Annotated in this window: 57 protein-coding genes, 1 pseudogene and 1 riboswitch (1 of these 59 cut by a window edge); of the genes and pseudogenes, 13 read left to right on the forward strand and 45 right to left on the reverse strand. The window is 49.9% G+C overall.

Annotated elements, in window-relative coordinates; all coding sequences use genetic code 11:
* Positions 1-409: 409 nt before the first annotated feature.
* The 28 genes and pseudogenes from icmF to EGV91_RS03695 all read right to left on the reverse strand — a co-directional run bounded on the left by icmF (position 410) and on the right by EGV91_RS03695 (position 29,959).
* Complete coding sequence (gene icmF / locus EGV91_RS03565) at positions 410-3,661, reverse strand: fused isobutyryl-CoA mutase/GTPase IcmF (RefSeq protein WP_135500804.1); 3,252 nt, start codon at positions 3,659-3,661, stop codon at positions 410-412.
* Between the two features lie 3 nt (positions 3,662-3,664).
* On the reverse strand, positions 3,665-4,309 hold the full coding sequence (locus EGV91_RS03570; protein ID WP_135500805.1) for a TetR/AcrR family transcriptional regulator: 645 nt from the start codon (positions 4,307-4,309) through the stop codon (positions 3,665-3,667).
* A gap of 15 nt (positions 4,310-4,324) precedes the next feature.
* Positions 4,325-5,464, reverse strand: a complete 1,140-nt coding sequence (locus EGV91_RS03575) for an acyl-CoA dehydrogenase (RefSeq protein ID WP_135500806.1) — start codon at positions 5,462-5,464, stop codon at positions 4,325-4,327.
* A gap of 304 nt (positions 5,465-5,768) precedes the next feature.
* Positions 5,769-6,905, reverse strand: coding sequence for an acyl-CoA dehydrogenase (locus EGV91_RS03580; protein ID WP_135500807.1), 1,137 nt, complete (start codon positions 6,903-6,905; stop codon positions 5,769-5,771).
* Between the two features lie 17 nt (positions 6,906-6,922).
* Complete coding sequence (locus EGV91_RS03585; RefSeq protein WP_135500808.1) at positions 6,923-7,774, reverse strand: 3-hydroxybutyryl-CoA dehydrogenase; 852 nt, start codon at positions 7,772-7,774, stop codon at positions 6,923-6,925.
* Positions 7,775-7,776: 2 nt separating this feature from the next.
* A complete protein-coding gene (locus tag EGV91_RS03590; RefSeq protein ID WP_135500809.1) occupies positions 7,777-8,973 on the reverse strand; it encodes an acetyl-CoA C-acetyltransferase in 1,197 nt (398 codons plus the stop codon).
* 379 nt (positions 8,974-9,352) lie between these two features.
* Positions 9,353-11,491: a (Fe-S)-binding protein gene (locus EGV91_RS03595; RefSeq protein WP_135500810.1), complete on the reverse strand. Its 2,139-nt coding sequence runs from the start codon at positions 11,489-11,491 to the stop codon at positions 9,353-9,355.
* A gap of 234 nt (positions 11,492-11,725) precedes the next feature.
* Positions 11,726-12,406 (reverse strand): alpha-ribazole-5-phosphate synthase, encoded by a 681-nt coding sequence (locus EGV91_RS03600; protein ID WP_135500811.1) that lies wholly within the window; start codon positions 12,404-12,406, stop codon positions 11,726-11,728.
* Positions 12,403-12,879 carry an ECF transporter S component gene (locus tag EGV91_RS03605; protein WP_135500812.1) on the reverse strand — a complete coding sequence of 159 codons (477 nt, stop codon included), beginning with the start codon at positions 12,877-12,879 and terminating at the stop codon, positions 12,403-12,405. The genes EGV91_RS03600 and EGV91_RS03605 overlap by 4 nt, the downstream gene beginning before the upstream one ends.
* Position 12,880: 1 nt before the next feature.
* On the reverse strand, positions 12,881-13,468 hold the full coding sequence (locus tag EGV91_RS03610; RefSeq protein WP_135500813.1) for a cob(I)yrinic acid a,c-diamide adenosyltransferase: 588 nt from the start codon (positions 13,466-13,468) through the stop codon (positions 12,881-12,883).
* Positions 13,440-13,865 (reverse strand): bifunctional adenosylcobinamide kinase/adenosylcobinamide-phosphate guanylyltransferase, encoded by a 426-nt coding sequence (locus EGV91_RS03615; RefSeq protein ID WP_135500814.1) that lies wholly within the window; start codon positions 13,863-13,865, stop codon positions 13,440-13,442. Before EGV91_RS03615 ends, EGV91_RS03610 begins: the two co-directional genes overlap by 29 nt.
* Positions 13,817-14,401, reverse strand: a complete 585-nt coding sequence (locus tag EGV91_RS03620) for a histidine phosphatase family protein (protein WP_135500815.1) — start codon at positions 14,399-14,401, stop codon at positions 13,817-13,819. Before EGV91_RS03620 ends, EGV91_RS03615 begins: the two co-directional genes overlap by 49 nt.
* Positions 14,374-15,144: an adenosylcobinamide-GDP ribazoletransferase gene (cobS, locus tag EGV91_RS03625; protein ID WP_135500816.1), complete on the reverse strand. Its 771-nt coding sequence runs from the start codon at positions 15,142-15,144 to the stop codon at positions 14,374-14,376. The genes EGV91_RS03620 and cobS overlap by 28 nt, the downstream gene beginning before the upstream one ends.
* Positions 15,141-16,595, reverse strand: a complete 1,455-nt coding sequence (locus EGV91_RS03630) for a cobyric acid synthase (RefSeq protein ID WP_135500817.1) — start codon at positions 16,593-16,595, stop codon at positions 15,141-15,143. Before EGV91_RS03630 ends, cobS begins: the two co-directional genes overlap by 4 nt.
* Positions 16,596-16,599: 4 nt before the next feature.
* Positions 16,600-17,148 carry a bifunctional adenosylcobinamide kinase/adenosylcobinamide-phosphate guanylyltransferase gene (locus EGV91_RS03635; protein ID WP_135500818.1) on the reverse strand — a complete coding sequence of 183 codons (549 nt, stop codon included), beginning with the start codon at positions 17,146-17,148 and terminating at the stop codon, positions 16,600-16,602.
* A complete protein-coding gene (locus tag EGV91_RS03640) occupies positions 17,130-17,912 on the reverse strand; it encodes a pyridoxal phosphate-dependent aminotransferase (protein WP_241666097.1) in 783 nt (260 codons plus the stop codon). Before EGV91_RS03640 ends, EGV91_RS03635 begins: the two co-directional genes overlap by 19 nt.
* Positions 17,903-18,208, reverse strand: a complete 306-nt coding sequence (locus EGV91_RS17330) for a hypothetical protein (RefSeq protein WP_241666098.1) — start codon at positions 18,206-18,208, stop codon at positions 17,903-17,905. The genes EGV91_RS03640 and EGV91_RS17330 overlap by 10 nt, the downstream gene beginning before the upstream one ends.
* The gene (gene cbiB / locus EGV91_RS03645) at positions 18,195-19,148 is read right to left on the reverse strand and encodes an adenosylcobinamide-phosphate synthase CbiB (RefSeq protein WP_135500819.1); all 954 of its coding nucleotides are present in this window, start codon (positions 19,146-19,148) and stop codon (positions 18,195-18,197) included. Before cbiB ends, EGV91_RS17330 begins: the two co-directional genes overlap by 14 nt.
* Positions 19,145-20,605: an adenosylcobinamide amidohydrolase gene (locus tag EGV91_RS03650; protein ID WP_135500820.1), complete on the reverse strand. Its 1,461-nt coding sequence runs from the start codon at positions 20,603-20,605 to the stop codon at positions 19,145-19,147. The genes cbiB and EGV91_RS03650 overlap by 4 nt, the downstream gene beginning before the upstream one ends.
* 1 nt (position 20,606) lies before the next feature.
* Complete coding sequence (locus EGV91_RS03655; RefSeq protein ID WP_421958238.1) at positions 20,607-21,584, reverse strand: FecCD family ABC transporter permease; 978 nt, start codon at positions 21,582-21,584, stop codon at positions 20,607-20,609.
* A gap of 7 nt (positions 21,585-21,591) precedes the next feature.
* The gene (locus EGV91_RS03660; protein ID WP_135500822.1) at positions 21,592-22,560 is read right to left on the reverse strand and encodes an ABC transporter substrate-binding protein; all 969 of its coding nucleotides are present in this window, start codon (positions 22,558-22,560) and stop codon (positions 21,592-21,594) included.
* Positions 22,561-22,792: 232 nt separating this feature from the next.
* Positions 22,793-22,980: riboswitch (cobalamin riboswitch) on the reverse strand.
* Positions 22,981-23,024: 44 nt separating this feature from the next.
* Positions 23,025-24,686, reverse strand: coding sequence for an arginine--tRNA ligase (argS, locus tag EGV91_RS03665; protein ID WP_135500823.1), 1,662 nt, complete (start codon positions 24,684-24,686; stop codon positions 23,025-23,027).
* Complete coding sequence (locus tag EGV91_RS03670) at positions 24,683-25,093, reverse strand: YwiB family protein (RefSeq protein WP_135500824.1); 411 nt, start codon at positions 25,091-25,093, stop codon at positions 24,683-24,685. Before EGV91_RS03670 ends, argS begins: the two co-directional genes overlap by 4 nt.
* Before the next feature lie 174 nt (positions 25,094-25,267).
* Positions 25,268-25,765: an antibiotic biosynthesis monooxygenase family protein gene (locus tag EGV91_RS03675; protein WP_135500825.1), complete on the reverse strand. Its 498-nt coding sequence runs from the start codon at positions 25,763-25,765 to the stop codon at positions 25,268-25,270.
* Positions 25,766-25,852: 87 nt separating this feature from the next.
* Positions 25,853-27,096: pseudogene (locus EGV91_RS03680) on the reverse strand (cation:proton antiporter).
* Positions 27,097-27,360: 264 nt separating this feature from the next.
* Positions 27,361-28,233 (reverse strand): agmatinase, encoded by an 873-nt coding sequence (gene speB, locus EGV91_RS03685; RefSeq protein ID WP_135500826.1) that lies wholly within the window; start codon positions 28,231-28,233, stop codon positions 27,361-27,363.
* A 1-nt stretch (position 28,234) separates the two neighbouring features.
* Entirely contained in the window at positions 28,235-29,068 is an 834-nt protein-coding gene (gene speE / locus EGV91_RS03690; protein ID WP_135500827.1) for a spermidine synthase, read from the reverse strand.
* Between the two features lie 375 nt (positions 29,069-29,443).
* The gene (locus EGV91_RS03695; protein WP_135500828.1) at positions 29,444-29,959 is read right to left on the reverse strand and encodes a YwhD family protein; all 516 of its coding nucleotides are present in this window, start codon (positions 29,957-29,959) and stop codon (positions 29,444-29,446) included.
* A gap of 91 nt (positions 29,960-30,050) precedes the next feature.
* On the opposite strand from EGV91_RS03695, the gene EGV91_RS03700 reads away from it, so the two are divergent.
* Complete coding sequence (locus tag EGV91_RS03700) at positions 30,051-30,236, forward strand: 2-hydroxymuconate tautomerase (protein ID WP_135500829.1); 186 nt, start codon at positions 30,051-30,053, stop codon at positions 30,234-30,236.
* A gap of 511 nt (positions 30,237-30,747) precedes the next feature.
* On the opposite strand, the gene EGV91_RS03705 is transcribed toward EGV91_RS03700, so the two are convergent.
* From EGV91_RS03705 to EGV91_RS03715, 3 genes are read right to left on the reverse strand one after another with little or no spacing between them, the layout of a single operon-like run.
* Positions 30,748-31,242 (reverse strand): YwgA family protein, encoded by a 495-nt coding sequence (locus EGV91_RS03705; protein ID WP_135500830.1) that lies wholly within the window; start codon positions 31,240-31,242, stop codon positions 30,748-30,750.
* Positions 31,243-32,547, reverse strand: a complete 1,305-nt coding sequence (locus EGV91_RS03710) for an HD domain-containing protein (RefSeq protein ID WP_135500831.1) — start codon at positions 32,545-32,547, stop codon at positions 31,243-31,245.
* Positions 32,548-32,602: 55 nt separating this feature from the next.
* Positions 32,603-33,424 (reverse strand): lipoate--protein ligase family protein, encoded by an 822-nt coding sequence (locus EGV91_RS03715; RefSeq protein ID WP_135500832.1) that lies wholly within the window; start codon positions 33,422-33,424, stop codon positions 32,603-32,605.
* A gap of 174 nt (positions 33,425-33,598) precedes the next feature.
* Here EGV91_RS03715 and hemQ point away from each other — a divergent pair, with 174 nt between their 5' ends.
* Positions 33,599-34,348, forward strand: a complete 750-nt coding sequence (gene hemQ, locus EGV91_RS03720) for a hydrogen peroxide-dependent heme synthase (RefSeq protein ID WP_135500833.1) — start codon at positions 33,599-33,601, stop codon at positions 34,346-34,348.
* Positions 34,349-34,598: 250 nt separating this feature from the next.
* Here hemQ and EGV91_RS03725 read toward each other — a convergent pair whose 3' ends face one another.
* From EGV91_RS03725 to EGV91_RS03740, 4 genes are read right to left on the reverse strand one after another with little or no spacing between them, the layout of a single operon-like run.
* Complete coding sequence (locus tag EGV91_RS03725) at positions 34,599-34,976, reverse strand: DUF423 domain-containing protein (protein WP_135500834.1); 378 nt, start codon at positions 34,974-34,976, stop codon at positions 34,599-34,601.
* Positions 34,977-34,996: 20 nt separating this feature from the next.
* Positions 34,997-35,251, reverse strand: coding sequence for a DUF5327 family protein (locus EGV91_RS03730; RefSeq protein WP_135500835.1), 255 nt, complete (start codon positions 35,249-35,251; stop codon positions 34,997-34,999).
* Between the two features lie 59 nt (positions 35,252-35,310).
* A complete protein-coding gene (locus EGV91_RS03735) occupies positions 35,311-35,985 on the reverse strand; it encodes a uracil-DNA glycosylase (protein WP_135500836.1) in 675 nt (224 codons plus the stop codon).
* A 13-nt stretch (positions 35,986-35,998) separates the two neighbouring features.
* Positions 35,999-36,718 carry a DUF4230 domain-containing protein gene (locus tag EGV91_RS03740; RefSeq protein ID WP_135500837.1) on the reverse strand — a complete coding sequence of 240 codons (720 nt, stop codon included), beginning with the start codon at positions 36,716-36,718 and terminating at the stop codon, positions 35,999-36,001.
* A gap of 70 nt (positions 36,719-36,788) precedes the next feature.
* Here EGV91_RS03740 and EGV91_RS03745 point away from each other — a divergent pair, with 70 nt between their 5' ends.
* The 4 genes from EGV91_RS03745 (at position 36,789) to EGV91_RS03760 (ending at position 39,198) form a co-directional block, all read left to right on the forward strand.
* Positions 36,789-37,043, forward strand: a complete 255-nt coding sequence (locus EGV91_RS03745) for a hypothetical protein (protein ID WP_135500838.1) — start codon at positions 36,789-36,791, stop codon at positions 37,041-37,043.
* 63 nt (positions 37,044-37,106) lie between these two features.
* Positions 37,107-37,943, forward strand: coding sequence for a bifunctional hydroxymethylpyrimidine kinase/phosphomethylpyrimidine kinase (gene thiD, locus EGV91_RS03750; protein WP_135500839.1), 837 nt, complete (start codon positions 37,107-37,109; stop codon positions 37,941-37,943).
* Positions 37,944-38,113: 170 nt separating this feature from the next.
* The gene (locus EGV91_RS03755; RefSeq protein WP_135500840.1) at positions 38,114-38,437 is read left to right on the forward strand and encodes a PadR family transcriptional regulator; all 324 of its coding nucleotides are present in this window, start codon (positions 38,114-38,116) and stop codon (positions 38,435-38,437) included.
* Positions 38,437-39,198, forward strand: a complete 762-nt coding sequence (locus EGV91_RS03760; protein WP_135500841.1) for a DUF1129 family protein — start codon at positions 38,437-38,439, stop codon at positions 39,196-39,198. The genes EGV91_RS03755 and EGV91_RS03760 overlap by 1 nt, the downstream gene beginning before the upstream one ends.
* Here the strand turns inward: EGV91_RS03760 and EGV91_RS03765 are convergent.
* Both EGV91_RS03765 and EGV91_RS03770 read right to left on the reverse strand, forming a co-directional pair.
* Entirely contained in the window at positions 39,186-40,214 is a 1,029-nt protein-coding gene (locus EGV91_RS03765) for an ABC transporter permease (RefSeq protein WP_135500842.1), read from the reverse strand. The two genes, EGV91_RS03760 and EGV91_RS03765, sit on opposite strands and share 13 nt — an antisense overlap.
* Positions 40,215-41,078, reverse strand: a complete 864-nt coding sequence (locus EGV91_RS03770; protein ID WP_241666099.1) for an ABC transporter permease subunit — start codon at positions 41,076-41,078, stop codon at positions 40,215-40,217.
* A gap of 151 nt (positions 41,079-41,229) precedes the next feature.
* On the opposite strand from EGV91_RS03770, the gene EGV91_RS03775 reads away from it, so the two are divergent.
* The 3 genes from EGV91_RS03775 (at position 41,230) to EGV91_RS03785 (ending at position 43,813) form a co-directional block, all read left to right on the forward strand.
* Positions 41,230-41,580 carry a YojF family protein gene (locus EGV91_RS03775; RefSeq protein WP_135500843.1) on the forward strand — a complete coding sequence of 117 codons (351 nt, stop codon included), beginning with the start codon at positions 41,230-41,232 and terminating at the stop codon, positions 41,578-41,580.
* Positions 41,581-41,594: 14 nt separating this feature from the next.
* Positions 41,595-42,284: a bacillithiol biosynthesis deacetylase BshB2 gene (gene bshB2, locus EGV91_RS03780; RefSeq protein WP_135500844.1), complete on the forward strand. Its 690-nt coding sequence runs from the start codon at positions 41,595-41,597 to the stop codon at positions 42,282-42,284.
* Between the two features lie 158 nt (positions 42,285-42,442).
* Positions 42,443-43,813 (forward strand): YjiH family protein, encoded by a 1,371-nt coding sequence (locus EGV91_RS03785; RefSeq protein WP_135500845.1) that lies wholly within the window; start codon positions 42,443-42,445, stop codon positions 43,811-43,813.
* Between the two features lie 59 nt (positions 43,814-43,872).
* On the opposite strand, the gene EGV91_RS03790 is transcribed toward EGV91_RS03785, so the two are convergent.
* Complete coding sequence (locus tag EGV91_RS03790; RefSeq protein ID WP_135500846.1) at positions 43,873-44,817, reverse strand: L-threonine 3-dehydrogenase; 945 nt, start codon at positions 44,815-44,817, stop codon at positions 43,873-43,875.
* A gap of 371 nt (positions 44,818-45,188) precedes the next feature.
* Between EGV91_RS03790 and EGV91_RS03795 the strand changes: the two genes are divergently transcribed.
* From EGV91_RS03795 to EGV91_RS03810, 4 genes are all read left to right on the forward strand, one after another.
* Positions 45,189-46,007 (forward strand): amino acid ABC transporter substrate-binding protein, encoded by an 819-nt coding sequence (locus tag EGV91_RS03795; protein ID WP_135500847.1) that lies wholly within the window; start codon positions 45,189-45,191, stop codon positions 46,005-46,007.
* Complete coding sequence (locus tag EGV91_RS03800; RefSeq protein ID WP_135500848.1) at positions 45,994-46,695, forward strand: amino acid ABC transporter permease; 702 nt, start codon at positions 45,994-45,996, stop codon at positions 46,693-46,695. Before EGV91_RS03795 ends, EGV91_RS03800 begins: the two co-directional genes overlap by 14 nt.
* A gap of 30 nt (positions 46,696-46,725) precedes the next feature.
* Positions 46,726-47,475, forward strand: coding sequence for an amino acid ABC transporter ATP-binding protein (locus tag EGV91_RS03805; RefSeq protein ID WP_135500849.1), 750 nt, complete (start codon positions 46,726-46,728; stop codon positions 47,473-47,475).
* A gap of 134 nt (positions 47,476-47,609) precedes the next feature.
* A complete protein-coding gene (locus EGV91_RS03810) occupies positions 47,610-48,785 on the forward strand; it encodes a M20 metallopeptidase family protein (RefSeq protein ID WP_135500850.1) in 1,176 nt (391 codons plus the stop codon).
* Positions 48,786-48,959: 174 nt separating this feature from the next.
* Here the strand turns inward: EGV91_RS03810 and EGV91_RS03815 are convergent, their stop codons facing one another.
* From EGV91_RS03815 to EGV91_RS03845, 7 genes are all read right to left on the reverse strand, one after another.
* Positions 48,960-50,150, reverse strand: a complete 1,191-nt coding sequence (locus tag EGV91_RS03815; RefSeq protein ID WP_135500851.1) for a glycine C-acetyltransferase — start codon at positions 50,148-50,150, stop codon at positions 48,960-48,962.
* 91 nt (positions 50,151-50,241) lie between these two features.
* A complete protein-coding gene (locus tag EGV91_RS03820) occupies positions 50,242-52,347 on the reverse strand; it encodes an immune inhibitor A domain-containing protein (RefSeq protein ID WP_135500852.1) in 2,106 nt (701 codons plus the stop codon).
* Between the two features lie 213 nt (positions 52,348-52,560).
* On the reverse strand, positions 52,561-53,694 hold the full coding sequence (locus tag EGV91_RS03825) for a bifunctional cystathionine gamma-lyase/homocysteine desulfhydrase (RefSeq protein WP_135500853.1): 1,134 nt from the start codon (positions 53,692-53,694) through the stop codon (positions 52,561-52,563).
* Positions 53,691-54,623, reverse strand: a complete 933-nt coding sequence (locus tag EGV91_RS03830; protein ID WP_135500854.1) for a PLP-dependent cysteine synthase family protein — start codon at positions 54,621-54,623, stop codon at positions 53,691-53,693. The genes EGV91_RS03825 and EGV91_RS03830 overlap by 4 nt, the downstream gene beginning before the upstream one ends.
* A gap of 11 nt (positions 54,624-54,634) precedes the next feature.
* Positions 54,635-55,108 (reverse strand): S-ribosylhomocysteine lyase, encoded by a 474-nt coding sequence (locus EGV91_RS03835; RefSeq protein WP_135500855.1) that lies wholly within the window; start codon positions 55,106-55,108, stop codon positions 54,635-54,637.
* Positions 55,109-55,151: 43 nt separating this feature from the next.
* The gene (locus EGV91_RS03840; RefSeq protein ID WP_135500856.1) at positions 55,152-55,802 is read right to left on the reverse strand and encodes a class I SAM-dependent methyltransferase; all 651 of its coding nucleotides are present in this window, start codon (positions 55,800-55,802) and stop codon (positions 55,152-55,154) included.
* A gap of 157 nt (positions 55,803-55,959) precedes the next feature.
* A protein-coding gene (locus EGV91_RS03845) for a YczE/YyaS/YitT family protein (protein WP_135500857.1) crosses the window boundary here: on the reverse strand, positions 55,960-56,182 show its 3' portion. 419 nt of this gene lie beyond the right edge of the window; 223 of the gene's 642 nt are visible here — the last part of the coding sequence; its start codon lies beyond the right edge, outside the window — the gene reads right to left on this strand; the stop codon is at positions 55,960-55,962.

Consider the following 56,182-nt stretch of genomic DNA (forward strand, 5'->3'; position numbering starts at 1 on the left):
ACGCTCGTAAATCTCCGCGAACGCTCGTAAATTCTTCTGAACGCTCGTAAATCTCCGCGAACGCTCGTAAATTCTTCTGAACGCTCGTAAATCTCCGCGAACGCGCGTAAATTCTCCTGAACGCGCATAAATCCCCGCCGCACCCTCAAATTCCGAACTCTCCCGCTCCACACCCCGCCCTCCAGCATGTTTTTTCGCATTTCGCCTGCGAAATGCATCCATTCTGCTCTTTTCACGCTGCCTTTTCGCCAACATCTACTGTTCTCGATCCAAAATACTCAGTGCAAGAGCGGAAAAGGAGGCTTTTCGCCAGCGAAAAGCTTTTTATAAAAGATAAGGACGTTCACTCCATTAGAAACGCGCAAAAACCGCCTGCGGAGATGATCCGCAAGCGGTTTGCTTGATTCGCTTACATGTTGCGGCGGTATTGCCCGCCTACTTCGTATAAAGCCGTTGTGATCTGGCCAAGGCTCGCCACTTTCACGGTGTCCATCAATTCTTCAAAGATGTTGCCGCCTGATTTCGCGACCTGCTTCAAGCGCGCCAAGGCTTCTTCTGAAGCGTTGCGTTCCTGGAAAGCACGCAGGTTAGCGATTTGCGTTTCTTTTTCTTCTGTTGTAGCGCGGGCGATTTCCATCGCGTTGATGTCATCGTCCGTTTGCGGATTCGGGTTCAAATACGTATTGACGCCGATGATCGGCAATTCTCCCGTGTGTTTCTTCATTTCGTAATGCATGGACTCTTCCTGAATTTTTCCGCGCTGGTATTGAGTTTCCATCGCGCCCAGGACGCCGCCGCGGTCGTTGATGCGGTCGAATTCTGAAAGCACCGCTTCTTCGACGAGTTGCGTCATTTCTTCGATGATGAACGCGCCTTGCAGCGGGTTTTCATTTTTGGACAAGCCGTGCTCTTTCGTGATAATCATTTGGATGGCCATCGCGCGGCGCACTGATTCTTCTGTCGGAGTCGTAATGGCTTCGTCATAAGCGTTCGTGTGCAGCGAGTTGCAATTATCCTGCAGCGCCATCAATGCCTGCAAGGTCGTGCGGATATCGTTGAAGTCGATTTCCTGCGCGTGCAAGCTGCGCCCAGAAGTTTGAACGTGGTATTTCAGCTTCTGGCTGCGTTCGTTGGCGCCGTATTTATCGCGCATAACGACTGCCCAGATGCGGCGTGCCACACGGCCGATGACCGTATATTCCGGATCCAAGCCGTTCGAGAAGAAGAACGATAAGTTCGGTGCGAAATCATCGATGTTCATGCCGCGGCTCAAGTAGTACTCGACGTACGTGAAGCCGTTCGACAAGGTGAACGCCAATTGTGAAATCGGGTTCGCTCCCGCTTCCGCGATGTGGTAGCCGGAAATCGACACGGAATAGTAGTTGCGCACTTTATGGTCGATAAAGTATTGCTGGATATCGCCCATCATGCGCAGCGCAAATTCCGTCGAGAAGATGCATGTGTTCTGCCCTTGGTCTTCTTTCAGGATATCGGCTTGCACTGTTCCACGGACGACTTGCAGCGTGCTTTCGCGGACTTCCGTGAATTCTTCAAGCGTCAATGCACGGCCGAATTTCTCTTCGTTCAGCTTCACTTGCTGATCGATTGCCGTGTTCATGAACATGGCCAGGATGATCGGTGCCGGTCCGTTGATCGTCATGGAGACCGAAGTGGACGGAGCGCATAAATCAAAGCCTTCGTATAATTTTTTCATGTCTTCGAGCGTACAGATCGACACGCCTGATTCGCCGACTTTTCCGTAGATATCGGGACGGTGGTCAGGGTCTTCACCGTATAACGTCACCGAGTCGAATGCCGTCGACAGGCGTTTCGCGTCGTCGTCTTTCGACAAGTAATGGAAGCGGCGGTTTGTGCGTTCCGGAGTTCCTTCGCCTGCAAACTGTCGTTTTGGATCTTCGCCTTCACGTTTGAACGGGAATACTCCAGCAGTGTAAGGGAATGAACCCGGTACGTTTTCTAAATAAACCCATTTCAAAATTTCACCGTAATCTTCGAATTTCGGCAACACCACACGTGGAATCTTCAAGCCTGAAAGGCTCTCTGTCCGCAAAATCGTGCGGATTTCTCGGTCGCGGACGGTCGTCACGAACTCGTCGCCGGCGTAAGCGTCTTTAATGGATTTCCAGTTTTCAAGAATGCGTTTTGATTCCGCTGTCAGCTCATCGCGCATGCCGTCAGCAAGCGATTTGAGGGATGCCAAAAGCGCATCGTCAGGCGCTTTTTCTTTCACCGTTTCCATGGCGCCTTCAAGCTGGAAGATGCGGCGTGCAAATGCAGCCTGTTCGATCGTTTTCGCATGGTAGCCGCGGACCGTATCTGTAATCTCGCGCAAATAATAACGGCGGTCGTTTGGAATGATCAAGTTCTCTTTTTGCGTTTTCGCAAACTGCTCGTAATCGGTTGTCCAGTCCGTCCCACATTTTTCATTGACGATGCCGACTAATGCCGCAAACAAGGAGTTTGTGCCTTTGTCGTTGAATTGGCTGGCGATTGTACCGAATACCGGCATTTTTTCCAGTTCATCATCCCAGCGCAAATGGCTGCGTTGGAATTGCTTTTGCACTTGGCGCAACGCGTCTTCCGAGCCTTTGCGCTCGAATTTATTGATAACGATCAAATCCGCGTAATCGATCATGTCGATTTTTTCAAGCTGTGTCGGTGCGCCGAATTCGCTTGTCATGACATACATCGACACGTCCGAGAAGTTCGCGATTTCCGCGTCCCCTTGGCCGATGCCGCTCGTTTCAACGACAATCAAGTCAAAGCCGGCCGCTTTCACGACGTCAAGGACATCGCCGAGCGCGCGTGAAATTTCCGTGCGCGAACCGCGAGTTGCCAAGCTTCTCATGAAAACGCGATTGTTGAAGATCGCGTTCATACGGATGCGGTCGCCAAGAAGCGCGCCGCCCGTTTTCTGTTTGGTCGGGTCGATCGACAAAATGGCGATCTTTTTATCCGGAAGTTCGGACAGGAAGCGGCGGATCAATTCATCCGTCAGCGAGCTTTTGCCCGCTCCGCCCGTACCTGTAATCCCCAGTACAGGTGTATTCTTCGATTTCGCACGGACTGCCGCAAGCAATGCGTCCGTATCGGTTTCGCGCGTGTGGGCTTCTTCAGCCGCCGTGATAATATGCGCCAAGCCGACCGGATCTTCTGCAGAGACAGCGTCCGCTGGGAGGTCTTCTTTCACAGTGGAGAAATCGCATTCTTCGACGATTTCCTGGATCATGCCTTGAAGGCCTTTTTTACGGCCGTCTTCCGGCGAGAAGATGCCGGCGATGCCGTATTCTTCAAGTTCCTTGATTTCGCGCGGCAAGATGACGCCGCCCCCGCCTCCATAGATGCGGATGTTGCCGGCACCTTTTTCGGCCAGCAAATCGTGCATGTATTTGAAGTATTCCATGTGGCCGCCCTGGTAAGAAGAAATGCAGATGCCCTGCACATCTTCCTGGATTGCCGCGTTGACGACTTCTTCTACAGAGCGGTTATGCCCCAAATGGATGACTTCCGCACCGTTTGACTGCAAAATGCGGCGCATGATGTTGATTGACGCATCGTGGCCGTCAAATAGGCTTGAAGCCGTGACGAAACGTACATGGTTCTTCGGCTTGTAGGTCGATTGTTCTTGTATAGTTGCCATGATCTATTTAACCCCCTGTATGGTGATTTTTTCCCCTGCCATCCCCTGCAGCAGAAATTGAGTCTGTAATTCGATGAATTCTTCAATGGTGAAATCGCGCAGCGCCCAGCGCCTGAACGCCCACATCTGTCCCTGGACGAATAAATGATGGGCTGCCAGCGTGATTTCTTTCGGCGACAATTTCACTTCGCCGCTTTCTGCACAATCCGCGAGCAAGCCTTCGAATAAAGAAACCATTTCCATTTCTTTATTGAGCACATATTGCAATGCGTCTTTCGGCAGCGACTTGGATTCCTGGTACATGACCACGAACTCATCCTGCATGTCGTCGATCAGCCCGTAATAATGGCCGATGGCTGTGACCAGCACTTCGAGTGATCCTTTTTCGATATCGAGTGCGTCGAAGCGCGCATGCACTTCGTCGTAAATCGAGTCACAGACGAGATACAGAACGTCTTCTTTGGTGCGGATATATTCGTACAATGTCCCAATGCTGAAACCTGAAGCTTTTGCGATTTCTCTTGTCGTCGTCCGGTGAAAGCCCTTTTCTTTAAAAAGCGTGACAGCGCCCCGGATCATCTGTGCCCGGCGCTTCGCAATCAGGCTTTCGTCTTTCACGGAGGACTGGACTTCACGCTTTCTGTTCATGAGCGATCCCTCCGCTTACTTCGTGACCATACGGGAAATGACCAAACGCTGGATTTCCTGTGTGCCTTCGTAGATTTGTGTGATTTTTGCGTCACGCATGAAACGCTCAACCGGATAATCTTTCGTGTAGCCGTAACCGCCGAATACTTGAACCGCTTCAACTGTGACTTTCATCGCTGTATCGCCGGCCATCAATTTCGCCATTGCCGATTCTTTGCTGTAGGACATTTTGTTCGATTCAAGCCAAGCCGCTTGATACGTCAACAAACGTGAAGCTTCGATTGAAGTCGCCATGTCTGCCAATTTGAATGAAATCCCTTGATTGGCTGAAATCGGCTTGCCGAATTGTTCGCGCTCTTTTGCGTAAGTGATTGAAGCGTCCATTGCACCTTGTGCGATGCCGACTGCTTGCGCTGCGATGCCGTTGCGTCCGCCGTCAAGTGTTTGCATAGCGATTTTGAAGCCTTGGCCAAGTTCGCCAAGCATATTCTCTTTTGGTACGCGGCAATTGTCGAAAATGATTTCTGTTGTCGGGCTTGAACGGATCCCGAGTTTCTTTTCTTTTTTGCCGACTGAGAAGCCTTCAAAGTCTTTCTCGACGATGAACGCAGTCGTGCCTTTATGCTTCGATTCCGGATCCGTTACTGCGAAGACGATGTAGATGTCCGCAATGCCTCCATTTGTGATGAAGATCTTTGAACCGTTCAAAATGTAATGGTCGCCATCTTCTTTAGCGTTCGTTTTCATGCCGCCAGCATCCGATCCTGAAGCTGGTTCTGTCAGGCCGTATGCGCCGATTTTCGTTCCTTCAGCCATCGGGCGCAAGTATTTCTGTTTCTGCTCTTCTGTTCCGAATGTGTATACCGGCCAGCCAGCAAGTGATGTATGCGCAGAAAGCGTTACACCTGTAGATGCGCAGACGCGGGATAATTCTTCAACAGCGATGCAATAAGCCAAATAATCCGAACCGATGCCGCCGTATTCTTCCGGCCATGGAATGCCTGTTAGGCCAAGTTCTGCCATCTTGTCGAAAATTTCGCGGTCAAAACGCTCTTCTTCGTCGCGTTCTTCAGCCGTCGGCGCCACTTCTTTGTTCGCGAAGTCGCGTACCATTTTGCGGATCATTTCATGTTCTTCACTCAATTGAAAATTCATTGTCAAATTCCTCCAATTAATTATTTTATTAAGTTGAATATAATAACTTAAAGTTCATACACCGCTTCGGACGCTTTGGGCATGGCTCTCGCCATGAGCCGAGAAGACCACTCGTCTCATAGCTTCGCCTAGCTCTTTGACGCGCCTTCGCTAAGATATCTCTCGATATGGAGCAAAACAGCGGAGACGCCTGCGGGATAGCGAGACAGCCAAGACCCCGCAGGGAGCGAAGTGACCGAGGAGGCTTGGCGCTCGCCCGCGGCAAGCGTAGCTGTTTTGCGGAATATCGATTAAAGATAGAGATTTATTTCACCAATTGCTTGCTGATGACCATGCGTTGAATTTCGCTTGTGCCTTCGTAGATTTCCGTGATTTTTGCGTCGCGGAATAATCTTTCCACCGGATAATCTTCCGTGTAGCCGTAGCCGCCGAACACTTGGACCGCTTCGATTGCCACGTCCATCGCCGCTTTTGAAGCGAATAGCTTCGCAATTGACGCTTCTTTATTGCAATCTTTGCCGCGGGCGTAAAGGTCTGCCGCGTTATAAACCAGCAATTTCGCTGCTTCGACCTGCGTCGCCATGTCAGCTAATTTAAAGCCGATGCCTTGCTGCTGTGCAATCGGTTTGCCGAATTGGACGCGTTCTTTCGCGTAAGCCACTGAATGCTCATAAGCCGCTTCTGCAATACCAAGCGCTTGTGCAGCGATGCCGATGCGTCCGACGTTCAAGTTTGCCATAGCGATGCTGAATCCTTTGTTTTCTTGTCCTAATAGATTTTCAACTGGCACTTTCATATTTTCGAAAGTCAGCTGGACCGTGCGTGAGCCATGCATGCCCATTTTCTTTTCGTCTTTGCCGATGATTAAGCCCGGGTAATCCTTTTCAACAATAAAAGCAGAAATGCCGCGTGAACCAGCTTCCGGTTTAGTCGATGCGAAAACGATGTATGTATCGGCTTCGCCTCCGTTGGTGATGAACACTTTTGAGCCATTCAACACGTAATGGTCGCCCTGGAGCACGGCTTTCGTTTTCAAGCTTGCTGCATCCGAACCGGCTGATGGTTCCGTCAAAGCGAACGCACCCAAGTATTCGCCAGAAGCAAGCTTCGGTACGTATTTGTGGATTTGTTCTTCTGTGCCGAAGTTCAAGATCGGGTTTGTGCCGACTGAAGTATGGACAGAAAGAATAACGCCTATGACGCCGCTGACTTTCGATAATTCGTGGATGGCGATGATGTATGACGTAAAGTCCATTTCAGAGCCGCCTAATTTTTCAGGAGCCGTGATGCCCATCAAGCCGAGTTCCGCCATTTTTTTCAGGACTTCCCTCGGGAAATGTCCTTCTTCCATTTTTTCGATATACGGTGTGATTTCTTCTTTCGCGAAATCGCGCACCATGTTTCTCATCATCAATTGTTCTTCTGTAAATCGCAAATCCATTGCGGTTCCCCCTAAAGTTAGCTGTATTCGTAGAATCCGCGACCCGTTTTCTTGCCGAGCCATCCGGCTTTAACGTATTGGCGCAGCAACGGGCTTGGGCGGTATTTGCTATCGCCGAAACCTTCGTGCAGCACTTCCATGATGTAAAGGCATGTATCAAGGCCGATAAAATCAGCTAGTTGCAGCGGGCCCATCGGATGGTTCATTCCGAGGCGCATAATGTCGTCGATTGCTTCTTTTGACGCGACACCATCTTGCAGCGTGAAAATCGCTTCGTTGATCATTGGCATCAAGATACGGTTAGAGACGAAACCAGGAAAGTCATTGCATTCCACTGGCGTTTTTGACAATTTGACAGTCATTTCTTCGACCGTTTTATAAACTTCATCCGTTGTCGCAAGGCCGCGGATGATTTCCACCAACTTCATCACCGGTACCGGGTTCATGAAATGCATGCCGATTACTTGTTCCGGGCGGTTTGTCGCTGCCGCGATTTCAGTGATTGGCAATGATGATGTGTTCGATGCCAAAATCGCATGTTTCGGAGCCACTTCATCAAGCGTTTTGAAGATGGTGTGCTTGATTTCCATGTTTTCGACTGCTGCTTCGATAACGATGTCCGCATCGTGTGCGTCGTTCAAATCTAAGGATGGCGTGATGCGCCCGAGAATTGCCGTTTTTTCTTCTTCAGACAAACGGCCCTTTTCGACGTTGCGCGCCAAGTTTTTTGTGATGGCCGCGATGCCGCGGTCAAATGCTTCTTGCTTCATATCATTCAATTTCACGTTGAATCCTGCTTGTGCACATACTTGTGCGATGCCGGAACCCATCTGCCCGGCTCCGATTACCATTACGTTTTGAATCGCCATTATCAGTTTGCCTCCTGTTTTGGAACTTCGATCATGATTGCATCGCCTTGTCCGCCGCCTGAACAGATGGCTGCGATGCCGATGCCGCCTCCGCGGCGTCTCAATTCATAGGCAAGCGTCAAAATGATGCGTGCGCCGCTCGCGCCGATTGGGTGGCCAAGTGCAACTGAACCGCCATTGACGTTGACTTTTTCTGCATCCAATCCGGCAATTTTTGAACTTGCCAATGCCACTGCCGCAAACGCTTCGTTGATTTCGAATAAATCGATTTCTTCCAGTGTCTTGCCTGTTTTCTTCAAGATTTCATTGATGACAATGCCCGGTGTTTCCGGGAAACGGTGCGGCTCAATCGCCACTTCCGCGTGGGAAAGCACATAAGCCAGTGCTTTTTTGCCTTCTTTTTCCGCACGCTCTTCGCTCATCAGCACCAGCGCAGCTGCACCGTCATTGATGCCAGGTGCGTTTCCGGCTGTGATGGTGCCGTCTTTGCCGAATGCCGGGCGCAATTTCGCCAAGGTATCCGTTGTCGTGTCTTCGCGCGGCGCTTCGTCTTGATCGACTTTGATTGCATCGCCTTTGCGCTGTGGAATTTCAAGAACAGCAATCTCTTCTGCAAAATGGGCACGGGCGATGATTGCGCGTTCGTGTGAACGGGCTGACCAAGCGTCCTGCTGTTCGCGCGACAAGTCAAAGTCGGTTGCTGTCGAGTTGCCGTATGTTCCCATATGGACTTTGTCGGGATGGAACGAGCAAGAAAGTCCGTCATGCACCATGCCGTCGACGACTTGTGCGTCGCCCATGCGAAGGCCCCAACGAGCTTTCGGCAGATAATAAGGCGCATTCGACATCGATTCCATGCCGCCAGCGACGATCAATTCCTCATCGCCCAAGCGGATGAGCTGATCCGCCAAGGTTACTGAACGCATGCCTGACGCACAGACTTTATTGATTGTTTCCGTTTTTACGTGATACGGGATGCCTGCTTTTTTCGCTGCTTGGCGTGAAGGGATTTGTCCCTGCCCAGCCTGCAAAACGTTGCCCATAATGACTTCCTGGATATCTTCCGGATTGACGCCGGCACGGTTCATCGCTTCTTTGATCGCCGCTGCCCCTAAATCACTGGCGCTCAACGAACTCAAGCTGCCTCCGAATTTCCCGAATGCTGTACGTGCTCCATCAATAATCACTGTTTTTGCCATTTGTGTTTTCCTCCTTTTGAGTTGTAAACGTTTACAAAAACGAAAAAAGATATGGGTTTTGCTTTAAATAAATCGTTATATCTTTAAGAAGATTTAAATCTGCTTCGTCGCAAAACATTGCCTCTGCTTCTGCATCGCTTCGCTAGCTTCGAGGCATTAAAGGGCGTTGCATCGCTGCGCTAGCTTCGAGGCAAACCCATTGCTCCTGCATCGCTTCGCTAGCTTCGTCGCAAATAATTTGGCCGAAATCCTTTCGGCCAAATTATTGACTGAACGCTCGCTCGGTTTGATTCCGAACAAAAAGGGAGTTTTTAGACTCCCTTTCATTTTTCTTGCTTTATGCTATTATCTTATACAATTTTCGCGCTTTTGGCAATTCTTATTGAACGATTGTTTCTTCCACTACTGGTGCTTGTTTGCCGATAACCGCCATTTCCAGCAGTTCTGCGACGTCGTATGTGCCGACTTCGTCTTCGACTTCTTTCGCTTTTGTGCCGTCGGACAGCATTGTCAGGCAGTATGGGCAGCCGGAAGAGATGATGGTCGGGCTGACTTCAAGGGCTTGTTCGGTACGGGCCACGTTGACGCGATGGCCTGCATCTTCTTCCATCCACATCAAGCCGCCTCCTGCTCCACAGCACATGCCGTCTTGGCGGTTGCGGACCATTTCGACAAGCTCGACGCCTTCGATCGCTTTCAGGATTTCACGCGGTGCGTCATAAACGTCGTTATAGCGGCCGAGGTAGCATGAATCATGGAACGTGATTTTTTCATTGACCGGGAATTGCGGTTTCAAACGGCCTTCTTGCACCAGTTCGAACAGCATTTCGGTATGGTGGTAGACTTCCGCTTTAAAGCCGAAATCCGGGTATTCGTTTTTGAAGATGTTATAAGCATGCGGATCGATCGTGACGATTTTCTTGATTTCCGCTTTTTCGAATTCTTGGATATTCGCAGTCGCCAGTTCCTGGAACAGGAATTCGTTTCCTAGGCGACGCGGCGTATCGCCGGAGTTCTTTTCTTTATTGCCGAGAATCGCGAATTTTACTCCTGCTTCGTTCATCAGGCGGGCAAATGACAACGCGATTTTTTGCGAACGGCTGTCGAATGAACCCATTGAGCCCACCCAGAAGAGGAACTCGAATTCTTCGCCGGCTTTGTTCATTTCTTTAACTGTCGGGATGTGGACGTCTTCGCGTGCATCTCTCCAGTTTTCTTTCTCTTTGCGGTTAAGGCCCCATGGATTGCCCTGCTTTTCGATGTTTGTCATCGCGCGCTGTGCATCTTTATCCATTTTCCCTTCCGTCATCACAAGGTAACGGCGCAAGTCGATGATTTTATCAACGTGCTCGTTCATTACCGGACATTGGTCTTCACAGTTCCGGCAAGTTGTGCACGCCCAGATTTCTTCTTCTGTGATGACGTCGCCGATCAAGCTTGGGCTGTAAAGTTCGTCGATTGAAATGCCTTCAGCACCAGCAGCCATCGCGAGCTGGTTGCCTTGCGAATTATTGAATGCCATTGCCGGCACCCAAGGTTTCTGGCGCGTTACAACTGCTCCAGTGTTCGTCAAGTTATCGCGCAGTTTCGTGATCAAGTCCATCGGCGACAGCATTTTCCCTGTGCCGGTTGCCGGGCACATATTCGTGCAGCGTCCGCATTCCACGCAAGCGTAGAAGTCGATCATTTGGGATTGTGTGAAATCAGTGATTTTGCCGACGCCGAATGACGGCATGGCGTCCTCGTCTTCTTCGTCTTCCATTTCTTCAAAATTAATCGGCTTCAAACGCCCGACATGATCGACGCGGTGGAACCATGTATTGACTGGCCCGAAAATCAAGTGGGCGTGTTTTGATTGTGGTACGTAAACCAGGAATGTTAATAGGAACAAGAGATGCGCCCACCACATGACGTAAAAAATAGTTGCTGCTGCTGTTTCAGGAAGGCCGGCAAATAAAGTCGCAAAAAGGGATGCGACTGGCTCCGTCCAAGCTCTTTCGTGATCCAGCCAAATCATGGATGCGCCGTTTCCGACTAGCACTGACACCATCAAGCCGCCGATAAAGATCAGCACCAAGCCGGATTTCCAGCCGCGTTTCAGGCGGACCAATTTTTCGATGTATCTTCTATAGAATGCCCAGACAACTGCGACAAGAATCGTCAGCGTGACGATTTCCTGGAAAAACGTGAATGCCGGGTAAAGCGGACCAAGCGGCAAATGTGCTCCAGGCACTAGCCCTTTGATGATGAAATCAATGGCGCTTGCCTGCACGAGCAGGAACCCATAAAAGAACATGACGTGGATTGTTCCGCTCTTCTTGTCTTTCATCAACTTCTTCTGGCCAAAGACATTGACCATGACTTTGCGCAGGCGTTCGTTGAAATTGTCTTCGAACTCCACTTTTTTGCCGAGCTTGATGAAGTCATAGCGCGTTTTCAGCAAATAGATGAATAAGTAAACTGCGTAGCCCGTGATTGCCAAAAACAGAATCCAGTTAGCAATAAGCAATGGTTCCATTGCGAAATCCCCCTTTTATATATATATTCCAAAAATTCCTTAAATAAATACTACGTGACCGCTGTTATAATGTCGATTGTTATTTCTATATTAGAATATGAATGAGCATTCAGTCAACCCAAAACTTGAAAGGGTTTTCATTTATTATTATACACATCGCTTTTAATTAATATAGCCCCTATATTGACGAAGAAATTTTGGATGTAAAAAAAGCATCGCGGCAAGGCGATGCGTTCAGTCTTTCCGTATTAATGGATACAGACAGGGGCCGAAATGTATTTCCAATGGCTTTCTTTCTTTAGAAGAAACGCCGATCAGCACGCAGCTGGCCGGTCCCGCAGAAGCTGCGGTGTCCACGATTTCCGAAACGTTCACTTTCTGTCCGAAAAGCAATTCTGCTTCCCGTGCGATTCCTTTAGAGCCGACGGGCCAAACACGCTGGATCAGCCCATTCGATAAAGCATCAGCAATCTTTTTCAATTCTGCCACCTGTTCACTTTGCTCAAGAACATCCTTGCCGACGAGCGGCTGGCCATAAATATACCAGGAAAGCCTGCTTGGCTGATCGAGTGCTGCCTTCCGCTTTCCAAACATTGTCACGGCAATACTGGATTGCAGCGTTGCCATATTGCTTTCAGAACTTCCCGCACATTTCGGCATCGGCCGGCTGATTTCTGCAAATAATTCCTCAATCCCTTGCACATAACGTTCCCACTGATCTTCCCCGCTGAAATTATGAAGGAGAAGTGCTTCCGGCTCACTGCCGGCTGCCCATTGTTCGAGCAAGGCGACGCGTGCCGCGAATTTCGCCGTGAGTGCATCAGTGGCAAAGACATTGTCCGCGGGCTTTTCGCCGATGGCTGCACTATTGTCCGAAGTCACAATCCAGTCGCCCAGCTCCAATTCATGCCTCATAAGAGCACCTTCTCTTTAATGCCCGCCAGGACTGGCATGACAACGCTAGCTGCTGCGGCATTCAGCGAAGACGCGATTAACAGGCCGGGAACAGTTGCATAGAAAAATGCGGGCGACAGCAAAAAATAGAATGGAACGGCTGCCACTAGACCGTTAACCGCAATAAATACAAGCCATTTACTTTTCCGCCAGCCGGCATGATGCAGCGTGGCAAATAGCCATACAGCCGCAAACATTTCAAAGGCAATCAGGCTGTGGAATGGCCCCAGAGGAAAGCCGCCCAGCATCGCTGACAGCAAATGGCCAATCGCCGCGATGAGCCCCGCGCCCCGTGCAGACAAAAACAGCACCGCTGCAAGCGCCGGCATCGAATCCATCGCAATGGACGCAATGCCCAGCGGAATTTTAATCATGCCGCCGACGACCGATAAACTGATAAACAACGCAAACAGCGCAATTTTTTTCGCCGGCATGTTATTCACTCTTTTTTCCGCGTCCGCCGTTCTTAAACACTTTTGCACTGCGGACGTATTCATTGTCAGGAACACCTACGCGGCAATTGGCCACACGTGCAGCGGCAAATAAATAATCCGACAAGCGGTTTAAATAACGCTGGACGACCGGCGGAAAATCTTCACCTTTTTTCATCAGCGTTACAGTTTGGCGTTCCGCCCGGCGCGTGATGGTCCGTGCAATATGCAAAGTCGCCGCTGCTGGCGAACCGCCCGGCAAGATAAAACGTTCCAGCAACGGCGGCTCATCCATCAAATCATCGATGCGCGATTCAAGAATAGCGACTGGCTGTTCGGTCATTTTAAATTGCGGTTCTTTTCGCACATCCGCCAAATCGCCGCCGCAATCGAATAATTCATTTTGAATCGCTTCGAGGTCTGCAAGCAGATCTGCATAGATTTCCGGATCCAATTCCGTCATCGCTTTGCCGATGAACGAATTCGCTTCATCGATCGTGCCGTATGCTTCGACGCGCGCATCGTCTTTATCCGCACGCGCACCGATCAAACCTGTCTGTCCTTTATCGCCCGTTCTTGTGTAAATTCTCATGCAAATCCGCTCCTTTTAAAGTTTCTGGTATGCCGTACCAAATCCGCGTAACCGATGCTGCCTGCAAAAATAATTGCTGGTACAAACGGCCAAGCACATCACGCAATTCCCGTTCGAGCGGGTCTGCCGGCACGATGCCCCGGTTGATGTCCGTTAAAATCCAGATTTGGCGGGGTCTCTGATGCGCTATGGCATCTTGTACCAATCGATTGAGCTCCCTTTCATCCGTACCATTTTCCAATTGCCTTTTCACCCAAAGCTCCAATCCGGCTACGACGGCCCCAGGAATAGAATCGCGAGGCAATTCGCCTTCGAACCAAGCTGCTTCCCTGCATCCCGGCAGCCCTCTTACAAATTGGCGTTTGCCGTTAAAGGCGCCGCCGAATACGATATGCATTGCTGCCCCTCCTCATAAGCTTTCCTGCTTTGCCAAGTGATGCTATAGCGATGGCCATGAAGCGCAGTCTGCTGATTAAAAGCATGGCCGGTCGCTTTTGCTGCCAGATAGCGAACCGGTCCACCATGCGTCACAATCGTGAATTCATTTCCTTCCGGAAGCGAACGGACCGCTCTGTCAATGCGGATGGCGAGTTGCTTCAGGCTCTCGCCTTCCGGCGGCGCGGTTTCTTCCGGATCATCAATCCAATCCCGGTAGGTTTGGCAGTTCTTCAATTGCTCATAGGTTTTCCGCTCCCATTTGCCGAAATGGCATTCCCGCCAGTCCGGATCGGCATGGTAAACCGCATTTGGAAAGAGAACTTTGGCGGTCTGCCGGCAGCGCATCAAATCGCTGCCCCACACGTTCCGGACAAAAGGATTGTTTTCGCCTTCAAATGGCAGCACCGGTTCATCCGTCCAGCCGATGTAACGCTTTTCTTTGTTGCCGGCTGTTGGTGCATGGCGAATCAGATGAAGAATAAACACATTGTCCATAACAAGATTTCGGCTCCTTCCACGTAAGCCCCGAACAGATCTCCCGTCATGCCGCCGAAGTTCCGCGAGCACCAGCGCCTGTATAAAAATAGGAAAAGAAGAAAAACCGCCAAAACGGCAAATGCCACGAACCAGCCGCCCGCATACAAAAGCAGTGCGGCTACAAGGAGCAGATAACTGGCGGAAGCCACTGAAAGCCATCGTTTTTCTGCTCGTTGTTGGAAGAAAGCAGCCAATCCATCTTTTTTAGCGCTTTTCGTCCAATTGAATAAAATCAGCAAACCGGTTCGGGAAAGCAACGGAACAATCATCAGCCATATCAGCGGCAGATCCACTAAAACTTCTGCAAGCACGATCACCTTTCCTGCGACTGCAAAGATGAGCGCCATCGTTCCAAACGCCCCGATTCTCGGATCTCCCATAATTTCCAGCCGTTTTTCCCGGTTCTGATACGAAAAGTAGGCATCTGCCGTATCAGCCAGCCCATCCAAATGGAGTCCTCCGGTTGCCGCAAAGAAAAAGAATACGAGCAAAAATGCACCCAGCAATGGGCTGGCATCGGTGTATTCCTGAAACAAAAATGCCAGTGCCAGTGCAGCTGCCCCCATCACCGTCCCTAAAAGCGGCAACGCCATGTACATGACTGTAATGTCCCGCTTTTCCATGGGCAACGCTTTTTTCACCGGAACCACCGAAAAAAATTGAAAGGCGAGCGCAATTCCTGAACCGATATGCCCCCTCATTTGAACACCTCAATCAATTGCCTTACTGCTGGCCAGTCAATATGGGCCTTTACATGCTCCGCCCACAGGCCATAGCGGTCGACTTCAACTGCAGCTTCCGGTTCCGGTAAATTTCTGCTCTTCCGGATCGGCGCCAAAAACGCATTCCGGCATTCCGCATGTGCAAAAAATCCGTGGAGATGCGTGCCGAGAATCTTGCCTGAAAGATAACCTTCTGTCCCGTTTTCGAAATGGATCAGCGGCAATGACGATTCTGCCGTTCTGCCGGCATGGATTTCATAGCCTTCCACGGCTGCTTCTTGACCGGAAAACCGCACTTTTCCGCTGCGCCTGGCGACAAGCTTCTCTTCCATGAATACGGTCTCCATGCCAGCGATCAAGCCCAATCCTTCCTCAATGTCTACAGCCGTGCCATCAAAGCCACTTGGATCGCGCAACAATTCCCCCATCATTTGATAACCCCCGCATAAGCCGACAATCCAGCATTCGTGCTGAAGCGATTGCAGCTTTTCTGCAAGCCCCTGCTGTTTCCAATAACGTAAATCAGCAATTGTGCTTTTAGTGCCTGGGATGACCAAAATATCGGGTTGGCCGATTTCCTCCACCTTTTCAATCCACCGCAAGGCAACATCCTGTTCCATGAACAACGGCTCGAGGTCAGTAAAATTCGATAAGTATGGATGTTTCAATACCGCGACATCCACTGCATTTTCACGAGTTTGCCTCACTAGCTCACGCACGCCAAGCGAATCTTCCTGTTCGATCCGGTGATCCGGCAAATACGGGATTACCCCGAACACCGGCAAACCAGTATATTCTTCCAAAAATCGGATTCCATCTTCAAATAACCGGATATCGCCCCGGAATTTATTGATGAGCAAACCTTTCACCCGCTCTGGATTCGGGACAAGTGCCAGCGTGCCGATGATGGACGCAAAGACGCCGCCTCGTTCGATGTCGGCAACAAGGATCACCGGCACATCGGCATATTCAGCCACAGCCATATTCACCAGGTCGCGGTCATTCAGATTGACTTCCGCCGGGCTGCCTGCGCCTTCAATGACCACATGGGTGAACGTTTTTTCCAAATTGGCAAGTGCCTGTGCAATCGCCGCTTTTCCGTTTTCGTAAAACCGCTGCCGGTAATCCATCCCATCCAGAACCAGCGTTTTTTTGCCGAACAAGATCACTTGCGACTTCATGCTGCTCTCCGGCTTCAGCAAAATCGGATTCATGTCGACCGTCGCGATTATCCCCGCCGCTTCAGCTTGAACGCCTTGAGCACGCCCGATTTCTTCGCCTAATACAGTAACGTAAGAGTTATTGGACATGTTCTGCGACTTGAAAGGCGCCACTTTCCTGCCTTCATCGGCAAGAATACGGCACAAGGCGGTGCAAATCATGCTTTTCCCGACATCTGATGAAGTTCCTTGGATCATTATGCCCTTCATGCGGTCACTTCCTTTTATAAGCAAATCCATTTTCCATTTCAAAAGCTTCCTCTGACTCAGCAACGAGCCACAGATGGATTCGTCCGAGCCAGCGCTGATACGGTTCATCGCGAATAAAATCATCCATGACTTCGTTCGATACCACAACCAGCAGTTCTGAAACTGCTCGAATCCCGTGCAGCGTCTCTTGCAGCGCTGCCCATTTTTTCTCCATGCAGCCGGGCTGTGCCGCACAAGGCGTGCCGGTTTCCCAGCCTGCGTATAATTCATTGGCCAGCCAAGTCGTCACGCAATCCCAAAGGACCGCGTCTCCAGTCTTCAATCGGGGCAGCGCCTCTTCAAGATGAATCGGCTGTTCGATGGTCGTCCAGCCATCATAGAAGCGGTCTTGGCGATGCCGCTCAATCCGCTGTGCCATTTCGTTGTCATAAGCTCTTCCACTCGCAAGGTAGATACTCCTCCGGGCTTTAGCGTGGAGAATTTTATTTTCCGCCCATGCGCTTTTGCCGCTGCGGACGCCGCCGCTGATAAAAATCATTTTGTTTCCAGCCATGCGCTGATCGCCTCCCGCAGCTGAATCATCTGTTTCGGCGCTTTCATGCCGATGCGGAACCACTCGCCTTCCATACCGCGGAACGATTTCGTATGCCTCAACACCAATCCCTTTGCCAGCATGTCCATGAAAAACTTTTCAGCATCCTTTTCTGGCGGCAGCCGGAACGACAAGAAATTCACGGCCGAATCAGTCGCCTCGCAGCCATGCTCCCGTAAAAACCGTTCCATTTGCTGCCGTTCCCGGTTCGCTGCTTCCACCACTTGCTTACGGTATTCCGCCTCTTCGAAGCAGCGCGATCCAAGATTTGCTGAAATCGCATTGACGTTCCAGTGGGCAGCGCCTTGCTTGAGTTCCGCTACGATGGCCGGATCTGCGATGGCATATCCGAGGCGCAGGCCGGGAATCGCATACATCTTCGTCATCGACCGGACAATAATCAGATTCGAAAACTCTTTTTGCCGCCCGATAAACGAGTGCTGCTCCCCCGCAAAGTCAATAAATGCTTCATCCAATACCAGTTCACAGTTTGCTGCCTCACATGCTTCTGCCAGAAAAACCAGCTCAGGATGTGTAAGCATCCTGCCGGTCGGGTTATGCGGGTTGCATAGATAAAGCGCTGTGCTGCCTGCGAGCTCTTTCGCCACTTTCTCCAGCTCCATGCGCCAGCTATTGTCTGCTGTTAATTGCACCGTGGCGATGTCAGCGCCTTCTGCCTCCAAGGTTTTCCGGTATTCGGAAAAAGCCGGCTCAATCAATACCACCCGTTTGCCGCGATAGCGCGCGAAAGCCAGGTGAAAATCTCTGCAGCGCCGTTTCCTGCCGCCACGCAATGCGTTTCAAGTTCATGGTACGCTGCTGCCGCGCTGCGAAACGGTTCCCCATCCGGGTCCGGGTATCGGCGAATCTGTTCGAGCAGGTCCGGCCAGGCTTGTTCCACAAAAGCCGGCGGCCCAAAAGGATGGACATTTTCACTGAAATCCACAATCGAATGCGGCTGCTCCACCCCTGCTTGTTCAAATAATTTGTGCGGATTTGCACCATGGTCAGGCAATTTCAATGAGAATTCCTCCTAATGCAAATAGAATGAAAAACCAAATGGCCGCTGTTTGCATATGGCTGACGGCATCACGGATATGGGCAGCTTCCAGCCGGTAGACCGGGACCCCCATGCGAGCCCGTTCCGAAACGATGCCTTTATATGTATTGAAGCCGCCCAGCTCAATTCCCAATTGAATCGCTGTTGCTGCTTCCAGCCAGCCGCTGTTCGGGCTGGGATGCTTCTTGGCGTCTGTGTGCCATTCGGCAAACCGCTGGCGAAACGTCAGGCTTCTTTTATTCTCTGTCAGGATCAGGATCAACGCTCCAGTAATCCTGCTCGGAATGAAGTTCAAAAGATCGTCCAGGCGCGCTGAAGCAAAACCGAATTTTTCAAACTCCTGGTTTTTATAGCCCACCATCGAATCACATGTATTGGCAGCTTTGTAAAACCACAACCCGGGAGCTCCAAGAAGGAACGCCCAAAACAACGGGGCCGTCACGCCATCGCTCGTATTTTCCGAAACCGTTTCGACCACTGCCCGCGTAATTTCACTTTCATCCAATGCGTCCGTATCCCGGCCGACAATCCAAGACAGCTTTTCTCTAGCAAGTGTCCAATTTTCTTCAATCAAAGGCTTGTAGACTTCTTCTGCAGCGTCCTTTAAACTTTTTTGCGCCAAACCTGAAGCGATCAAGACGCCTTCTACGAAAATTCCCAGCACCCAATGACAGGCATAAGCGCTTTTCACAAGCAGAAACACGCTGCCGAATGTGATCGCCACAATAAATGCTGTCATCAGGAAACCGTTGCGGAACGCGTGAGGTTCCTGGTTCCAGCGTTTTGTTAATCGGCTTATCCCGTTCCCGATCCAGCGCACCGGATGCGGCCACGTTGGAGGATCGCCCACAAGCCGGTCAATCACCATTCCAAGCGCGATTGCGGAAAGATGGCCAATCATTGCATTTTCGCCTTTCTGTAAAGCGCGATCGCTTCAATCGTGCATTGGTAGACGCCCGATCCGATCAACCCACCAAGCTCTGTAATCGGGCCAGCGTAAGGCAGGATCGCGCCTTGTTGAGTCGCTGCCACCAGACAGCTGTCTGTAGATGTTCCAGTCGCAATCGTTCCTGTCAGCGGATCTTTGACGCCTTCTTGATGCAGCGCTTTTGTTTTCGCTTCAGTAGCCGTAATCATCGCTTGGATGAATGCTTCATCCGACAAGGCGCCATTGACCAAAATCCAGGTGTTGATTGTTCCGACTCCGAGTGGCCTTTCGATCGCTTTTGATACATCCACTGCATTGCCGACGCCAGCTGTCACCGCAATGACGACAGAACCGAACGAAGAGGGAAATTCTTTGATGATGACATGCTCTGTCTTTATAGCGGTCATCATGCCCACAGTATCGGTCGGCTTAAAGCCCCGCTCTTCGATAAACCGGGTCATCTCGCTTAAGCTGTCATCGATGTTGTAATCCATATCCACATGGCGGTTGATAAAGGTACGGTACCAGCCCGCTCCTGCGTTGATAACAGCGGAAGATACGGTTTTCAAGGGCACATCACTTTCGTACAGCACCATTTCCGCTGAAATTGAAAAGTCCTCCGCCCGGATCGCCGATGCCGACCGCGGCCGTTCAACTCCCGGAAGCAGCGTAATCTGGGGTTTCGGCAATTCGGGATGCGGATGGTTGCTGACACGAGCTTGGTAAACCCTTTCAATATCCTGTTCCCGCACCACTTCATGGGGTTCTCCGATGCGCATCACATGCCCCTTGTCGAGAAGCAATAATTGATCGCAATACATGGAAGCGAGATTGATGTCATGGAAAATAGAAATAATTGTTAAGTCTTTTTCGATTGCCTGCCGTTTGATGGTATCCAGCAATTCCCGCTGATGATTGATATCGAGATGGTTGGTCGGTTCATCCAATAACAGGATTTTCGCATTCTGTGCAAGTGCTTGGGCGACGAACACCCGCTGCTGCTCTCCGCCTGACAATTGGTCAATTGGCGTATGTTCATACTGCTGAATATCCATCAAACGCAGCGCCTCGGCAACGGCCGCTTCGTCTTCATGAGACCACGAGGCAAACCAGCCGCTTTGGTGCGGGTACCTGCCGAGAGAGACGGTTTCCCGGACTGTATGGGCAAACGCGTGTGCATGCAGCTGCGGCAGAACAGCCATTTTCTTCGCCAATTCTTTCGCTCCGAATTCGCTGATAGCCCGCCCTTCAATCTCAACCATTCCACTTTTGGCTGGAAGAACGCCGCTGATCAATTTCATCATGGTGGATTTTCCGCTGCCGTTCGGACCCAAAATACCCAGCATTTTGCCTTTTGGCACTTCGAAAGAAACGCCTTTAACAATGGTCTTGTCTCCATAGCCGCCGGTAAGTTCCGTTATTTTCAGCATGTTAAGCCACTCCTTTGCGCTGCCGGAAAAAGATGAAAGCAAAGACCGGTGCGCCGATAAATGCAGTAATTACGCCAATTGGCAATTCTGTTGGGGAAATGATTGTCCGCGATACAAGATCACAGACGATGAGCAACGCTGCTCCATTGATAAAAGACAGCGGCAGCACATGGCGGTGGTCCGAGCCCCATACGAGGCGCACCATATGCGGTACGACGAGGCCGACAAAACCGATGGTGCCGGAGACAGCGACAGCTGCTCCTGTCAGCACCGAACCGCTGACCAAAATCATCATCTTGCGCTTTTTCACATCGACGCCGAGATGCTGCGCCCGTTCTTCGCCGAACAGCATGGCATTCAACTCCCTGCGGTTGAGCCACAGGATAAACGAACCGATCAAGATGAATGGCAACGCCATTTGGACAAACGGCCAGCCGCGCATCGAAACGCTGCCGAGGAGCCATCCGATGATCTGGCGCAGCTCTTCACCGGTCAAAGCGATCATCAGCGAGATGAGCGAACCGAGAAATGAACTGAAAATGATGCCGGTCAAAATAACAGTTTCCATTTTCATTGCTTTGTCCACCAGCTTCGCAAACGCCATCACGGCGAGCATCGTTACGAGCGCTCCTAACATGCTCATCACAGGCAATGTATAAATGCCGAGAAAAGGGATGGAAATGCCGAAAAAGAGTGTCATCACGGCGCCGACTGAGGCACCGGAAGACACTCCTAACGTGTAGGGATCAGCCAATGGATTTTTGAGAAGCCCTTGGAATGCTGCACCCGCAATGGCCAGCGCGGCGCCGACAAGACCTGCCAGCACTACACGGGGCATGCGGATATTCCATAAGATATTAGCTGCTCCTTCATCCGATGCCGGATTCCAAATGACAACCGGCGATATCGACACCGTCCCGACCGTTACGCCCAGCACCACGGCGCCTCCCAAAAGAAAAAGAGAGACGAAATAGGCAATTACTTTTTTACTCACTGAAAACCTCTGGATAAACCGTTTTTGCCAATTCCATCAAACCTGCCGTCAATCGCGGGCCTGAACGGGTTACTTGGTCTGAATCCACGTTATACACTTCTTCTTCTTTCACTGCGGCCACTTCGGCAAAGCCGCTGCGTGCTTTAATTTTTTCTACAGCATCGGGCACATAGGCACCTTCTGTTGAGATGATCACTTCAGGATTCGCATCGACAATCGCTTCTGGATCCATGCTGACCCATCCTTCCTGATCGGCAGCGATGTTTTCAGCATTGATGATATCCAGCATTTCGTCGATGAACGTCCCGCTGCCCGTTGTGTAGATATCCGGTGTGCTTCCGACTTCGACAAATACGGATTTCGGTTCTTCAACCGCGCTTGCTTGTTCTTTTACTTCCGCTACTTCTGCTTCCATGTCAGACACCAATGTTTCCGCTTCTTCTGTTGCGCCAGTCGCTTGGCCGATGATCGAGATCGTTTCATACACTTCATCAAAACTGGTCGCTTCTTGCACCACATAAACCGGAATACCCGCGTCGCGGACTTGCTGAAGCCCCGCTTCTCCTACAGCAACTCCGGACTCATGCGCCAATACCACGTCCGGATTCAAGCTGATGATTTTTTCAACATTGAATTCCTGCCCGCCGATTTTCTCAACTTCTGCAGTTTCTTTCGGATAATTATCAAAATCAGACACGCCGACCATTTTGTCGCCAAGCCCAAGTTCATAAGCAATTTCTGTATTTGAAGGAATCATCGAGACAATCGCCTTCGGCTCTTCTTCAATTATCACTTCTTCGCCAACTGCATCCGTCAATGTCACCGGGAATTCAGCTTCTCCCGCTGCCGGTGTTTCTGCCGGTGCAGTTTCTTCCTGTGCCGGTGCCGCTTCTTCTCCGCACCCTGCCAATAATAATGCCGCCAAACCTGTACTTAATCCAACTTGCCAAATCTTCTTCATCTGTGAAATCCTCCGTTTCTATTCTGAAAAGCGCAAGCGCCTGTCCAGTCCAGACAGGCTTAAGGCGAATCGCCGAAGCGGCGTATTTCACCGCACAGGCGAGGCGGCTTAAGACCCCGAGGGACTAGGCGCTGCGTTTTTCAACAAAAAAATAAATCCCCCGCAAATTCTGCGAGGGATTGAAAGGACGACATAAAAAAGCATGTACATCCAGCCGGTCCTCGCAGGCTATGTGGGCGTTGTCATAAAGGCAGGTCTCCTGGCTTGTGATCATCGCTTGCTGCGCCTTCCCAAAGTTTTGCTTCAGTGGCATTGTTGCAGCTTGCTCTCACTTACAGTGGCGGGACCGCGCCGGAATCGAACCGGCTTCCCTTTTAACTCATGTTCTTAGACATAAGCACCTTTATGAATGAATATTCGATTGCCTTACACCAATAGTATACACGAAAAACTTTTCGTGTCGCTTACATTTTTTCCGGAGCGGAGACGCCGACAAGCTTCAAAGCATTGGCAATTGTCGTTTTCACTGCCGTAATGAGCGCCAATCGTGCACGCGTCATGTCTTCGTCTGAAGTGTCGAGGACTTTATTGGCATTATAGAAGCTGTGGAAGTTTGCCGCCAGCTCATGGATATACGTTGTGACGCGGTGCGGAGCACGCTGTTTCGCAGCATCTGCTACGACTTGCGGGAAATCACCGATTTTCTTCAGAACATCGATTTCTTTTTCCGAAGCCAAGAGGCTCAAATTGTCAGTTGATGCGATAAAGCCTTGTTCTTCCGCTTGGCGCAGGATTGAATTGATGCGCGCGTGCGCATATTGCGAGTAATAGACTGGGTTCTCGTTGGATTGCGAAACAGCCAAATCCAAGTCGAAGTCCATATGCGAATCGCCTGAGCGCATCGCGAAGAAATAACGGACCGCATCCAAGCCGACCAATTCCACCAATTCACGCATCGTCACCGCTTTGCCGGTACGTTTGCTCATCTTCATCTTTTCGCCGTCTTTGTACAATTGCACCATCTGGATGATGCTCACTTCAAGCGTGTCGCGGTCGTAGCCCAATGCTTCAATCGCCGCTTTCATGCGTGGGATATAGCCATGATGGTCCGCTCCCCAAATGTTGATCAGCTTATCGAAGCCGCGCGACAATTTGTCTTCATGGTAAGCGATATCCGGCAATAGATAAGTGAATGAGCCGTCGTTTTTGATCAATACACGGTCTTTGTCATCGCCGAATGTAGTCGAACGGAACCAAGTTGCCCCGCCTTCTTCAAAAATGTGGCCATTGGCGCGCAGCTTGTCCAATGCGATTTCGATTTCGCCTTTTTCATACAAAGACGTTTCCGAGAACCAGACGTCGAATTCGACGCGGAAATCAGCCAAATCTTTCTGCAATTTCGCAAGTTCCACTTTTAAGCCATGCTTGCGGAACGCTTCGAAACGGTCTTCTTTCGACAAGGACACGAATTTATCGCCATGTTCTTTGACCAGCTCTTCTGCGATGTCTTTGATATCCTGCCCGCGGTAGCCGTCTTCCGGCATGTTCAGCTCTTGTCCAAGTGCTTCAAAATAACGCGCTTCGATCGACCATGCCAAATTGTTGATTTGGTTGCCTGCATCGTTTATGTAGTATTCGCGTGACACGTCATAGCCGGCCATATCCAAAACGTTGCATAACGAATCGCCGACTGAAGAACCGCGGGCGTGCCCCAAATGGAGGTCGCCTGTCGGATTTGCCGAAACGAATTCCACTTGAATGCGTTCGCCGCCGCCTGATGTGCTGCGACCGTAATCTGCTTTCTGCTCAAGGACCAATTTCACAACGTCCTGCAAATAATCTTTTTTGATCGTGATGTTGATGAATCCTGGGCCGGCGATTTCGATTTTCTCGATGTTCGCCGCTTCTTTGTCGATATTTTCAACGATTGCTTCCGCAATGACACGCGGCGCTTTTTTAGCTACGCGCGCCAACTGCATCGCGATATTCGTCGCATAGTCGCCGTTCGCTTTGTCTTTCGGTGATTCCAGGAAAACATCCACCGGTTCTGCCGTCAATTCGGCTTTTTGAACTGCCTCGCTGATTGCTTGTTTGATTGCGTGCTGCACTTTTTCTACTGCATTCATTGTTTGCCCTCCGTAAATTGAATTTCCATTTCGTATTCGCCAACGTGACTCGAGCCCATCGCCAAATCGTAGCGGACTTTAAAATGTGCGTCGCTGGCTGAGAGTTCATGCGCTTTCGTCGTCAGCATGAACGAGCCGTGTTCGTTCGTTAAATTGCCAGTCTGTTCTGTATGCAATAAAAACGGCAGCCGCATCTGCAGGCCTCCGCTTCTCATAATCACGGCATCCTGTTCCCCGATCTTCACTGTGGTCTTGATGTCCAGTTCATCCTGCCGCTCCTCATACTGCAAGTAACGCCGGTCATTTTTCACCGTCATCGTTCCTTCAGACCACATTTCAATCGTCTGTTCTTCCACGTCCGGCTGGCGGATTATGGTCGTCAGTTTGATTTTTACCAATTTTCTCATGCCGCCCCGCCTCCTTTAAGTAATAGCCTTTCCATTATAGCTCGATTCCGCGCTTGTTTTCAATTAAGGCTTTGGCGGAATATGCACAAAACACCCAAAAACGGGCAGAAATACAAAAAACCACTCCGAAGAGTGGTTTCACATCCATCCAATAAAACCTGCTTTTGCATGGAATTATCTCTTGTACGTTTTCACAAAAGAAGGGCGCGCAAAGATGTTCGGCCTCTTGTCGATGCCGTCTGCCGTTCCACGTTTCGCATGCGCCTGGCCATAAGATTCCGACGCTTGCCAGTCTTTAAACGATTGTTCGTCTTTCCACATCGTCAGGATGATGTATGTATCTGAGTTCAGCGGCCGCAATACGCGGATAGCTGCAAAACCAGGCTCCCCTTCCACCTTGCCTGCCCGGTTCTGGAAACGCGATTCGAAAATCTCGCGGCCTTCATCCGTTACTGGAATATTATTGAACACAGCAAAATAGCCGTCGTTGATGTCGCCGACTGCATTCAATACTTCAAACGCTTCAAAACCTTGTGGCGGCGTCTCTCCTTTGCTTTCAAAAAGCACCGTCGATTCGCCATTGTCTGCCAGGCAAATCAGCTGTGCATTCGGAGCGGCATCTAGCATTGCTGCCTCTTGGTCGCTGTTTCCCGTCCATTTATACAATTCCATTGCCAGCACCTCTTTCAATTCTTCATTCCCTTCTATTTTATCTCGTCTGCCCAAAAGAATCTATCGACAGCACCACTGGCAATTCCTTTACAAACCCGACTTTCGCCCTTTTTCACTAAATCCGAGTATTCGGATGAGCGGCTTGATCGTCAAGCCCTGGACGAGCAACGAAAACAGAACCACGGCGAATGTCAGGAGCAGTACCGTCTCCCTTCCATCAAAGCTCGATTGAAGGCTGAGACTGCCAAGGCGATGGAAAGACTCCCTTTCACCCCGCCCCAATTCAGCAAGATCCGCTCCTTCCTATTGAGGCTTTTTGCTGGCATGGTGCTAAGGTACAGTGCAATGACCCGTGCTCCGATGACGATGAGAATCGCATAGAAAATGATTTCCCAATGCCCTCTAAAATCGATATTGCGGATTTCAAGGCCGACAATCAAGAAAATGAGCGAGTTCGCAATCAAAGCGATGACATCCCAAAAGGAATTGATATTCCGTTCAGTTATTTCTGTCATCCCGATTCGGGCGCCATACTCACCGAAAACAAAACCGCCTGACAAAACGGCGATGACTCCAGAAACATGGAAATGTTCAGCAATGAAATAACTGCCGAAGAACAATAATGCAGATACGACGATTTCAAACGGATAATCATCATAGAACCGGATAATTTGCGAAAAGATAAAACCAAGTATGAGGCCCACGATGACGCCGCCTACGGCAAAGCGCAGAAACAGCCAGACTCCGCTTCCGACGCCCGCCCAGCCCATTTCGATATACGTCAATAAATACAGGGAAGATATCTGAAAGAGCACAATCGCAATGCCGTCATTGAACAGCGATTCCCCTTCCATGATGGTGGACAGCTTCTTGGATACACCAGCAGATTTAAAAATGGACAATACACTGATCGGATCGGTTGCGCTCATCAAGGCAGCAAATGTAAAAGCCACGGCAATCGGCAGCCCCAGCAAAAAAAGTCCGGCAAAGCCGATGATGATAAAGGAAAGTAAAGTGCCGCCCAGCGCCATCCCGATCACCGTATTTTTCTCCTTGTATAAATCGTGGACCGGCAGTTTCAAAGTCGCATCGCCCAGGAGGATGGGCAGGAACAGCGAGATGATGATGACTTGGAAGACATTTGATTGCGTAATGAATGCTTCTGCCTGGTCGATCATAGGGATCGGCAAATTCACGATCCCTAAAAAGAGGCCGACCAGTACGAGCGCAATTGCATCCGGCTGCTTGATTTTCCTGGCAACTCCAACTACGGAAATCGCAATGGCCAGCAGTATCAGAATCTGGATAAACACTTCATTGAAATCATGCATGCTCCCGCGCTCCCATCTGCCTTTTATCCCTTCCATTTCTCAAAAACTGAGCTTGTAAACATTTTAGCTAAATCAACTTGTTTACTTGTTGCCAAGCTGCTCAGCGTACCGAATGAAGTTTGCTTTCCTATTGTTTTTCCAACGCAGTCAATGCCCAAAAAATTTCCCATTTTCATCTCTAAGATCACTTCCAAGCAGGCTAGCTTTTACCGATGAAAATTTCAAAAAGGCCGCCTGGAAATTTCCAGGCCGGCCTTTTTTCGATTATTTTACCCAGCCAAGAATCATTTCACGGATGAGTTTGCTTGCAGTATTTGCAGTTTGGTCGGAATGGTCGTAGACCGGTGCCAATTCAACAAGGTCGAATCCAACAACATTGACGCCTGACGCGGCAATGGCGTGGATTGACGCGAGCAATTCGCGCGACGTGATGCCGCCCGCGTCGACTGTGCCTGTCCCTGGCGCATGCGCCGGGTCGAGAACATCCATGTCAATCGTGACGTAGACGCTGCGTCCTGCAAGTGTTGGCAACACTTGTTTCAACGGTTCAAGCACTTCGAATTTAGACAAATGCATGCCGTTTTCTTTCGCCCATTCAAATTCTTCTTTCATGCCCGAACGGATGCCGAATGAATAAACGTTCTTCGGTCCGATGTGGTCCGCGATTTTGCGGATCGGCGTGGAATGGGAATATTCTTCGCCTTCGTAGTTTTCTCGAAGGTCTGTGTGCGCGTCAAAATGGATGATTGCTAAATCGTCGTATTTGCTGGCAACGGCTTTCATGACCGGCAGCGACACAAGATGCTCGCCGCCCATGCCCATCGGGATTTTCCCGTCGGCTAAAAGCGTGTGCACATACGTTTCGATTTCAACAAGGGATTTTTCCGGATTGCCGAATGGCAGCGGAATATCTCCAGCGTCGAAGAATTTGACGTCGCCGAGTTCGCGGTCAAGGTACGGGCTGTATTCTTCCAGCCCGATCGATACTTCACGGATTTTATTCGGTCCAAAGCGCGACCCGGGACGGTAGCTGACTGTCCAGTCCATCGGCATGCCGTAAAGCACAGCTTTGGATTCTTCATAGTTCGGATGGCTTTTGATGAATACTTTGCCTGAATACGTTTCGTCGAAGCGCATCTTATTTACCTACCAGGTCTTTCACGAATTTCGGCAAAACGAAAGCCGCATTGTGCAATTCTTGCGTGTAATACTTTGTTTCGATGTCGTGGAAACGCTCAGCTGGAACCTCCAGCGGGTTGTATTTTTTCGAACCGATCGTGAACGCCCACAAACCGCTCGGGTAAGTCGGGATGTTCGCCAAATACAAGTTTGTGATCGGGAAAATCTCTTTGACGTCTTTTTGTACTTGTTCGATCAGGTCCGCTTTGAACCATGGGTTGTCCGACTGTGCGACGAAAATGCCGTCTTCTTTCAGCGCTCTCGAAATCCCCGCGTAGAAGCCTTTTGTGAACAGGTTGACTGCTGGCCCTACAGGTTCAGTCGAATCGACCATGATGACGTCGTATTTGTTTTCGGATTCTGCGATGTGCATGAAGCCGTCGCCGACGATTACGTCAACGCGTGAATCTTCAAGGCCCGATGCGATTGAAGGCAAGAATTTCTTCGAGTACTCGATCACTTTGCCGTCAATGTCGACAAGCGTCGCTTTTTTAACAGAAGGGTGCTTCAGCACTTCACGGATTACGCCGCCGTCGCCGCCGCCTACAACCAGAACGTTCTCAGGGTTTGGATGAGTAAACAATGGAACGTGCGCCACCATTTCGTGATAAACGAATTCATCTTTTTCAGATGTCATGACCATGCCGTCAAGGAACAGCATATTGCCCCATTCAGCCGTTTCTGCCATCTCCAAAAATTGGAAATCCGTTTGTTCGGTGTGAAGCGTTTTATTGATTTTCATCGTAATTCCGAAATTCTCGGTTTGTTTTTCTGTGTACCAAAATCCTGCCATCTATAATCAAACTCCTTTTCGCTCAATTTAAAACTCCTTAAAAAAGTATAAGTCTTTTCAGCAAAAGTGCAATATTTTTTTGCACACAGTCCTTTACCCGCTGCGCTTGGAGCTACACTCAAAATAAAAAGGTTTTCTGCAGGGGGAATTTTTCCCTTCACAGAAAACCTTTTTATCCTGATGATGCGGAGAAAGAGACATGAGGCATTGGGCTTGGGTTGTTATCGCAATGGCTCACGGCACTTGCTCGCACTTCAGGTGTCCTAGCTTTCTATTCAAAAGCTGTAGTTATAGTGTACTGCCTTTCTTTCCCAACTTCAACCGCCTGCAGAAAGCAAATACAAATGTCACAATTCAGTCAAAAAATTACCTTATTTACCCATTTAAATCTTCATGCAATTGTTCGCTGCTGCGCTCCCACATTTCCGGGTTGTGGTTTTTCAAATAATCGGCGAGCACCTGCTTGGAAGCTTCATCCATTTGATCGACAACGATTTTGCGCTTCATCGATTTATCCATCAAATTGACATGTTCCGCCAACACCTTGTAGCCGCGGCGTTTTTCGCGGTTGACGACCATTTCGCATGCCGTGACGCCTGCGTAATATGGGCCTGCGGGATTAAAGTCGATGGTGATCCAAATCAGCCAATACGGCTTGCCGCCTTCCGAGTCCTCGCGGTTGACCGTAAACTTGATGCCGCGCTCGACTTGGCTGCGCGCATGCATCGCGCCGATGTCAATGAATGCTTCCTTTTCTTCGATGTCGATAAACAGCGGAGAAACGTTTTCCAATGACAGCGAACCGATGCCGTAGCCTTTATGGCCGTCAGTCGGATCGTTCTTTATGATGGTGAAGCCTACTTTTTGTTTTGGTTTTTCTTCATTTGCCATGTGTCTATTTCCTCCGTTCTGATATGATAAAAGTATCTTCATAAGAGCTTCGCTAATTTTGAAGCTGATAAAAAAAGGAGCTGTATCCATTATGCCATACGTAACTGTCAAAATGCTCGAAGGCCGCACAGAAGACCAAAAACGCGCGCTGGTTGAAAAAGTCAGCCAAGCCGTTTCCGAGACAACCGGCGCACCGATTGAAAACGTCACTGTCTTCATCGAAGACATGAAGAAAACCGATTACGGCGTTAAAGGGAAATTGTTTAGCGATATCTAAAATGCGGACACCCGCTCGGTTATACGAAAAAACTCCCGTTACGGGAGTTTTTTTTTGCCTGTCGTGAAACTTGCGACAGGCCTTTTCATTTCGCTTCAACGCACTTTCATGTCTCGAAGCTAGCGAAGCGATGCAGAGACAGACGGACGCTTTCCACGGGCACGGCTTCAGTCTCCTCGTCGCTATGCTCCTGCGGGGCCTTCACCTCGTGTCGCTCTGTCGCTTTGCTCCATCACTGCTCCCGCTGGAGTCGCCGCCTTCAGCTTCATTCAAAGGATTTTCTTAATACGATTCATTTCTTTAGTCGAAGAGCTAAAAAGATACATTATCTGCATTTTCATGCCGTTTCCAGATATGGAGCAAGGCAGCTCCGACTCCCGCGGGATAGCGAAGTGCCGAAATCCACTCGGGCGCTAGCACGAGTTAGTTCGGCGCAAGCCCGCAGGAAAGCGGTGCTGTTTTGCGGAATATCGGCATATAAAAAACTTTTAGCATTCAAGTGAAAGTTTTTTTATTGCCGTAATTCCGCTATAAACCCGTAAGCTTCTTCGATTTCATCTGGCGTGAAATTCAGTTTCGCTTTGACGATGTGGAGTTTCTCAATCTGTTCTTCGCGTTCCATATGGTCAAAATACAGGAGGGTTGCCGTGAGTTCAAGGAAACGGCTGCTTTTGCCGTTCAGTTTTCCGGCGACTTCCGGTGAATCCAGAATCGACTCTTTCAGCGTCCCGCGGAAATCCGCACCTTCTTTGGTGACAGCATATTTATATTGAACGTATGACCCTTTGTCTTCGAGTTCCTCCGACAAAAACCCCATATCGCATAATTCCTCTACACGGGCTGTCAATTCTTCGGAATACGGTCCGTAAATATGGAATTCGTATTTTTCCTGGAATGGCACACCCAGCTTCTTTAAAATGTAAATCATTTTCTGCATTTTTTTGCGTCCGGTAATCCCATCAGCAGTGGCAATGAAGTCCACGATTTTTGCGTGTTCCTGGAGCAACTATACCCCTCCTTCTTTAAGCATTTCCACGATTTGCTGCTTGATGGCTTTTTTCTTGCCATCGACCAGCAACTCGGCCGGGAAATATAATTTATAGTCGGTGCGCCGTTTGCCGGAGATCGCTTCGACGATCTGGGACAGGCGCGACAATTCCTTGATGTCGCCGTTCGGCATCAATAAGTGGATCGGCAAGCGCTCCCCTTCTTCGCCTGGGCGGTAAAAGTCATAAGGCAAGTCTGACGTAGAGTCGTCGACCAAATAATAATCGGGATCGATCCCCGCTTTTTTAAACAAGCTGGCGAGTTCCCCCAGCTTCCGGTAATCTTTGCCCGGATCGAAATCGACGTATTGGAAGAGGCGCCGGTTGACGAACCGGTCGCTCATATCCGACAAGATCGGGTCGCGTTCATTCATCCATAACTGGAAATAAGTCATCATGACGCCTTCATCAAGCGCCAAATAATCTTTCAAGGTGAACGAACGGTCGAAGAATGCTGCGAAATGGGTTGGCGGCTGGGCAAATTCATAGCCGCTGTCATGCAATTCCTTCGCACGCTGCAAAATTTTCCGCAAAATGACTTCCGCGCTGCGCGCTACCGGATGGAAATAGACTTGCCAATACATTTGGTAGCGGCTCATGATGTAATCCTCAACCGCGTGCATGCCGCTTGCTTTGATGACGACTTGGTCTTCGAGCGGACGCATGACCCGGAGAATCCGCTCCATGTCAAAATGGCCGTATGAAACACCGGTATAATAAGCATCTCGCTGCAAATAATCCATGCGGTCGGCGTCGATCTGGCTGGAAATCAGCGACACTACTTGTTTATTGGAATACGTCTTGGCGATGACTTCCGCGACTTTTTTCGGAAAATCAGCGCTGACTTTCATTAGAATCTGATGGACTTCCGTGTCGCCGAGCAGAATCTCACGGGTGAAATTCTCGTGGTCGACATTGAACACTTTTTCAAATGAATGGGAAAACGGCCCGTGGCCCAGATCATGCAACAGCGCTGCGCATAGCACGACAAGCCGCTCGCTTTCATCCCATTCAGGCCGCCCGTGGAACATATCATCTGAAATCCGGCGGACAATTTCATAGACGCCAAGCGAATGGCTGAAGCGGCTATGTTCGGCTCCATGAAACACCAGATAAGAGGTGCCGAGCTGCTTGATGCGCCGCAAGCGCTGGAATTCCCGCGAATTGATCAAGTCCCAGATGACTTGGTCGCGCACGTATATGTACCGGTGAACCGGATCTTTGAATACTTTTTCTTCCGCTAATTTCTGATTTGCATAGTCCACGGCGGCACCTCCAATTTTTCTGCGTGATTGTTTATTCTACACCAGCTGGCATCGGTCATTCAAGGTCCGGCGACAGCATTTTTCGGTTGCGTTCCACGACGCGGTTCAAGTAAAAACTGTAAAGCTCCGTCTCTTCGGGCATCAATGGCTGGGGTGCCGGCGAACCGAGCAAGCCATGAAGATCGAGCACGACTTCCTGCACCGTCAACGGTTTGCCGAGCAATTCGCTGAGCGACGCCATTACGGCCGGATTGATGTCCGGGTAGACCGCTTTCGTCTTCTCCCCTTGCAACCCCGCTTCGTAGAATCCACGGATCAATTCTGCGCGTTCTGCGCCCGACCCTTCGATGCATAAATACACTTGGACCGCGATGCCGCGGCGGATGCGGCGCTGGGAAATCCCGGCGAATTTGCGTCCGCCGATGCTCAAATCATACGAACCCGGGCAATACGAGCCGACGATTTCATACGCTTCGATCGGCGCTCCCGGAAACAAAGCCTGCACCAGTTCGACCATCATGTCATAGCCCGCCGGAATATCGATCGCGTTGTCCTTTTCAGACAGCACGAGTGATATGTTCAGCACGCCCGAATCCAAAACGACGGCAAGCCCGCCCGAATTACGCACGATCGGCTGATAGCCGCGCTCTTCCAGGTACTCCATGCCCGCTCCGATATGCGGCAGCCGGTGGTCCTGGATCCCCAATACGACTGTGTCGTCGTGGACCCATGTCCGGATTGCGGACGGACTTTTTCCTGAACCGACGAGTTCGCACAACAAGTCATCCGCTGCGAATGACTCCAGCGCCGAACGGTTCCGCGCGCTTAGGGACTGATCCCAGAAACGCCAATTTGTTTCTCCCATAAATGCTTCCATCTTGCTATCTCCTCTTTCATTGCATTCGCTTCCCTAAGTGTACCCGAGATAACGGCCACTGAAAACCCGCCGTGCCCTTGTCAAATTGGTGACAGCCATTTCTTTTGCAGGAACTCCGCCAGCGGGTATGATAAACTGATTCTGTGAGATTCAGATTAAAGGAGTGTTTGATAAATGAATGAAGCAGCTATTACATTAGACGGCTGGTACGTCCTGCATGACTTCCGCACGATGGATTGGGTTACGTGGAAAATGCTCGACGACGCCGAGCGCCAATTTGCCATCGACGAATTCCAAGCGTTCATGGACAAAGTCAACACAGCCGATACGAATAAAACCGGCGCACATGCATTGTATTCAGTAGTTGGCCAAAAAGCCGACTTCATGCTGATGATGTTGCGTGAAACGATGGACGAATTGCACGAACTGGAAACGGAATTCAATAAATTGACGTTGAATGCTTACACGGTTCCTGCTTATTCATACGTTTCCGTTGTCGAACTTTCCAACTACCTTGCTGGAAAATCAGACGAAGATCCTTACCAGAACCCGCATGTCCGCGCACGCTTGTACCCTGAGCTTCAGCGTTCGCAGTACATCTGCTTCTACCCGATGGACAAACGCCGCGAAGGCAATGACAACTGGTACATGCTGCCAATGGACGAGCGCAAAGAACTGATGCTGTCACACGGCAAAATCGGCCGCAGCTACGCAGGCAAAGTGAAACAGATCATTTCCGGCTCTGTCGGCTTCGACGATTACGAATGGGGCGTTACGCTATTTGCAGACGACGTTCTCCAATTCAAAAAATTGATCTACGAAATGCGCTTTGACGAAGTCAGCGCGCGCTACGCAGAATTCGGTTCCTTCTACGTCGGCACTCGCTTGGACGCAGAACGCACCGCTAAATTCCTGGAAGTTTAATTGATCAAAATCGCCCTCGGGCGGTTTTTTATTGTTTTATGGCGCTTTCGCACCTCAAATGCACTTTTCCGCACCTCGTGGCGGCTTTTTCGCACCTCAGCCATACTTTTCGCACCTCAGCCATACTTTTCGCACCTCATCGCGGCTTTTCCGCACCTCAATCACCTATTTCCGCACCCCAAAAATAAATTCAAGCCCTTTAATTGGAAAAAGCCCCCGCATATGCGGAGGCTTCCTCAAAAAAAAACGATTACAATGCTTTGGCAGCTGCGACGATCAGCATGATCCAGCCGGCGATAAACGCGACGCCGCCGATTGGCGTGATGGCGCCGAGTATGCTGATGCCGGTCAAGCTCAACACATACAAGCTGCCGGAGAAAATGATGATTCCGGCAAGCATCAAATAACCTGCCCAGTTCAATGAACTCAGCGGTCCGAGCAGCGAAGAACTCATCAGGATGGCGACAACCATCAAGCCGATTGAATGGAACATCTGGTATTGTACGGCAGTCTGCCATGTATCCAAGTATTTATCCGCAACGCGGCCTTCAAGCAAATGCGCGCCGAATGCGCCGAATCCAACGGATAACAACGCATTGAGCGCTCCTGCGATCAAGAAAAATTTCATGGTTTCATTCCTCTTTCCAATTAAAATTCAAACAGCGAATCCCCGTTTGCATCGTCTTCTTTTAATTTATTGACAGAAGAGACGGTTTGCACCTGAGGAGACGCGAGCGGGATTGCCTGCGGCTTTTCGGCTGCCGGACGGTCGTCGTCGAGCAGCAAATCGCATAGCACACGGATGGCCGCGATGGATTCGCGCATTTTCGCGGGATCCGCTTTGCGCGCCAATGCCGTGTGTTTTTCAATCTCGCTTAAAATACGGGCGGCATCAATTGCCATGCCAAGCCCCCCTTTCCATTTCCGATCTTTCATAGTTTACCATGCACTTTGCCGCTTCGTCAGGCCAGGCAGAAATCGATTGGCGCTTCTCCGCGCTGTTCGAGCAATTTGTTCACTTGCGAATACGGCCGGCTGCCGAAAAATCCGCGGCTGGCGCTGAGCGGGCTCGGATGCGGCGCTTCGATGATTGCGTGGCGTTCCAAATCGATAAATTGCTTTTTCTGCTGGGCCGGCCGTCCCCATAACACAAAAATCACCGGTTCTTCGCGGGCTGATAATTTCCGGATGACTTCATCCGTGAATTGTTCCCAGCCTTGGCCGCGATGGGAATGCGCTTGGCCTTGCCGCACCGTCAGCACAGTATTGAGCATCATGACGCCTTGGTCCGCCCATTTCATCAGCGTGCCGTCTTTGGGTGCGGCACAGCCCAGGTCCTCTTTCAATTCCTTGAACATATTGCGCAGACTCGGCGGATGCGGAACCCCGGGCTGCACCGAGAAACTCAAGCCGTGTGCCTGATTCGGCCCGTGGTAAGGGTCCTGCCCCAAGATGACGACTTTGACGTCGCTGTAAGCGGTATGTTCGAACGCGTTCCAAATATCGTGTTTGTCCGGATACACCGTTTCGTGTTCGTATTCATGCTTCAGAAATTCCCGCAGCTTCAAATAATACGGTTTGGCGAATTCGCCGCCGATGACTTCCTGCCAGTCATTATGAAAGATCTCTTTCGGCATCGCTTTGCCCTCCTCAGTCTTTGAATTCCACTGATACGTCGTAGCCGACGAGCTGGAACATTTCCTGCACCGAGCGTTCCCCGTTTTCTTCAGCACGCTCAAGCACGCCCTGGTCTTGCGCTTCTTTCAGGATCAGCTTTTGCGCTTCTTCCGCCAGATCGTATGCTTCTGAAATATCCGCTTTGTCGCGGAACAGCCCTTCATACGAGAAGACTCTCACTTGATCCATGAATAATTCCGGCCCTCCGAGGAAGTCCGCTCTCGGCAATGTCAATGTCGCCGTTTTCGCTTCTTCATCCACTTCGATGTCGTCTTCCGTCACTTCTGAAAAATCAATGCCTGCTTTGACCGATCCTGGGATGACCACCAGCAATTGCCGTTTCGTCCCTGGCAGCTCCAAGCCGATTTCCTGGCCGAATACTGCATTGTCCTGGCGTTCGATGATGGCTTTCGAGAACGCTTCCGCTGTCGATAATTCATTCAAATCCTGGATGCGCTCGAGGAACGCGCCTTTTTCTTCGGTGAACGTGCTGCCATTCAACATCCAGTACGCGCCCAACGGCAACGCGATGAATAGCAATAGCAGCAGCAGCGCCAACGCCAAGAACGTTTTGCGGAAAACGCCTGCCAACACTTTCGCTGATTTCCAGAATCCAGATGGATTTGAATCTTCTTTGCCTTTCACTTCTTGCAATAAACGCTCTATTTCTTTCAACTTCGAATCATTTGCCACGGTCTATCCCTCTTTCTTTTATTCAAATCAATGCGCCTCCGTGATACGATGGAGCAAAGGGGCGATTTGCATGGCCGATTGGCGGGAAAAAATAAAATCCGTTTCCAAAACCAAAGGAAGCAGCGCGCCTGAACGCGCCAAACGGCTCGGCATGGGATGCCTGGGCTCAGCTGTGCTCGCTGTTTCCATTCTAACATTGATCATAGCATTTGGTCTTTTCAAAAGCGGCAGCTGGATGGCAGGTTTTTTTGCTGCAGCATTTTTCATTGTGAGCGCTGCCACAGCGGTGCTGCTCATTGTGCCCCATAAGTCCAATCCATTGTAAATACACTGATTTTTGATAAAATGAAGAAACCAAACATATTATTTATAAAGGGGATAAAATTGAATGGCTTTGAAAAAAACATTAACAATCGCTGGCTCGGATACTTCCGGAGGCGCTGGTATACAAGCTGATTTGAAAACTTTCCAAGAACACGGCACATACGGCATGAACGCGCTTACCGTTATTGTGACAATGGACCCGAACAATGGCTGGAGCCACGGCATCCACCCTATCGAGGTTGATACGCTTCAAGCCCAATTGGACACTGCCTTCTCGACAGGCATCGATGCTTTGAAAACGGGTATGCTGCCGACCGTCGAAATCATCAAACTGGCGGGCGAAGCGATTGCTGCATCCGGCATCCGCGACGTGGTCATCGATCCGGTCATGGCGTGCAAAGGCGAAGCGGAAGTCCTATTCCCAGAAAACGTCGACGCAATGATCAAATACTTGCTGCCGAATGCGAAAGTCGTGACACCGAACCTCGTGGAAGCTGGCCAGCTGTCTGGCGTCGGCATCCTGAAAACCGTTGACGATTTGAAAGAAGCAGCGGAAAAAATCCACGCACACGGTGCGGAGTATGTTGTCATCAAGGGCGGCAAGCAATTGAAGCACGAAAAAGCGGCTGATCTTTTATTCGACGGCAAAACGCATTATTTACTGACATCAGAGAAAACAGAAACAACTTATAACCACGGCGCTGGCTGCACGTTCGCAGCTGCAATCACTGCCAATCTGGCAAACGGCCAAGAAGTCGAAGATGCTGTCCTGAACGCGAAGAAATTCGTTTCAGCGGCTATCGCCAATGGCTGGAAACTCAACGAATACGTCGGCCCGGTTATGCACGGTGCGGCCAATAAATTCGAAGAAACACCTGCAGTCCAAATGGAAAAAATCTAATCTTCTTCAAACACGCTGCTGCGCAAGCTATGATACATGGCTTGCGCGGCAGTTTTTTATTTGCCGCTAACTTGTATAACATAGTAGTTGACGTCCGTTTTCCGGGATGCTATATTGTATTACAAGATAGAAAGTAACTTGCATTACACTATAGCTAAAGGAGGCCGGCCATGTCTTCCAGCCAAATGCTCAAAGGGATACTCGAAGGATGCTTGCTCGCAATCATCGGAAAAGGTGAAACGTACGGCTATGAAATGATTGAAAAACTGGAGCTATACGGCTTTACGATGATCAGCGAAGGTAGCATCTACCCAGTATTGATGCGGCTCCAAAAAGAAGGGCTCGTCGATTCGTTCATGAAAGAATCGCCTAGCGGGCCGAAGCGCAAATATTATACGCTGACTGCTGCCGGCAAAGACGAATACCAGGAATTCAAAGCCCGTTGGCAGCACATGTCCCAATCGGTCGATCGCTTATTAAAGGAGGAATTGTAATGGCACTGACAAAAGAAAGCGAAGAATTTATCGCAAACTTGAGAATGTATTTACTGACTTCCGGCAAAAACGACGAAGAAATCAACGCCATCGCTGATGAATTGCGAAGCCATTTGGAAGAAGCGGAAAGCCGCGGGAAAAACATCCGCAGCGTCACCGGCGATTCGCCTGAAGCGTATATGGAAAGCATTCGGAGCGAAATGGCGACAGACTTCTTCGGCATCGCCAAAATGATGCCGATGTTCATCCTGCTCATGCTCGCCTACTTCCTGACCGGTCCTGCCATCCGCGGCGAGCTGTCTTTCTCGATTCTGACGCTGATCACCTACCCGCTGGTCGCGTTTCTCGGCATCGGCGCTTATGTCTTCTTCTTCCGCAAAATGAGCGTACGGAAATGGAGCACGAAACGGGAAATCGCCGTCTTCATGGGCATCCAATTTACAGTGGTGCTGCTGTTTGCGGCAATGATGTTCCTGGACATCTTCCTGTTCGAACCGTTCTACATCCCCTCCCGTGAAATGGCTTGGGCCATTGCTGCAGCTGGAATTGCCGTGTTCATCGTCTCCGCTTTATGGAATAAAACATGGATCACTGTGGTCTTGCCGCTGTTTTTATTCGGACCGGACTTTGTTATGCAATTTATCGAAGTCGGGCAAGCCCGCCAGCTTATTATCAGTACATCGGTATTGTACGCCGGGCTCGCGCTGATCATCGCATTCCTCTTTATCCAGAATAAAAAACAAAACCCTCACAAATTGTGAGGGTTTTTTGGTGTTTCAGCATTTTTCAAGAGAACCATGCGGCTTCGCAATTGTTCGCGGTTCCAGTCGACGATTGCTTCATCTTGCGCCAGCGCCGAACTCTTTTTCGGGGCTTGAATGTCTTTCGAACGCAAATAGCCTTCGAGCATCAGCGTAACCGCTAAAATCGACAAGGCGATGAACAGTACGGGAAACAGCGGCAGCCATGGCGAACCTTGGAGATAGCGGAATGTCGAACCGAACAAGCCGGACCATTCAAACGAAATCGACATCGGCGGATCGCTGAACATCGGATCATAGCTGATCTTCGTGCCGCCCAAAAATAAATTCAGCAAACTTAAATGGGCCAGGACGATGAATGTTTCGATCACTTGCTGGCCGTACAAAACCGCCAGCTTTTCCCGCATCTGCGGATACAAATGCTTGCGGATGATCCGCGGCTCCCCTGCTCCCAAAACCCTGGCCGCCGTGACGTATTCCTGGCGGTAAAGCAATGCGGCTTCATTGCCAATCAAGACTGCCACAATCGGCATGGTCAGCAAAGCCATGAGAACTACTTGGATGGCAATTCTTTCCCATATGGTGTTGGTGAATCCGCCTAGCGGCATCCACAGCACCGGGTACAGGATGTAAGCGGCAAAAAGCGTCAGCGGAATGTAATGGAGGGAATCAGCCAAACCGCCGATCCACGCGCGCTGACGCTGCAAATACGTCGCCATCATATAACCAAGCGGCACAGCGATGAGCATGCGCAATGCAGCAATCGCCAACGCAGCAAGGATCGTATACTTGCCGCCAATCATCAATTTGCCCAATAAATCATAGCCATACTGATCCGTCCCCAACGGAAAATTCCACTTGGGGGAAATCGGCGGCCCTTCTACTGTGCGCCCGTTTTCCGTCACGAAGAAAATCTGCCTCGGCACATTGCCCCAAAGCCATTCATAAAGAAAGCTGCCGCCCAGGAAAAAAGAAAGAATGGCGAACCCAACGAGAAAATAAGGCTGTTTCCACATCTAAATCGCCTCCTTTCCGCGCAGATGCCGCAGCACCAGCCATTCGCCGATGCTGTAAAGCAAGAAAATCGGCAGGAAAAAGCTGAAAATGGAGACTAGGAACACTTCCGGTGAAATATTGTCTTTCATGAACAGCATGATACCCGGAATATTGAACATCAATTCCAGCACGAACAAATTCGACAGCATGAACCAAATCGTCTTCTTTGATTGAAAAAAGACACTGATAATCGCATTGCGGAACATATGCACCCAAATGACGAACACTTTGGAAAAGCCGAGCGAACGCGCAAGCTCGATGTACATCTTCCGCTCTTCGTCCCGAAATGTCAGCATGCACAAGCGGTACAATTGGATCATCGGCAATAAAGCCAGACATAGCACCGGCAGCCAATAAATGTGGTCACCTTGGACGACCGCAATTTTGGAAATCAACACGTTTGTCTGCAAATAGATGGCAATGACAGCCAGCTGGGCCAGCATAATGACCAAAAGATCCGGCAGTGACTCCAGGAAATACAGCGCCATCTTGATGCGCTGCCGCGCCTTTTCTTTCAGCAGCATCGTCAGCACCGTGAATGTGATGGCAAAGAAAATGGCCACCGCGAACGCCAGAAACAGCAGTTCCAATGAGTAGATGATATACTCGCCAATTGTCGGGAATAGCGGGATTTCCCGGTTCGTCCTCATATTCAGCACCGTGAATTCCTGCAGCGGCCAAAGCCCGCGCAGCACCGCTTCCAACGCCCCAATATATTCCGTGAGCCGCAGTTCGCCGGCCACCAGCCCGCCGATCAGCACCGGAAAGCCGCTGACGAGCACAATGCCCAAAACGGAAAAAACAAATTTGATCATTAGTTTCATGTATTCCACCCTTTAACATCTTTTCGAAGAAATCCGAAAATTCTCTTTTCCATATAATAACATTATTTTGCATCCCTGAATCATCCTAATCGCATTCTTCCGCGATTTTCCCTATACTAAAAGAATACGGATTGCATGAGGAGTGAAAACAATGGAATTAGTCGAAGTTAAGAAACTGCAAGTCGAACTGGATGCGTTCGCCAAAAAAGATGTCTATCTGCATTTGGAAACGACCAACGGTTCATACGCAACTCATTTCAATGAAGGCTTTTTTAATGCCGGCGCCTTTATCCGAAATGTAGTCATCAATTATGAGCTAGGGAAAGTAGTTGGCGACAGCCCGCACCGGGTCGGCTTGAAATTGCCGCACGGCTGGGTCTACGCGCAAGGAATCACCCATTACGAATTGGATGAGCAGGGGCGCCTGCTGCTCGCCGGACATGACGGAACAGGAAAACTGGCGGTCGCGCTGCAAATCAGCGAAACACCGTTCAGTTATTAAGGAGGGAAAACTAGATGGCAATTGAAAAAGAACGTCAAGTACTGGTCGTCTTCCCTCACCCGGACGATGAAGCGTTCGGCGTTTCAGGAACGATCGCCACTCATATTCTGCAAGGGACTCCGGTTACATACGCCTGTTTGACACTTGGTGAGATGGGCCGCAACCTAGGCAACCCGCCTTTCGCAACCCGCGAATCTTTGCCGAATGTCCGCAAAAAGGAATTGCTCGGCTCTGCCGAAGCGATGGGGCTGACGGATTTACGCATGATGGGATTGCGCGACAAAACAGTCGAATTCGAAGATGACGAAAAAATGGTTAAAATGATGGCTGACTTAATCGAAGAATTGAACCCTTCGCTCATCATCACATTTTATCCGAACCTTTCCGTCCATCCGGACCATGAAGCAACTGCGCGTGCAGTCGTCCGTGCGGTCCGCCGTATGAAAGACCGGCCGAAGCTGCATTGCGTCGCTTTTGCCAACGAAACACTCGAAGTTCTCGGACATCCCGACATCGTCCACGATGTAACGGCGGTACGGGACCAAAAAATGAACGCCATGAAAGCACACATTTCCCAAACGTCTTGGATGCTGGAAGAAATGGAATTGAAGTTATCGCAAGGCGACAAGGAAGCGGAAAATTGGCTAACTAAAGAACGTTTCTATAATTATCGCTGGGATGAAGATTTCGAAGAATCATTCTAACGAAAAACACCCCCTTTTTCTTTTTGAAAAAGGGGGTGTTTTTTCTTTGTGTTATCAGATAATATAAACATTGGTATGAAAGCGTTTCACTAGGGAGAAGTGCTGTATAATTACCATTAATCATGTGTTTTAATGCACAGAGAAAAGGGGTTTATTTCGTGAAAAAGTTTCCAACTTCTACCTGGCTTTTATTTCTGATTCCATCTTTGCTGGGTATCCTGTTATTCTTAGTTCCGATTCCAACTATTGATGATGAAGGCCAAACAATCTGGATGGTAACTATTGCTGTTCTTGCTAATGCTTTGGCTGGCGCGATAGACGCTTTTACACCTTGGATTATGATGATGATCTTAATCATTGCAGCTATTGGCTCTCTTATTTTCATAACCCGCAAAGTTAAAGAAGGCCACAAGGTTTCTTTTTTTGATCGTTTGTTCAATGTCAACTTGTTCTGGACAATCGTCCGTATACTTGGTGCCATATTTGCGGTTATGGTGTTGTTCCAAATCGGACCGGAAGCAGTTTGGAGCGAAGATACCGGCGGCTTGCTGCTATCGAGCACAGGACTGTTGTCATTCCTGTTCACCATTTTCCTGTTCGCAGGCTTGTTTCTTCCATTATTGATGAACTTCGGCTTGCTCGAGTTTTTCGGCACCATGATGGTGAAAGTCATGCGCCCGTTGTTCCGTCTTCCTGGCCGTTCGTCAATCGATGCACTGGCTTCATGGGTCGGTGACGGAACCATCGGAGTCCTGCTTACAAATAACCAATATATCCAGAATAAATATACGCAGCGCGAAGCTGCAATTATCGGAACTACGTTCTCGGTCGTGTCGATTACGTTCGCGATTGTGGTCATCCAAGAAGTCGGCCTTGGCCAGTATTTCCTGCCTTATTACGGAACGGTCATCCTGACAGGGGTCGTCCTGGCTTTGATCATGCCGCGCATTTATCCATTGGCACAAAAAAAGACGACGTTCATGAACGGCGATCCTCAGGAATCGTATTCCGAGGAAGTGCCGGAAGGCTATAGCGTCACTTCTCACGGCGTTGAAAATGCTTTGACAAAAGCAAATGAAAATAAATCGATCAAAGAGTTCTTCAAAGATGGGTTTAAAAACGTTTTGGATATGTGGATTGGTGTAGCCCCTGTTGTTATGGCGTTTGGTACCGTGGCATTGATGTTAGCTACATATACCCCTATTTTCACCATTCTCGGAAAACCGTTTGAACCTTATTTGAATTTACTAGGTGTACCCGAAGCCCAGGAAGCTGCGCAATTGATGGTCGTCGGATTTGCTGATATGTTCTTGCCGGCTATTCTCGCTGGTGGCATGATTGAATCGGAGCTAACGCTTTTTGTCGTGGCAACCATGTCTGTCACCCAGCTGATTTACATGTCAGAAGTCGGCGGATTGCTGCTCGGTTCCAAAATTCCGGTCAACATTTGGGACTTGATTGTCATCTTCGTACTGCGCACGGTCATCGCTTTGCCGATCGTTGCCGGTGTTGCACATCTTCTATTCTAATGAAACCAAAAAAGCTGGAAGCGAAATATCGCTTCCAGCTTTTTTCTATTTGCTGTTCTTTAGACGTGCATCAACTTTTTTTTGAGCTTCACCAGCATATCCGATGTCATCGCATCCAAGTCATACTGTGTTTTAAAGCCCCATTCGTTCTTCGCCGCTGAAGCGTCGATGCTGTCCGGCCAGCTGTCGGCAATCGCCTGGCGCACCGGGTCGACGTCGTAGGACATTTGGAATTCCGGGATGTGCTTGCGGATCGATGCTGCAATCTGCTCCGGCTCAAAGCTCATGGCCGTTACGTTGAATGCGTTGCGGTGAATGAGTTTCGCCGGGTCGGCTTCCATCAAATCGACGATTGCCTGCAGCGCATCCGGCATATACATCATGTCCATGTACGTGCCTTCAGCGATATAAGACGTGTAGCGCTGTTCTTCAATCGCTTTGTAATAGATGTCCACTGCGTAATCCGTCGTGCCGCCGCCTGGCTGTGCCACGTAGGACACCAGTCCAGGAAAGCGAACGCCGCGTGTATCGATGCCGAATTTCTGGAAATAATAATCGCATAATAATTCGCCGGCCACTTTGTTGACGCCGTACATCGTCGTTGGGCGCTGCAGCGTGTCTTGCGGCGTATTTTTCTTCGGTGTCGAAGGTCCGAATGCACCGATCGAGCTCGGCGTGAAGAATTGCATGCCAAGTTCGCGCGATGCTTCAAGCGCATTGACCAAACCCCCCATGTTCAAGTTCCACGCAAGAAGCGGCTTTTCTTCAGCCGTCGCAGACAATAATGCCGCCATGTGCATCATCGTGTCAGCTCCGAAGTCTTTTGCCAAGTCATGCATTTTTTGGGCATTCGTCACGTCCAAGACGCTGAATGGCCCGCTTTGCTCGCCGCCGTTGCGGATATCCGTCGCCAATACGTTGTCCGCACCGTAGATTCCGCGCAGTTTTTCAGTCAATTCCGATCCGATCTGTCCCAGTGCACCAGTAATCATTATACGTTCCATCAATAGCACTCCTTTCGAATAAAACAATTGTCCTCTGTAGAAACACATTATTCATGTTGTTATTGGCGTTTCGTTAAGCTTCTCTATGAAGCCATTATAAATTGTTCTCTTTAAAAATACAATGCCTTTTGCATTTCAAGTCTTTCGAACTTGCAGGTTGATGTTGTTGAAAAATGCACTTTAATGGTGCTATAATAAGTCAGCACTTAGTAAAGACGGCTCCAATCACTGGACCAAAAATGTTGAAAACTTTTTTTTAATCTTAAAACCTAGTATTCCGCTTGGTATATATATTTTCAATCTTGCGGCAAATCGGCTTAATGAGTAAAAAGTTTTCAACGAAAAATACAGGAAATCGAGGGGATTATTTTATGAAGAAGTTTACATTGGGTTTATTGGCATTAATCGGCGCGGTGCTGTTATTGGCAGCTTGCGGCAGCAACACAGCAAACCCGGAATCAACTAGCGGCGATTCCGACACTGCAGAAGAAGATTTGTTGGCGAAAGTGAAAGAAGAAGGAACGTTGACAATCGGCACGGAAGGAACTTACCCGCCTTTCACTTTCCACGATGAAACCGGCAAATTGACAGGATTCGACGTGGAGATTGCGGAAGAAGTGGCGAGCCGCTTAGGCGTCGAAGCTGAATTCCTGGAAACACAATGGGATGCGATGTTTGCAGGACTTGACGCAGAACGCTTCGATATGGTCGCGAACCAGGTCGGCATCAACCCTGAACGCCAGGAAAGCTACGAATTCTCAGATCCATACATCACTTCAACGGCTGTTTTAGTCGTACCGAAAGATTCAGAAATCCAGGCATTTGAAGATTTGGAAGGCAAATTGTCCGCCCAGTCATTGACGAGCAATTACGCAGAAACGGCAAAATCGTTCGGCGCTGAACTCGAAGGCGTTGAAGGATTCAACCAAGCAATCGAGTTGCTGAACTCCGGCCGCGTTGATGCGACGGTAAACGATAACTTGACGGTCTTGGATTTCTTGAAACAGCGCCCGGAAGCCAATATTGAAATCGTTGACGAAGCGGATGATGCAGCGCAAAGCGCATTGTTGTTCCGTAAAGGCAGCGGCCCGATGATCGAAGAAGTCAATAAAGCGTTGGCAGAAATGATCGAAGACGGCACGTACGAAGAAATCTCCAACAAATGGTTCGGCGAAAATGTACTTGAATAGTATTTTTACAGATCCGGTTCGCCTTGAGCGGCTGATGGACATCTCCCAGTCTTCCTGGCTTCCGTTGATTGAAGGGATGATCCAGTATACGATTCCGCTGTCGTTCATCGCCTTTGTACTGGGGCTTGCCATAGCCGTGCTGACGGCGCTCGCCCGCATTTCGACAATCAAGATTTTTCAGGTGATTGCCCGCGTTTACGTTTCGATCATCCGCGGCACTCCTTTATTGGTCCAATTGTTCATCCTGTTTTACGGCTTGCCGACGATCGGCGTGGTCATTGACCCGTTTCCGGCAGCTATTATCGGTTTCTCTCTGAATGTCGGCGCTTATGCGTCCGAAGTAATCCGGGCAGCGATCCTGTCCATTCCGAAAGGCCAATGGGAAGCGGCGAACACGATCGGCATGAGTTACGCCCAATCGCTGCGCCGCGTCATCTTGCCGCAAGCGGCACGGGTATCGATCCCTCCCCTTTCCAACACGTTCATCAGCTTGATCAAAGACACGTCGTTGGCGTCGCTGATTCTCGTAACGGAAATGTTCCGTGTGGCGCAGCAAATCGCTGCGACCAATTACGAATTCCTGTTGTTATACGGGCAGGCGGCATTGATTTATTGGCTGGTCTGCTTCCTCTTGTCGCTTGGGCAAGGCAGGCTGGAAAATCGATTCGACCGTTACGTTTCGCGCTAATAAAGCACACCCTGCAGTAAGGAGCAAAATATGATTTCGATTACTGATTTGCATAAGAAATTCGGCAAGCTGGAAGTGTTGAAAGGCATCGACTTGAAGCTTGAAAAAGGCCAGGCCGTTGTTGTCATCGGCCCTTCCGGCTCCGGCAAGACGACGTTTCTTCGCTGCCTGAACATCCTGGAAGTTCCGTCTAAAGGCGTCATCACGATTGACGAGCAGACAGTGGATTTTTCCAAGCCCGTTTCGAAAAAACAAGTGAACGCGTTCCGCAAGCAGTCCGCGATGGTCTTCCAGCATTACAATTTGTTCCCGCACATGACGGCGCTTGAAAACGTCATGGAAGGGCCGGTCATCGTCCAAGGGATCGACAAAGCAACAGCGCGCAAGAAAGCACAGGCGTTGCTCGAGAAAGTCGGCCTGGCGGACAAAGCGGACGAATACCCGTTCCAATTGTCGGGCGGACAGCAGCAGCGCGTCGGCATTGCCCGCGCGCTGGCGCTTGAACCGAAAGTGATGCTGTTCGACGAACCGACTTCAGCGCTTGACCCTGAACTCGTCGGCGAAGTGCTGCAAGTCATGAAAGACTTGGCGGCTGAAGGCATGACGATGGTCGTCGTCACCCACGAAATGCGTTTCGCACGCGGTGTGGCGGATGAAGTCTTGTTCATGGACGGCGGCGTCATTGTTGAACGCGGCAAGCCCGAAGACATTTTCAGCCATCCGAAAGAAGCACGCACCCAGCAATTCCTTAGCTTGATTTCCAATACAGATGCCATTTAACCGCACGCTGCCTCTTTGGCAGCGTGCTTTTTCATGGATAAATATGCTTTTCAGCTGGTATTTATGCTTCTTTATTTGAAGTAGCGTGCTTGCGGGCAGTATACTGGAGATATTATGTGAAGAGGAGTGGCTCCATGAAGACTGGAATTTACGAATCAATTAACGCGTTACAGCATGAAATGACTGCAACCCGCCGCCATCTGCATATGCACCCAGAGCTGTCCCATCAGGAAGTTGAGACACCTGAATTTATTGCCAACGAGCTCCAAGCACTTGGCATCGAAGTGCGACGGGGCGTCGGCGGCCGCGGTGTGATCGGCACGATCCGCGGCGGCAAGCCCGGCAAGACAGTTGCATTCCGTGCGGATTTTGACGCGCTGCCGATTGACGATAAAAAAGATGTTCCGTATAAATCGACGGTTCCCGGCGTCATGCACGCCTGCGGCCACGACGGGCATACGGCGGCCTTGCTCGGCTTTGCGAAAGCGATGGCTGCCATCAAAGATGAACTGCCCGGCACGATTGTGCTGATCCACCAATTCGGCGAAGAAACGCCGCCCGGCGGCTCCCGCGCCATGATTGCGGATGGCTGCCTCGACGGCGTCGACCTGATTTTCGGCGCGCATGTCCAAAGCAGCATGCCATACGGCAAAGTTTTCGTCCGTGACGGCTTTTTGCAGGCGGCAGAAGATACGTTCAAAATCATCATCCGCGGCTCCGGCAGCCACGGCGCAGAACCGCAGCTTGGCGTCGACCCCATTCTGGCCGCAAGCCACGTCATGATTGCGCTGCAGTCAATCGTCAGCCGCAATGCCGATCCCTTGCAGGAACTCGTTGTTACTGTCGGCAAATTCCATGCCGGCGAAGCGGATAACGTCATCCCGAGCGAAGCGGTGCTCGAAGGCACCATCCGCGTATTCAATCCGGAACTGCGGCAGCTTGCCAGAGAGCGCCTGGCGTCGATAGCGGAGAACGTCGCGCGTGCGATGGGCGCCACTGCAGAAGTAGTGCTTGAAGCCGGCTACGACTCCCTGTGGAACCATGCGGAGGCGATGGATATGGTGCGCGCCGCTGCACGCAAAACCGTTGGCGATGATGCGCTGGTGGAGATTGACCCGATTATGCCGGTCGAGGATTTCGCTTATTATACGCAAAAAGTGCCAGGCGCGTTCTTCTTTGTCGGCGCCAAGATGGCAGATGATGCGCTAAGTTTTCCCCATCACCACGAAAACTTCGATTTTAACGAAGGCGCTATGGCAATTGCGGCGAAAGTCTTTGCTGCTGCTTATTTTGAAGCGCAGGAGATGTAAAAGGCGTGAAGTCTGTGCCTGTTTCAACGCTAGAAGCGTATTTATTGATTAATAGAGCGTATTTCCAGGTTACTAGAGCGTATTTTCGAATTTATAGAGCGTATTCTACCCTTTATAGAGCGTATTTCATCACCCCATAAAAAAACCCGCCAACATGGCGGGTTTTTCATATTTTTAATTGATAACGCCGAGTTCTTTGCCGACTTTTTCGTAAGTGGCGATGGCGTCATCGAGCATTTCTTTTGTGTGCGCCGCAGTTGGCATATTGCGGACGCGTCCGGTGCCTTTTGGAACCGTCGGGAAGACGATCGATTTCGCGTAGACGCCTTCTTCAAATAAACGCTTCGAGAATTGCTGCGTCAGTTTTTCGTCGCCGATGATGCATGGCGTGATCGGTGTTTCGGACTCGCCGATATTGAAGCCCAGCTCTTTCAAGCCTTTTTTCAGATAGTCACCGTTGTCCCATAGCTTGTCATGCAATTCCGTCGAATCCATGATCATTTGCAAGGCGCCGATGATTGCCGCCACGTCGCCCGGTGGAACAGCCGTCGAGAACAAGAACGGGCGTGCGCGGACTTTCAGCCAATCGATGAGGTTTTGTTTGCCGGCCACATATCCGCCGACAACGCCGACCGCTTTCGACAGCGTACCCATCTGCAGATCCACTTCTTTTTCAAGGCCGAAATGCTTCACCGTGCCTTTTCCTTTGCCTGTGACGCCTGAACCGTGCGCATCATCAACGTACGTGATCAAGTCGAATTCTTTCGCGATTTCCACGATTTCCGGAAGCTTCGCGATATCGCCGTCCATCGAGAAGACGCCATCCGTGATGACCATCACTTTATTGTACAAGCCGGATTCAGTCGCTTCTTTCGCTTTTTGGCGAAGATCGTCCATGTCCGAATGCTTGAACGCGATGATTTTTGCGCGCGACAAACGGCAGCCATCGATGATCGACGCGTGGTTCAACTGGTCGGAAAGAATCGCGTCATTTTTGTCCATGACACCTGAAATCGCCGCCATATTGCAGTTAAAGCCGGATTGGAATGAAATCGCCGCTTCTGTTCCCTTGAATTCAGCCAGCTTTTCTTCCAATTTCACGTGGATGTCGAGTGTGCCGTTGATCGTGCGGACTGCACCTGCGCCGACTCCGTATTTATCGATGGCGTCTTTCGCCAGCTTTTTCAACTCTTCGTTTGTAGCCAGGCCCAAATAATTATTAGAAGACAGGTTGATCAAATCTTTGCCGCGGACCTTGATGACTGGTCCATTCGGTCCTTCAACCGGGTCGATTTCGTTGTATAATCCCTGTTCTTTCAATTCGCCCAGGTTTTCATTTAAAAATGCATCCAATTTTTTTGACAATGCGATCTTCCTTCCATCCTGTATTAGTTCACTCCCCTATCATACCGCAATTGAAGGCAAAAGAAAAAGCGGACCGGGGTCCGCTTGCTTCTTACTTCTTGCCTTTTGCTTTGCCTTTATTTGATTTGTACTTCACTTCATACGTGAATTCTTTCGCTTCTTTTTGGCCTTCAGCTGCCGCATAAGAAGTGATCATTTTCACATTGCCTTCACGAAGCACTTGCTGCAGATCCAATGCTTCTTTATCCGTTACGTTGAATGGATCAACATTGACGACGCGCTGCTGCCCGTTTTTCTTCGTTTGGATGAATGTCGTCGTGAAGTCGACATACTGGCCTTTCAATTGGCCAAGCGACTGGAATTGGTCTGTTGAAGTTCCGTCAGCTGAGAAATCGCCCAATTGAACGTTTTTGATGAACCAGCCTGTATCGTTATAGCCCCAGTCCGTCATGTTGCGGAATGAAACCAGGACGTCTTGTCCAGCATATGCTGAAAGATCGAATGTTTCAGTGGACCAGTTTAATTTGTGCCCAGTGAATCCAGGAACGTTTTCTTTGATAGTAGGGTAGCCTTCTTCCACTACATCGCTGCGTGTGTTTTCATTCGCCAATGAAGTCCAAGTTTCGCCGTTGTCCGTAGAGACTTGTACCGCTGCATAGTCCCACTGTTCTTCAATGTCGTAGTAATGATCGAACGTCAACGTTGCGTTATCCGTTGGAACCGTTGCTCCGAAGATCAATGATTGATCCGCTTCGTCGCCGTTGTTCGCGTGCAATACTTGCTCAGATGCGTCTAATGGATTAGCAGTTGTCTGCCATTGCAATGGAAGGAAATCAACGCCATCAAATTCCATGCCACGCACGTCTGTGCCGAAATTGAATTCTTTAAAGTCGCCGCCCCATGCCGGAACGCCTTCTTTTTCAAATGTTTTCGCTTTTTCAAAATCGACTGTTTTGCCGCGCTTGTCGCCAGCTGTGCCTACAGGCAGTTCACGCAAGTCGATGCTGTCGAAGTTATAATCGCTGCTTACGTCAGAGTTGTCCAACGCCAAAGCCGCCATGAAGTCCTGATAGACTTCTGTGAACGTTTTGTCTGAACCATAGCGCTTCAATGTTTCGTTGACGCTCGTCATGCCTTGAGTCGTACCGTCGACAGCTAATTCACGGATGAATTCTTTGCCGAATTTATCGAACATATAAAGTGTGAACAAATAAGTTTGCCCGTAATCTGCGATTGTTTCCGGACCTGTTTTCGCTGTTCCGTGCTCATCCCAGTTTACAAGGGAGTTTTCAGGGTGATCCAAATAGAAGTTGATCGAACCTTCGCCGTGGCCGTAGCCGCCAAGGAATTCAGAGAACGTCGACATCCCTTCGTTCAACCACGTTTCTTCAGAGCCGTCGTTGTCCGCTTGGATCAAATGCTGCAATTCATGGATTGTCGTTGCGAAGAACGTGTTCTCCAAACGTGATTCCCATGAGTTCGTATCGATTGTGATGATGTTGCGGTCCGTATAGTTTTCAAGCGTCTGCCAGAAGAATCCAGCCACGAAGAATGGGTATGAAGGGTTGTTCCAGCCTTCATCCTGCACGTTGTCGACAAGCATGATCACTTTGTCGGATCCTTCGTAATAGCCTTCAGGAAGGCCAACCATGCCTGGAAGCGGCGAGTTCGAACCGTCCAATGTATCTGGTGTACCGAAGAAGTCTGTCGCTACGGGATAGATGTTGCTGTCGAATTCAGCTTTCAATTTATCAACTTGCGCTTGTGTGACCACGTCAGCCGGCTTCGGGTTGTTTGGTCCATATGCCAAGTCGTTCGCTACCCAGATTTCAACATTATCCCCGACGCTGCGGAGTGTGAAGTCTTTGAATTTCAAGTTGCGGTTAAGGAATTTTTTTGTTCCGCCGTCAAATGTGAACGGGCTGTCAGCTGCTGCTTCTTCCCCGCCGTCAGCTGTTTCATCATCAAGTGCGCCTGCTTGCGCTTTGATCTTTTTATCCGCTTCCTTTTGGAACTCCGGATCCAATGTCAATTGGTTCAATTGCTGGTCGATATCGATTCTTTCACCGTATTTCGCGCTGTTCCAATCTATAGTCGACGGCACCGATTCTACTGGTGCTGCTGTTGCTGCTGGTGTTAATAACGACAGTGCCAACGCACTGGCTGAAATGACTGATGCCCATTTACTTTTACTCATGTATGTGACCTCCTGTAATTGTCAGAATTTTACCGCTGGTTAAAATAATAACATGTTAGACAATTCAGAAGAATATGCTAATGTATTTATTTCGGAGGTCGAAGTTTAAGTTCATATCGGCTATAAGTTTTACCATAAATAAAATATAATTGATAATTATAGTAAATAAATGTTTTATTCGCATGAAAAAACCGCCTCATGGGCGGTTTTACCTCAGCTTAAAGCTTCAGACAAATCTTCTATTAAATCTTCTACATCTTCTATGCCGACAGAAATGCGAACCAAACCGTCGCCAATGCCAAGTTCAGCACGGCGTTCTGCTGGAATCGAAGCATGCGTCATTTGGGCAGGCACCGAAATCAGGCTCTCGACCGCTCCTAAGCTTTCGGCGAGCGTGAAGTATTTCAATTTCGCAAGCAGTTCACCCGCTTTTTCACGGCTGCCGACATCAAACGAGATCATGCCGCCAAAACCAGCCGACTGTTTCTTCATCAATTCGTGGCCGCCATGGGAAGGCAAACCAGGGTAAATGACTTTCCCGACTGCCTCGTGGCCATCAAGAAACTCTGCAATCCGCTGTGCGTTCGTGCCGGTTTCTTCCATGCGGATGCCCAAGGTTTTCAAACCGCGGATCAATAGCCACGAATCCTGAGGCCCCAGAATTGCTCCGATTGAATTCTGGACAAAATGCATTTCTTCTGCCAGTTCAGCTGTATTGACAACAACCAGTCCGGCCACAACATCACTGTGTCCGCCGATGTATTTCGTCGCGCTATGCAAGACGATATCTGCGCCCAACGGAATCGGGTTCTGCAAATACGGCGTCATGAATGTATTATCGACAATCGTCAGCAAGCCTTTCGATTTTGCAAAAGCCGAAACCGCTTCGATATCGGTTACTTTCAACAACGGATTCGTCGGCGTCTCAATGAAAATCGCTTTCGTATTTTCTTGGACAGCCGCTTCCACTGCCGCTAAATCGCCTGTGTCGACAAACGTGAACTCGAGGCCGAAGCGGTTCAGGACTTTATTGACGACCCGGTAAGTTCCGCCGTAAACATCGTCGGTCAAAATGACATGGTCCCCTGCAGAAAACAGCATCATGACCGAAGAAATCGCCGCCATGCCTGAAGCGAACGCAAAGCCCGCATGCCCGAATTCGACATCCGCGATCAATTCTTCGAGTGCATGGCGCGTCGGATTGCCGGTGCGCGAATACTCGTAGCCTTTGAATTTGCCGACCGCTTCTTGCTTGTATGTGCTCACTTGGTAAATCGGCGTGGATACAGCGCCTGTCGCCTCGTCTCCAAAAATGCCGCCGTGAATCAATCTCGTTTTCGGTTTCATGAATGATCCTCCTCAAAAGTTCTTCCGTAAATGTTCTGGCTCATATAGCGCTCGCTTGAATCCGCGAACACCGTGACGATATGGCTTCCCGGTTTTGCGGCGGCCGCTTCTTTCAATGCTGCCTGGAAAGCGGCGCCCGAAGAACTGCCGACAAGCAGGCCTTCTTTAAGCGCCAATTCTTTCACTGCCGTAAACGCATCCCGGTCCAAAATCGAATGGATCGCATCAAAATAAGCTTCGTCCATATAAGCAGGCAAAATTTCCATGCCGATGCCTTCCGTCAAATGCGGACCTGACACCCCTTGAAGAATCGAGCCTTCCGGTTCCACAATGACCGTTTTGATTTTTTCATTTTGCGCTTTCAAAAAACGCGATGTACCCATGAATGTGCCGCCTGAACCCGCACCTGCAACAAACACATCAATTGCGCCGTCCAGTGCTTCCCATAACTCAGGTCCCAATGTGCGGACGTAAGTTTCCGGGTTTGCCGGATTGGAGAATTGCGACGGCGAAAAAGCGCCGAGCTCTTCGGCAAGCTGTTCCGCTTTTGCAATCGCGCCTTTTATGCCTTCGGCAGTCGGCGTGTTGATGACTTCCGCACCAAGCGCGCGCATCAAGCCCTGCTTTTCCTGGCTGAATTTTTCCGGTACGACGAATTTCACCTGGTAGCCTTTGCCGATTGCGGCGATCGCCAGGCCGATCCCGGTATTCCCGGCAGTCGGCTCGACAATCGTGCCGCCCGGCTTTAAGAGCCCCCGGCTTTCAGCATCTTCAATCAAAGAAACACCCAGGCGGTCTTTGACGCTGCCCCCCGGGTTGAAAAATTCAAGTTTGGCAAATATCCGGCAGTTGTTCGGAATCTCGACATGCGTCAATTCCATTAATGGTGTATTGCCGATCAATTGCTGTATGCTGGACGCAAATTTCATGTCAATTCCCCTTATACCGTTTCTTCAACGAATACTTGGCGCCATTCGTCTTTTTTCGCAAGCATTTCACGCGCCAATTCTTTCGCGCCTTCCAAACTATGGCTCGCAGCCCAACCGCATTGCACTTCGTTGCATGCCGGCACTTCGTCCGCTTCGATCACGTCATTCAAGGTGTTTTCCAAAATGACCAGGATGTCGTCGAAATCGTCATGGTTGATGACCGATAAATAAAATCCGGTCTGGCAGCCCATCGGCCCGATGTCGATGATCTGGTCGGAATGGTTGCGGCTATGTTCCGCCATCATGTGTTCCAAAGAATGCAGGCCGGGCATTTCCATATGCTCTTTGTTCGGCTGCTTGAAGCGGAGATCGTATTTGCGGATCACGTCGCCGTTTGCTCCAGTCTTCTCACCCGCTAAACGCACGTAAGGCGCAACTACTTTTGTATGGTCCAAGTTAAAGCTTTCAACATTCATCTTTTTCATGAGATCGTCTCCTTTGGGTGTGGTGGTTTTTGTGTGACGGAGCTTAGCGGCCGTCTCCGCTTTTCTTTGTCGCATCGATCAGCCACACGTAGCTGTTCAATTGTGTGAATTCCACGGTGAATCCTGCGTCTTCGATCAATTCTCTGAGTACGGGCAGCGTCGTGTAATACTCGCGCTGTAAATCTTCTACAAGATTAGCATAAGCCCGGGACTCTTCAAATTCAATTCTTTGCTGTTTTATTTCAGAAGATTCGAACAGAGTATCTGCAAAAACGACTTTTCCGCCTGCCGGCAGTTTTTGTGCATAGAGTTTGAAAGCCTGCGCTTTTTCCGCATCCGTCAAATGGTGGAATGCGTAGGAGCTGGTGAAAGTCATCACTTCTCCTGTGAGCGGGAAGTCCAGGAAATCCCCATCGGCAAGCGGCAGTTCCGGCAGCTTTTGTGAAGTGGCTTCGCGCATCGCTGCATTCGGCTCAATGCCGGTCACGTGCATGCCGCGCTCGAGCAGTTTCTGCGTCAGATTGCCTGTACCAACGCCGAACTCCACGACCGGGCTAATCGCCAAATCGGCTGTCGCCCGCAGGATGCCGTCGTAATGCTTGAAAACATCTTCGTATTCTTTATCTTTTCCTTCAACCGATTCGTCATAAGTGTGTACCCATTCATCGAAAATCTCTACGAACTCTCGTCCCATATATAAACCCCTTTTACTGTAATTGTCGTGATGCTGCTATTGCTCTGAGGCGCTGTTGAAAATTGGCAATCGGCTTAATCATTATAATGCCTATTGAATTACTTGGTTTTATTTATAACATAAAAAGTGCAGGGATTCAACTTCCCTGCACCTGGTTTTAGATTTTTAAAATGGGTGGGACATCCGTACCTTTTTCGATAATTCGTTTTAATAGCCTTTCGAATTGCGGCAATGAGATCTGGACGATTTTGCCGGTGAACAACGCGACGGCAATCGTTCCGATTCCGACGGGCCCACCGAGCAGCCAGCCGATGAATGCCACTGAGACTTCCATCGATGTCCGGATGACGCTGATGCTGAGCCCGGTTTTTTCAACCAAC

Origin of the sequence: Planococcus koreensis, from assembly GCF_004761975.1 — a bacterium.
In the GTDB taxonomy this organism is placed as follows: domain Bacteria; phylum Bacillota; class Bacilli; order Bacillales_A; family Planococcaceae; genus Planococcus; species Planococcus koreensis.

What these genes read in the sequence shown, in the direction of transcription:
- icmF (WP_135500804.1), bottom strand. Translation starts at nt 3,661, where the DNA reads ATGGCAACTATACAAGAACAATCGACCTACAAGCCGAAGAACCATGTA.
- EGV91_RS03570 (WP_135500805.1), bottom strand. Translation starts at nt 4,309, where the DNA reads ATGAACAGAAAGCGTGAAGTCCAGTCCTCCGTGAAAGACGAAAGCCTG.
- EGV91_RS03575 (WP_135500806.1), bottom strand. Translation starts at nt 5,464, where the DNA reads ATGAATTTTCAATTGAGTGAAGAACATGAAATGATCCGCAAAATGGTA.
- EGV91_RS03580 (WP_135500807.1), bottom strand. Translation starts at nt 6,905, where the DNA reads ATGGATTTGCGATTTACAGAAGAACAATTGATGATGAGAAACATGGTG.
- EGV91_RS03585 (WP_135500808.1), bottom strand. Translation starts at nt 7,774, where the DNA reads ATGGCGATTCAAAACGTAATGGTAATCGGAGCCGGGCAGATGGGTTCC.
- EGV91_RS03590 (WP_135500809.1), bottom strand. Translation starts at nt 8,973, where the DNA reads ATGGCAAAAACAGTGATTATTGATGGAGCACGTACAGCATTCGGGAAA.
- EGV91_RS03595 (WP_135500810.1), bottom strand. Translation starts at nt 11,491, where the DNA reads ATGGAACCATTGCTTATTGCTAACTGGATTCTGTTTTTGGCAATCACG.
- EGV91_RS03600 (WP_135500811.1), bottom strand. Translation starts at nt 12,406, where the DNA reads ATGAGGCATGAATTGGAGCTGGGCGACTGGATTGTGACTTCGGACAAT.
- EGV91_RS03605 (WP_135500812.1), bottom strand. Translation starts at nt 12,879, where the DNA reads ATGCCGGCGAAAAAAATTGCGCTGTTTGCGTTGTTTATCAGTTTATCG.
- EGV91_RS03610 (WP_135500813.1), bottom strand. Translation starts at nt 13,468, where the DNA reads ATGAGAATTTACACAAGAACGGGCGATAAAGGACAGACAGGTTTGATC.
- EGV91_RS03615 (WP_135500814.1), bottom strand. Translation starts at nt 13,865, where the DNA reads ATGCATATCGTATTCGGCGGCGCCTTTAACGGCAAACGCCAATTTGTA.
- EGV91_RS03620 (WP_135500815.1), bottom strand. Translation starts at nt 14,401, where the DNA reads ATGGACAATGTGTTTATTCTTCATCTGATTCGCCATGCACCAACAGCC.
- cobS (WP_135500816.1), bottom strand. Translation starts at nt 15,144, where the DNA reads ATGAGGGGGCATATCGGTTCAGGAATTGCGCTCGCCTTTCAATTTTTT.
- EGV91_RS03630 (WP_135500817.1), bottom strand. Translation starts at nt 16,595, where the DNA reads ATGAAGGGCATAATGATCCAAGGAACTTCATCAGATGTCGGGAAAAGC.
- EGV91_RS03635 (WP_135500818.1), bottom strand. Translation starts at nt 17,148, where the DNA reads ATGGCTGGAAACAAAATGATTTTTATCAGCGGCGGCGTCCGCAGCGGC.
- cbiB (WP_135500819.1), bottom strand. Translation starts at nt 19,148, where the DNA reads ATGATTGGCCATCTTTCCGCAATCGCGCTTGGAATGGTGATTGACCGG.
- EGV91_RS03650 (WP_135500820.1), bottom strand. Translation starts at nt 20,605, where the DNA reads ATGCTGAAAATAACGGAACTTACCGGCGGCTATGGAGACAAGACCATT.
- EGV91_RS03660 (WP_135500822.1), bottom strand. Translation starts at nt 22,560, where the DNA reads ATGAAGAAGATTTGGCAAGTTGGATTAAGTACAGGTTTGGCGGCATTA.
- argS (WP_135500823.1), bottom strand. Translation starts at nt 24,686, where the DNA reads ATGAATGCAGTAGAAAAAGTGCAGCACGCAATCAAACAAGCAATCAGC.
- EGV91_RS03670 (WP_135500824.1), bottom strand. Translation starts at nt 25,093, where the DNA reads ATGAGAAAATTGGTAAAAATCAAACTGACGACCATAATCCGCCAGCCG.
- EGV91_RS03675 (WP_135500825.1), bottom strand. Translation starts at nt 25,765, where the DNA reads ATGGAATTGTATAAATGGACGGGAAACAGCGACCAAGAGGCAGCAATG.
- speB (WP_135500826.1), bottom strand. Translation starts at nt 28,233, where the DNA reads ATGCGCTTCGACGAAACGTATTCAGGCAAAGTATTCATCAAAAGCCAT.
- speE (WP_135500827.1), bottom strand. Translation starts at nt 29,068, where the DNA reads ATGGCAGGATTTTGGTACACAGAAAAACAAACCGAGAATTTCGGAATT.
- EGV91_RS03695 (WP_135500828.1), bottom strand. Translation starts at nt 29,959, where the DNA reads ATGGCAAATGAAGAAAAACCAAAACAAAAAGTAGGCTTCACCATCATA.
- EGV91_RS03700 (WP_135500829.1), top strand. Translation starts at nt 30,051, where the DNA reads ATGCCATACGTAACTGTCAAAATGCTCGAAGGCCGCACAGAAGACCAA.
- EGV91_RS03715 (WP_135500832.1), bottom strand. Translation starts at nt 33,424, where the DNA reads ATGGAAGCATTTATGGGAGAAACAAATTGGCGTTTCTGGGATCAGTCC.
- hemQ (WP_135500833.1), top strand. Translation starts at nt 33,599, where the DNA reads ATGAATGAAGCAGCTATTACATTAGACGGCTGGTACGTCCTGCATGAC.
- EGV91_RS03725 (WP_135500834.1), bottom strand. Translation starts at nt 34,976, where the DNA reads ATGAAATTTTTCTTGATCGCAGGAGCGCTCAATGCGTTGTTATCCGTT.
- EGV91_RS03730 (WP_135500835.1), bottom strand. Translation starts at nt 35,251, where the DNA reads ATGGCAATTGATGCCGCCCGTATTTTAAGCGAGATTGAAAAACACACG.
- EGV91_RS03735 (WP_135500836.1), bottom strand. Translation starts at nt 35,985, where the DNA reads ATGCCGAAAGAGATCTTTCATAATGACTGGCAGGAAGTCATCGGCGGC.
- EGV91_RS03745 (WP_135500838.1), top strand. Translation starts at nt 36,789, where the DNA reads ATGGCCGATTGGCGGGAAAAAATAAAATCCGTTTCCAAAACCAAAGGA.
- thiD (WP_135500839.1), top strand. Translation starts at nt 37,107, where the DNA reads ATGGCTTTGAAAAAAACATTAACAATCGCTGGCTCGGATACTTCCGGA.
- EGV91_RS03755 (WP_135500840.1), top strand. Translation starts at nt 38,114, where the DNA reads ATGTCTTCCAGCCAAATGCTCAAAGGGATACTCGAAGGATGCTTGCTC.
- EGV91_RS03760 (WP_135500841.1), top strand. Translation starts at nt 38,437, where the DNA reads ATGGCACTGACAAAAGAAAGCGAAGAATTTATCGCAAACTTGAGAATG.
- EGV91_RS03765 (WP_135500842.1), bottom strand. Translation starts at nt 40,214, where the DNA reads ATGTGGAAACAGCCTTATTTTCTCGTTGGGTTCGCCATTCTTTCTTTT.
- EGV91_RS03770 (WP_241666099.1), bottom strand. Translation starts at nt 41,078, where the DNA reads ATGAAACTAATGATCAAATTTGTTTTTTCCGTTTTGGGCATTGTGCTC.
- EGV91_RS03775 (WP_135500843.1), top strand. Translation starts at nt 41,230, where the DNA reads ATGGAATTAGTCGAAGTTAAGAAACTGCAAGTCGAACTGGATGCGTTC.
- bshB2 (WP_135500844.1), top strand. Translation starts at nt 41,595, where the DNA reads ATGGCAATTGAAAAAGAACGTCAAGTACTGGTCGTCTTCCCTCACCCG.
- EGV91_RS03790 (WP_135500846.1), bottom strand. Translation starts at nt 44,817, where the DNA reads ATGGAACGTATAATGATTACTGGTGCACTGGGACAGATCGGATCGGAA.
- EGV91_RS03795 (WP_135500847.1), top strand. Translation starts at nt 45,189, where the DNA reads ATGAAGAAGTTTACATTGGGTTTATTGGCATTAATCGGCGCGGTGCTG.
- EGV91_RS03800 (WP_135500848.1), top strand. Translation starts at nt 45,994, where the DNA reads ATGTACTTGAATAGTATTTTTACAGATCCGGTTCGCCTTGAGCGGCTG.
- EGV91_RS03805 (WP_135500849.1), top strand. Translation starts at nt 46,726, where the DNA reads ATGATTTCGATTACTGATTTGCATAAGAAATTCGGCAAGCTGGAAGTG.
- EGV91_RS03810 (WP_135500850.1), top strand. Translation starts at nt 47,610, where the DNA reads ATGAAGACTGGAATTTACGAATCAATTAACGCGTTACAGCATGAAATG.
- EGV91_RS03820 (WP_135500852.1), bottom strand. Translation starts at nt 52,347, where the DNA reads ATGAGTAAAAGTAAATGGGCATCAGTCATTTCAGCCAGTGCGTTGGCA.
- EGV91_RS03825 (WP_135500853.1), bottom strand. Translation starts at nt 53,694, where the DNA reads ATGAAACCGAAAACGAGATTGATTCACGGCGGCATTTTTGGAGACGAG.
- EGV91_RS03830 (WP_135500854.1), bottom strand. Translation starts at nt 54,623, where the DNA reads ATGAAATTTGCGTCCAGCATACAGCAATTGATCGGCAATACACCATTA.
- EGV91_RS03835 (WP_135500855.1), bottom strand. Translation starts at nt 55,108, where the DNA reads ATGAAAAAGATGAATGTTGAAAGCTTTAACTTGGACCATACAAAAGTA.
- EGV91_RS03840 (WP_135500856.1), bottom strand. Translation starts at nt 55,802, where the DNA reads ATGGGACGAGAGTTCGTAGAGATTTTCGATGAATGGGTACACACTTAT.